Source organism: Streptomyces sp. NPDC028928 (assembly GCF_055564915.1).
In genome coordinates this window covers 25,801-83,471 of the sequence record NZ_JBVHVI010000017.1, presented here as the reverse complement: position 1 = coordinate 83,471, position 57,671 = coordinate 25,801, and the positions used below count along the sequence as shown (strand labels likewise).

At 71.8% G+C, this 57,671-nt stretch carries 47 protein-coding genes and 1 riboswitch (1 of these 48 running past the window's edge); of the genes, 34 read left to right on the top strand and 13 right to left on the bottom strand.

Going from position 1 to position 57,671, the window contains the following annotated elements:
• Positions 1–436, top strand: the 3' end of a protein-coding gene (locus tag ACZ4U1_RS33840; RefSeq protein ID WP_467907994.1) for a hypothetical protein. 683 nt of this gene lie to the left of the window's left edge; the window shows 436 of its 1,119 coding nt (coding positions 684–1,119); its start codon lies beyond the left edge, outside the window; its stop codon occupies positions 434–436.
• A 106-nt stretch (positions 437–542) separates the two neighbouring features.
• On the opposite strand, the gene ACZ4U1_RS33835 is transcribed toward ACZ4U1_RS33840, so the two are convergent.
• The gene (locus tag ACZ4U1_RS33835) at positions 543–1,076 is read right to left on the bottom strand and encodes a TerD family protein (RefSeq protein ID WP_467907993.1); all 534 of its coding nucleotides are present in this window, start codon (positions 1,074–1,076) and stop codon (positions 543–545) included.
• A 153-nt stretch (positions 1,077–1,229) separates the two neighbouring features.
• Here ACZ4U1_RS33835 and ACZ4U1_RS33830 point away from each other — a divergent pair, with 153 nt between their 5' ends.
• From ACZ4U1_RS33830 to ACZ4U1_RS33820, 3 genes are all read left to right on the top strand, one after another.
• A complete protein-coding gene (locus ACZ4U1_RS33830; protein ID WP_388314989.1) occupies positions 1,230–1,835 on the top strand; it encodes a YdbC family protein in 606 nt (201 codons plus the stop codon).
• Between the two features lie 152 nt (positions 1,836–1,987).
• On the top strand, positions 1,988–2,647 hold the full coding sequence (locus tag ACZ4U1_RS33825; RefSeq protein WP_467907992.1) for a histidine phosphatase family protein: 660 nt from the start codon (positions 1,988–1,990) through the stop codon (positions 2,645–2,647).
• A 12-nt stretch (positions 2,648–2,659) separates the two neighbouring features.
• On the top strand, positions 2,660–3,565 hold the full coding sequence (locus tag ACZ4U1_RS33820; RefSeq protein ID WP_467907991.1) for an ADP-ribosylglycohydrolase family protein: 906 nt from the start codon (positions 2,660–2,662) through the stop codon (positions 3,563–3,565).
• A gap of 367 nt (positions 3,566–3,932) precedes the next feature.
• On the opposite strand, the gene ACZ4U1_RS33815 is transcribed toward ACZ4U1_RS33820, so the two are convergent.
• The gene (locus ACZ4U1_RS33815; RefSeq protein WP_467907990.1) at positions 3,933–5,483 is read right to left on the bottom strand and encodes an MFS transporter; all 1,551 of its coding nucleotides are present in this window, start codon (positions 5,481–5,483) and stop codon (positions 3,933–3,935) included.
• 185 nt (positions 5,484–5,668) lie between these two features.
• Here ACZ4U1_RS33815 and ACZ4U1_RS33810 point away from each other — a divergent pair, with 185 nt between their 5' ends.
• From ACZ4U1_RS33810 to ACZ4U1_RS33800, 3 genes are all read left to right on the top strand, one after another.
• On the top strand, positions 5,669–6,292 hold the full coding sequence (locus ACZ4U1_RS33810; RefSeq protein ID WP_467908058.1) for a TetR/AcrR family transcriptional regulator: 624 nt from the start codon (positions 5,669–5,671) through the stop codon (positions 6,290–6,292).
• Positions 6,293–6,420: 128 nt separating this feature from the next.
• On the top strand, positions 6,421–7,122 hold the full coding sequence (locus tag ACZ4U1_RS33805) for a ribonuclease HII (protein WP_467907989.1): 702 nt from the start codon (positions 6,421–6,423) through the stop codon (positions 7,120–7,122).
• A gap of 68 nt (positions 7,123–7,190) precedes the next feature.
• Positions 7,191–7,823, top strand: a complete 633-nt coding sequence (locus ACZ4U1_RS33800; protein WP_467907988.1) for a hypothetical protein — start codon at positions 7,191–7,193, stop codon at positions 7,821–7,823.
• A gap of 423 nt (positions 7,824–8,246) precedes the next feature.
• On the opposite strand, the gene ACZ4U1_RS33795 is transcribed toward ACZ4U1_RS33800, so the two are convergent.
• Positions 8,247–8,867, bottom strand: coding sequence for a hypothetical protein (locus tag ACZ4U1_RS33795; protein ID WP_467907987.1), 621 nt, complete (start codon positions 8,865–8,867; stop codon positions 8,247–8,249).
• A gap of 339 nt (positions 8,868–9,206) precedes the next feature.
• The gene (locus tag ACZ4U1_RS33790; RefSeq protein ID WP_467907986.1) at positions 9,207–11,372 is read right to left on the bottom strand and encodes a RecQ family ATP-dependent DNA helicase; all 2,166 of its coding nucleotides are present in this window, start codon (positions 11,370–11,372) and stop codon (positions 9,207–9,209) included.
• 141 nt (positions 11,373–11,513) lie between these two features.
• Here ACZ4U1_RS33790 and ACZ4U1_RS33785 point away from each other — a divergent pair, with 141 nt between their 5' ends.
• The 7 genes from ACZ4U1_RS33785 to ACZ4U1_RS33755 all read left to right on the top strand — a co-directional run bounded on the left by ACZ4U1_RS33785 (position 11,514) and on the right by ACZ4U1_RS33755 (position 23,565).
• On the top strand, positions 11,514–13,214 hold the full coding sequence (locus ACZ4U1_RS33785) for a DUF4192 domain-containing protein (RefSeq protein ID WP_467907985.1): 1,701 nt from the start codon (positions 11,514–11,516) through the stop codon (positions 13,212–13,214).
• 356 nt (positions 13,215–13,570) lie between these two features.
• Positions 13,571–15,772, top strand: coding sequence for a glycogen debranching N-terminal domain-containing protein (locus ACZ4U1_RS33780; protein WP_467907984.1), 2,202 nt, complete (start codon positions 13,571–13,573; stop codon positions 15,770–15,772).
• Between the two features lie 152 nt (positions 15,773–15,924).
• Entirely contained in the window at positions 15,925–16,683 is a 759-nt protein-coding gene (locus ACZ4U1_RS33775; RefSeq protein WP_467907983.1) for an NUDIX hydrolase, read from the top strand.
• Positions 16,684–16,831: 148 nt separating this feature from the next.
• Positions 16,832–19,537: an ABC transporter ATP-binding protein gene (locus ACZ4U1_RS33770; protein ID WP_467907982.1), complete on the top strand. Its 2,706-nt coding sequence runs from the start codon at positions 16,832–16,834 to the stop codon at positions 19,535–19,537.
• Positions 19,538–19,699: 162 nt separating this feature from the next.
• Entirely contained in the window at positions 19,700–20,587 is an 888-nt protein-coding gene (locus ACZ4U1_RS33765) for a FadR/GntR family transcriptional regulator (protein ID WP_388315023.1), read from the top strand.
• A 455-nt stretch (positions 20,588–21,042) separates the two neighbouring features.
• On the top strand, positions 21,043–22,584 hold the full coding sequence (locus ACZ4U1_RS33760; RefSeq protein ID WP_467907981.1) for an RNA polymerase sigma factor: 1,542 nt from the start codon (positions 21,043–21,045) through the stop codon (positions 22,582–22,584).
• 120 nt (positions 22,585–22,704) lie between these two features.
• Positions 22,705–23,565 carry a S1 family peptidase gene (locus ACZ4U1_RS33755; RefSeq protein ID WP_467907980.1) on the top strand — a complete coding sequence of 287 codons (861 nt, stop codon included), beginning with the start codon at positions 22,705–22,707 and terminating at the stop codon, positions 23,563–23,565.
• Between the two features lie 99 nt (positions 23,566–23,664).
• On the opposite strand, the gene ACZ4U1_RS33750 is transcribed toward ACZ4U1_RS33755, so the two are convergent.
• Positions 23,665–23,895, bottom strand: coding sequence for a DUF7455 domain-containing protein (locus tag ACZ4U1_RS33750; RefSeq protein WP_030735014.1), 231 nt, complete (start codon positions 23,893–23,895; stop codon positions 23,665–23,667).
• Between the two features lie 441 nt (positions 23,896–24,336).
• Between ACZ4U1_RS33750 and ACZ4U1_RS33745 the strand changes: the two genes are divergently transcribed.
• From ACZ4U1_RS33745 to ACZ4U1_RS33720, 6 genes are all read left to right on the top strand, one after another.
• The gene (locus ACZ4U1_RS33745; protein ID WP_467907979.1) at positions 24,337–26,460 is read left to right on the top strand and encodes a DNA gyrase/topoisomerase IV subunit B; all 2,124 of its coding nucleotides are present in this window, start codon (positions 24,337–24,339) and stop codon (positions 26,458–26,460) included.
• Between the two features lie 797 nt (positions 26,461–27,257).
• Positions 27,258–27,779, top strand: a complete 522-nt coding sequence (locus ACZ4U1_RS33740; protein ID WP_467907978.1) for a DUF1453 domain-containing protein — start codon at positions 27,258–27,260, stop codon at positions 27,777–27,779.
• Positions 27,776–28,927, top strand: a complete 1,152-nt coding sequence (locus ACZ4U1_RS33735; protein WP_467907977.1) for a sensor histidine kinase — start codon at positions 27,776–27,778, stop codon at positions 28,925–28,927. The genes ACZ4U1_RS33740 and ACZ4U1_RS33735 overlap by 4 nt, the downstream gene beginning before the upstream one ends.
• Entirely contained in the window at positions 28,924–29,613 is a 690-nt protein-coding gene (locus tag ACZ4U1_RS33730) for a response regulator transcription factor (protein WP_467907976.1), read from the top strand. The genes ACZ4U1_RS33735 and ACZ4U1_RS33730 overlap by 4 nt, the downstream gene beginning before the upstream one ends.
• Positions 29,614–29,682: 69 nt before the next feature.
• Positions 29,683–30,228, top strand: a complete 546-nt coding sequence (locus ACZ4U1_RS33725; RefSeq protein WP_467907975.1) for a DUF485 domain-containing protein — start codon at positions 29,683–29,685, stop codon at positions 30,226–30,228.
• Positions 30,225–31,817, top strand: a complete 1,593-nt coding sequence (locus ACZ4U1_RS33720) for a solute symporter family protein (protein WP_467907974.1) — start codon at positions 30,225–30,227, stop codon at positions 31,815–31,817. Before ACZ4U1_RS33725 ends, ACZ4U1_RS33720 begins: the two co-directional genes overlap by 4 nt.
• A gap of 16 nt (positions 31,818–31,833) precedes the next feature.
• Here ACZ4U1_RS33720 and ACZ4U1_RS33715 read toward each other — a convergent pair whose 3' ends face one another.
• Positions 31,834–32,526, bottom strand: a complete 693-nt coding sequence (locus ACZ4U1_RS33715; RefSeq protein WP_467907973.1) for a response regulator — start codon at positions 32,524–32,526, stop codon at positions 31,834–31,836.
• 159 nt (positions 32,527–32,685) lie between these two features.
• Between ACZ4U1_RS33715 and ACZ4U1_RS33710 the strand changes: the two genes are divergently transcribed.
• The 3 genes from ACZ4U1_RS33710 (at position 32,686) to ACZ4U1_RS33700 (ending at position 35,471) form a co-directional block, all read left to right on the top strand.
• A complete protein-coding gene (locus ACZ4U1_RS33710; RefSeq protein WP_467907972.1) occupies positions 32,686–33,501 on the top strand; it encodes an ABC transporter ATP-binding protein in 816 nt (271 codons plus the stop codon).
• Complete coding sequence (locus ACZ4U1_RS33705) at positions 33,491–34,354, top strand: ABC transporter permease (RefSeq protein ID WP_467907971.1); 864 nt, start codon at positions 33,491–33,493, stop codon at positions 34,352–34,354. Before ACZ4U1_RS33710 ends, ACZ4U1_RS33705 begins: the two co-directional genes overlap by 11 nt.
• 64 nt (positions 34,355–34,418) lie before the next feature.
• The gene (locus ACZ4U1_RS33700) at positions 34,419–35,471 is read left to right on the top strand and encodes an ABC transporter substrate-binding protein (protein WP_467907970.1); all 1,053 of its coding nucleotides are present in this window, start codon (positions 34,419–34,421) and stop codon (positions 35,469–35,471) included.
• Between the two features lie 10 nt (positions 35,472–35,481).
• On the opposite strand, the gene ACZ4U1_RS33695 is transcribed toward ACZ4U1_RS33700, so the two are convergent.
• The 4 genes from ACZ4U1_RS33695 to ACZ4U1_RS33680 form a co-directional block, all read right to left on the bottom strand.
• Complete coding sequence (locus ACZ4U1_RS33695; protein WP_467907969.1) at positions 35,482–36,162, bottom strand: response regulator; 681 nt, start codon at positions 36,160–36,162, stop codon at positions 35,482–35,484.
• A complete protein-coding gene (locus tag ACZ4U1_RS33690) occupies positions 36,159–37,838 on the bottom strand; it encodes an ATP-binding protein (RefSeq protein WP_467907968.1) in 1,680 nt (559 codons plus the stop codon). The genes ACZ4U1_RS33695 and ACZ4U1_RS33690 overlap by 4 nt, the downstream gene beginning before the upstream one ends.
• 99 nt (positions 37,839–37,937) lie before the next feature.
• Positions 37,938–38,879, bottom strand: a complete 942-nt coding sequence (locus ACZ4U1_RS33685; RefSeq protein ID WP_467907967.1) for a sucrase ferredoxin — start codon at positions 38,877–38,879, stop codon at positions 37,938–37,940.
• A 54-nt stretch (positions 38,880–38,933) separates the two neighbouring features.
• A complete protein-coding gene (locus ACZ4U1_RS33680) occupies positions 38,934–40,190 on the bottom strand; it encodes a citrate/2-methylcitrate synthase (protein WP_467907966.1) in 1,257 nt (418 codons plus the stop codon).
• Positions 40,191–40,373: 183 nt separating this feature from the next.
• On the opposite strand from ACZ4U1_RS33680, the gene ACZ4U1_RS33675 reads away from it, so the two are divergent.
• Entirely contained in the window at positions 40,374–41,474 is a 1,101-nt protein-coding gene (locus tag ACZ4U1_RS33675; protein ID WP_467907965.1) for a CobW family GTP-binding protein, read from the top strand.
• Here ACZ4U1_RS33675 and ACZ4U1_RS33670 read toward each other — a convergent pair.
• Positions 41,471–43,930, bottom strand: a complete 2,460-nt coding sequence (locus tag ACZ4U1_RS33670) for a DNA gyrase/topoisomerase IV subunit A (protein WP_467907964.1) — start codon at positions 43,928–43,930, stop codon at positions 41,471–41,473. The genes ACZ4U1_RS33675 and ACZ4U1_RS33670 overlap by 4 nt on opposite strands.
• 360 nt (positions 43,931–44,290) lie before the next feature.
• Between ACZ4U1_RS33670 and ACZ4U1_RS33665 the strand changes: the two genes are divergently transcribed.
• The 4 genes from ACZ4U1_RS33665 (at position 44,291) to ACZ4U1_RS33650 (ending at position 49,122) form a co-directional block, all read left to right on the top strand.
• Entirely contained in the window at positions 44,291–45,694 is a 1,404-nt protein-coding gene (locus ACZ4U1_RS33665) for a M16 family metallopeptidase (protein WP_467907963.1), read from the top strand.
• Complete coding sequence (locus ACZ4U1_RS33660; RefSeq protein ID WP_467907962.1) at positions 45,691–47,079, top strand: M16 family metallopeptidase; 1,389 nt, start codon at positions 45,691–45,693, stop codon at positions 47,077–47,079. The genes ACZ4U1_RS33665 and ACZ4U1_RS33660 overlap by 4 nt, the downstream gene beginning before the upstream one ends.
• Before the next feature lie 229 nt (positions 47,080–47,308).
• Positions 47,309–47,469: riboswitch (cyclic di-AMP (ydaO/yuaA leader) on the top strand.
• A 12-nt stretch (positions 47,470–47,481) separates the two neighbouring features.
• A complete protein-coding gene (locus ACZ4U1_RS33655) occupies positions 47,482–48,237 on the top strand; it encodes a M23 family metallopeptidase (RefSeq protein WP_467907961.1) in 756 nt (251 codons plus the stop codon).
• Positions 48,238–48,435: 198 nt separating this feature from the next.
• Complete coding sequence (locus tag ACZ4U1_RS33650; RefSeq protein ID WP_467907960.1) at positions 48,436–49,122, top strand: GntR family transcriptional regulator; 687 nt, start codon at positions 48,436–48,438, stop codon at positions 49,120–49,122.
• 248 nt (positions 49,123–49,370) lie between these two features.
• Here the strand turns inward: ACZ4U1_RS33650 and ACZ4U1_RS33645 are convergent, their stop codons facing one another.
• Positions 49,371–49,652, bottom strand: coding sequence for an HPr family phosphocarrier protein (locus tag ACZ4U1_RS33645; RefSeq protein ID WP_014675499.1), 282 nt, complete (start codon positions 49,650–49,652; stop codon positions 49,371–49,373).
• Positions 49,653–49,830: 178 nt separating this feature from the next.
• Between ACZ4U1_RS33645 and ACZ4U1_RS33640 the strand changes: the two genes are divergently transcribed.
• From ACZ4U1_RS33640 to ACZ4U1_RS33620, 5 genes are read left to right on the top strand one after another with little or no spacing between them, the layout of a single operon-like run.
• The gene (locus ACZ4U1_RS33640) at positions 49,831–52,653 is read left to right on the top strand and encodes a bifunctional acetate--CoA ligase family protein/GNAT family N-acetyltransferase (RefSeq protein WP_467907959.1); all 2,823 of its coding nucleotides are present in this window, start codon (positions 49,831–49,833) and stop codon (positions 52,651–52,653) included.
• An 18-nt stretch (positions 52,654–52,671) separates the two neighbouring features.
• Positions 52,672–53,085 carry a hypothetical protein gene (locus ACZ4U1_RS33635; protein WP_467907958.1) on the top strand — a complete coding sequence of 138 codons (414 nt, stop codon included), beginning with the start codon at positions 52,672–52,674 and terminating at the stop codon, positions 53,083–53,085.
• Position 53,086: 1 nt separating this feature from the next.
• The gene (locus ACZ4U1_RS33630) at positions 53,087–53,683 is read left to right on the top strand and encodes a DUF5998 family protein (RefSeq protein WP_467907957.1); all 597 of its coding nucleotides are present in this window, start codon (positions 53,087–53,089) and stop codon (positions 53,681–53,683) included.
• Positions 53,683–54,879 carry an alkaline phosphatase family protein gene (locus ACZ4U1_RS33625; RefSeq protein WP_467907956.1) on the top strand — a complete coding sequence of 399 codons (1,197 nt, stop codon included), beginning with the start codon at positions 53,683–53,685 and terminating at the stop codon, positions 54,877–54,879. Before ACZ4U1_RS33630 ends, ACZ4U1_RS33625 begins: the two co-directional genes overlap by 1 nt.
• A gap of 38 nt (positions 54,880–54,917) precedes the next feature.
• Entirely contained in the window at positions 54,918–55,568 is a 651-nt protein-coding gene (locus tag ACZ4U1_RS33620; protein ID WP_467907955.1) for a thymidine kinase, read from the top strand.
• Between the two features lie 18 nt (positions 55,569–55,586).
• Here the strand turns inward: ACZ4U1_RS33620 and ACZ4U1_RS33615 are convergent, their stop codons facing one another.
• The gene (locus tag ACZ4U1_RS33615) at positions 55,587–56,378 is read right to left on the bottom strand and encodes a VOC family protein (RefSeq protein WP_467907954.1); all 792 of its coding nucleotides are present in this window, start codon (positions 56,376–56,378) and stop codon (positions 55,587–55,589) included.
• A gap of 318 nt (positions 56,379–56,696) precedes the next feature.
• Here ACZ4U1_RS33615 and ACZ4U1_RS33610 point away from each other — a divergent pair, with 318 nt between their 5' ends.
• On the top strand, positions 56,697–57,548 hold the full coding sequence (locus ACZ4U1_RS33610) for a sulfurtransferase (RefSeq protein WP_467907953.1): 852 nt from the start codon (positions 56,697–56,699) through the stop codon (positions 57,546–57,548).
• The last annotated feature ends 123 nt before the right edge of the window (positions 57,549–57,671 follow it).

Below are 57,671 nucleotides of genomic sequence, written 5' to 3'. Positions count from 1 at the left end.
GAAACTCCATGAGGCGCTGGGCGAACTCGACACCGACAGCGAGATGGTCGACCACGTCAGCCGGATCCTCCACATGATGAGCGACTGCGGAGGGATGGGGCTCACCCTCGCTCGCTACCCCCATGCGGCAGTGGTTCTCAAAGCTCATGCCGACAGCGTGGGTTCACTCGAACCGACAGTCGAGCGGTACCTCGTCATCGCATTGCTGGCCCAGCACCTGACGGCAGAGCCTCCGGAGGCGGCCGGGTGCACCGCGGAGCAGCAGGCGGCCTGCCGCAGGGCGTACATCGCCGTGCTCGACCGCGAGGAGTGGTCCCAGGTGGCAGTCGCCGCCCTTGCGGCGGAGGACAACCGGATGCGGTGGCTCGCGGACCACCGGTCGCCGGAACTGAGGCTACGTGCGTTCCCCGATCGACGTCCGGACCCCGGGCAATAGCGCAGACCAGGAACAGTGCCCTCCTCCACCAGAGCGGCACGCCGTTCCTGATGTAAGGGGCGTCGGCCAGGGCCGACGCCCCCTTACATGTTCGGGACGAGCTACGTCAGGACCGGCGGGCCCGGCCCATCACCCGCGTGAAGGCCGCAGGGTCCTCGTCAAAGCCGTGCGCGCCGGGGTGGAAGGTCCATTCGCCGGAGTCGTCCCGGACGAACTCGGCGATGGTGGCGGCCGTCGCACCGAGGACCGAACCGAAGTCGTCCTCGGCGAGCACGGTGTAGCCCTCACGGATACGCGCGGCGGGGTTCAGCACATCGGCGAACGTCTTGTGCCCGGACCGCTGTTGGATGACGATACCGACCACCACGCGCGCGTAGCGGTCGTCCAGGCGTTCCAGTTCGACCGTCATGACCTCGTCCCAGCCGAACCCCTTGCCGTCCGTGCTGTCGCGGTTGAGCAGGATCGTGCCGTCCGGAGAGCGGCTGTCGAAGTGCACCAGGTAGGCCGGAGCCCCGTACGGGTCACCCGACAGGAAGGTCGCTGCGACGATGTCGAGATCGGTCGGCGGCCGACCTGCCGGACTGGGGTCCCACTTGAGCGCGATCTCGACCTTGCGGATTCCCTTGCTGAAGCCGGTCACCAGACTTTCCCTTCCCCCTGTGGCTCGCTCGACCCCCAACTCCCCTTCGGCCGGGGTTGTTTGCCCATCGTGCCACGCGAGCGGGGGAGTGTGCGCGGGTGATCTCCGCCGGAGCGTGACCGACGCCACGCCCGGTGGCCTTACGATGGCGCGGTGCTGGTCAAGTGGATTCGCTGCACCGTGGTGGACCGCCGGGGGTTCGAGCGGGGGCAGCGGAAATGGGCGGGGCTTCTGGGGGAGCCGGGTTTTCGGGGACAGGGTGGGGGCTGGAGCCGGCAGCGGCCGGGGGTGGCGCACATCTTCGCCTTCTGGGAGAGCCGCGCCTTCTACGACTCCTTCATGGCCCGTTCCCATGACCGCCTGGCCGCCGCCCAGTCCGGCACCTTCAAGGACGCCCAGGCCAAACTGTTCGAGTACCGCTTCGATGTGAAGACGGGCTTCGAGCCGCGGTTCAGCGACACCGATCTGATCCGCGTGGCGCTGTGCCGCATCCATGAGGAGCGCGTCGAGCACTTCACGCTCATGCAGGAGAAGGTCTGGAACCCGGCTATGGCCGGCTCGCCCGGCATGATCCGCGGCATGTTCGCCGAGGCGCCCGAGCAGGAGTTCCTGATCCTGTCGATGTGGCGGTCGGCGGCCGAGCACGGCAAGTACCGCACGGAGCGTGTGGAACGCCTCGCCCTGCGTGCCCAGACCGAGGCCGACGTCGCGGCGCTCTCCGGTGACATCGTGGACCTGGAACCGTCCTGGACGGTCTGATCCACCCTTTGGTTCGATAACCGGACACACTGCTCCGCAATGCCGCACGGCAGGTCCGGAAGCCGGGCCCCGGACGTGAGAGACATGTGACCTACGCTGTATAGAGCCCGTACGAGCGCTCGACTTCCCGCCATTCGATCTAGGGTTTTGGCATGGCACGACCACGGCGCATCGTCCTTGTCCGGCACGGCGAGTCAACGGGCAACGTCGACGACTCCGTGTACGAACGCGAGCCCGACCACGCCCTCGCGCTGACCGAGCGCGGCTGGAGGCAGGCCGAGGAGACCGGCGAACAGCTCCGCGAGCTCTTCGGCCGGGAACGCGTGAGCGTATACGTCTCCCCGTACCGCCGCACCCACGAGACGCTCCGCGCGTTCCACCTCGACTCCGACCTCATACGCGTCCGGGAGGAGCCCCGACTGCGCGAGCAGGACTGGGGCAACTGGCAGGACCGCGACGACGTACGCCTGCAGAAGGCCTACCGCGACGCGTACGGCCACTTCTTCTTCAGGTTCCCGCAGGGCGAGTCCGGCGCCGACGTGTACGACCGGGTCGGCGGCTTCCTGGAAAGCCTGTTCCGCAGCTTCGAGGCCCCCGACCACCCCCCGAACGTTCTGCTGGTGACCCACGGGCTCGCGATGCGGCTGTTCTGCATGCGCTGGTTCCACTGGACGGTCGCGGAATTCGAGTCCCTGGCCAATCCCGGGAACGCCGAGATGCGGATGCTCGTTCTGGGAGACGACGGCAAGTACACGCTCGACCGGCCCTTCGAGCGCTGGCGGAAGCCTGTCCCGTACTGGGTGACCGGATAGAGTGGCAGGGCGATGACCGCTGACTCCTCTTCCCTCGGGCGCCTGGAGCGCGCCTTGGCGAGCCTCCGCGGACTGGCCGTGGGGGACGCGCTGGGCTCCCAGTTCTTCGTTCCCGCGAACTATCCGCTGCTGATGCGCCGCGAGCTGCCCGCAGCCCCCTGGCAGTGGACGGACGACACCGAGATGGCCTGCTCGGTGGTCGCCGTCCTCGCCGCCCATCACCGCATCGACCAGGACGCGCTCGCCCGCTCCTTCGCCGAGCACCACGACTTCGACCGAGGCTACGGCCCCGCGGTCAACCGGCTGCTGCGCCTGGTCCGGGAGGGCGGGGACTGGCGGGAGCTGGCCGCAGGCCTCTTCAACGGACAGGGTTCCTGGGGCAACGGCGCGGCCATGCGGATCGCGCCCCTGGGCGCCTGGTACGCGGACGATCCCGAGCAGGCGACCCATCAGGCGGAGATCTCGGCCTACCCCACGCACCAGCACCGGGAGGCCGTGGTCGGGGCCATGGCCGTGGCCGCCGCCGCGGCACTGGCCGGCTCGCCGGACGGGCCGCCCGCCCCCGAGGCCCTCCTCGACGGCGTCGTCGCACTCGTACCGAAGAGCGCGGTCGGCCAGGGTCTGCGCCGCGCCCGGGACATGCTCGACTACGACGACGCGGCCACCGTCGCGGCCGTCCTGGGCTGCGGACGCCGTACGACGGCCCATGACACCGTCCCCTTCGCCCTCTGGTCCGCAGCGCGGGCCCTCGGTGACTACGAGACGGCGTTCTGGACGACCGCCCAGGTGGGCGGAGACGTCGACACGACCTGCGCGATCGTGGGCGGCGTGCTCGCCGCGGGCAAGGCCGGGGCACCGCCCGCCGAGTGGGTGCAGCGCACCGAATCGCTGCCGGACTGGGTGCCCGCGGCGGTCTGACGGCTTCCGCGGTCCGGTCGCCGTCCCCTCCCGCGCCCGGCCGCTCAGAAACTCTCCGTGCCCGCTAGGAACTCTCCGTGACCGCCGGCCGTTCTTCCGCTATCCGCTGCACACCGCGTCGATGGTGTGAGCGCAGGCGGAGCCGTGGCGACCAGGGAGGGAGGGGCGGGAGATGATGTTCGTCTCGCTGGGGCCGGTGCCGGAACCGGTGGAGGATCCGCGCCTGGTTCCCACTCTGTTCCTGGCCCTGTTTCTCACTCTGTTGGGTCTGCTGGCGGCCGTCGTACGGCCGACCGGATCACGGCGTGCGCCGTCTGCGCACCGGCAGCGGTCCGGTCGGCCGCGACTCCGCGCGGTCGGCCCCGGATCAGCCGAGGTGAGGGCCCGCCGTGCCCGCGAGGGAGTCGAGGTCACTCTTGCGGACCCTCAGCACCAGCCAGGCGGTGAGGAAGGCGAGCCCGGCCATCGCGGCAGCCGGTACGAAGGCGGTGGATATGCCGTGGGCCAGCACGTCGTGCCCCCAGGGCGCGGGCAGCTGGTGCGTCTCGGCGAACTGAGCCTTCTGCTGCGGCGAGGCGTCGGCGAGGAACTTCGGCAGCTGCTTCTTCCCCTCGTCCGTGCTGGCCGACCCGAAGACGGTGGTGAGGATGGACAGCCCGAGCGAACCGCCGACCTGCTGCATGGCGTTGAGCAGTCCGGAAGCCGCGCCCGCCTCGTGCTGGGCGACACCGGACACGGCGGTCACGGTGGCCGTCACGAAGTTCAGGCCCATGCCGAAGCCGAAGACCAGCATCGGGCCGAGGACTCCGCCCACGTAGGTGCTGTCTGGCCGGATGAAGGTCTGCCAGACGAGCCCGATCACGACGAGCGCCGAACCGCCCATCATGAACGGCTTGGGGCCGAACGCCGGCAGGAAGCGCTGCGACAGACCCGCACCCACCGCGATCGCTACGGTCACGGGGAGGAAGGCGACACCGGCCTTGATGGCGCTGTAGCCGAGCACGTTCTGCACGAACAGCACGATGTAGAAGAACATGCCGAACATCGCGGCGGCCAGGCTCAGCATGATCACGTACGTGCCCCAGCGGTTCCGGTCCGCGAACATCCTGAGCGGGGTGATCGGCTCTTTCGCCCGCAACTCGGTGAAGACGAAGGCGAACAGCAGCACCACGGCCGCGCCGAAGGAGCCCAGGGTGAGACCGTCCCGCCAGCCCTCCTCGGCGGCGCGGATGAAGCCGTACACCAGCGAGGCCATGCCGACCGTGGAGGTCAGCGCACCGGTGAGGTCGAAGCGTCCCGGATGACGCTCGGACTCGTTGATGTACAGCGGCGCGAGCGCGGCGATCAGCACACCGATGGGTACGTTGACGAACAGCACCCACCGCCAGTCCAACCAGTCGGTGAGCATGCCACCCGCGAGGAGACCGATGGCGCCACCGCCCGCCGACACGGCGGCGAACACACCGAAGGCCCGGTTGCGTTCGGGACCTTCGGGGAACGTCGTCGTGATCAGCGCGAGCGACGTGGGCGACGCGATCGCGCCACCCACGCCCTGCAGGGCCCGCGCGGCCAGCAGCTGCCAGGGTTCCTGGGCCAGACCGCCCAGCAGCGAGGCGAAGGTGAACAGCAGGATGCCGGCCATGAACACCCGGCGGCGGCCGAGGATGTCACCGGCCCGCGCACCGAGCAGCAGCAGACCGCCGAAGGTGAGCGTGTAGGCGCTGACCACCCAAGTCAGGTCGGTGGTGCTGAAGTTGAGAGCGTCTTGAATGTGCGGGAGGGCGATATTCACAATCGTCGCGTCGAGTACCACCATGAGTTGGCAAGCCGCGATGACGGTGAGTGCGATGCCGGGATGCCCCTGCCGGCGGGCCATGCCTGGTTTCTGATCGTCCTTGAGGAGCTGAGAGGTCGTCACTGTGGGTCCCCCATACAGACGTTAGTGAACGCTCGCGTTCACTGTCGCGTCCACGGTAGTGAGTCCCCAACAGTGAACGCAAGCGTTCACTTAATCGCGCGCCGCGCCCCGCGTCCCCCTGTTGCTGCAGCGCGGCGCCACTGCCCCGGAACCCCCGCTTCCCTTGCATGCAGGAGAAAACACAGATGGTTACCTCGCGCTGGACGGCCGCGCCTGCCCGGACGGCTTCCCCTCGTCGGCGCGGTGCGGTGCTGGAGCGCGCGATCCTGGATGCGGCTCTGGAGCAGCTCAGCACGGTCGGCTGGAAGGGGCTGACCATGGAGGGTGTCGCGGCCGGCGCCCAGACCGGCAAGGCCGCGGTCTACCGCCGCTGGACCTCCAAGGAGGATCTCGTCGCGGACGCCCTGGTGTCCGGCCTGCCCCGGCTGGAGCAGGCCCCGGACCTCGGCAGCGTGCGCGAGGACCTTCTCGCCCTGTGCCGGCAGGTGCGGCAGATCATGTACTCGCGGCCTGGGGTCGCACTGCGATCGGTCATTCACGAATGCGATCACATGCAGGTCGAGCGCTTCGAAGGTGTGATCTTCGGGAGCGTGGTGGAGCCGACTGTCAAGCTGCTCCGGGAGGTCATCGAGCGTGGAATAGAGCGGGGAGAGGTTCGCTCGGACGCGGCCAACGGGTATGTCTTCGACGCGATCCCGGCCATGATGATGTATCGAGCAAAGATGTGCGCGAGCGAATGGAACGATCAGGATCTTGAGGAGATGATCGACCAGCTGATGCTCCCGCTGCTGCGCCCCTACGGCACCTGACCGCCTGCGCCGGCTCTCTGCGCGCCGGCCGGGTGCCAAAGTATCGCGCGGCGGTACGCCCGGGCAGTCGGGCGGCGGTACGCCCGGGGTGTCGCGCGGCGACAGCGGCGGCGTACGCTAAGGGCGCCATGCCGTACGAACCACCTACTCACACCGTCGAGCGCTCCCTGCGCGCCACGACCGGAGCGAAGGTCATTGCCGGTGTCGACGAGGTGGGGCGCGGCGCCTGGGCCGGGCCCGTCACCGTCTGCGCGGCGATCACCGGACTCCGCCGCCCGCCCGAGGGGCTGACCGACTCCAAGCTGCTGACGGTCAAGCGTCGTACGGAACTCGCCGTGACCCTGCAGGGGTGGGTGACGGCCTATGCGCTGGGGCATGCTTCCCCCGAGGAGATCGACGACCTGGGGATGACGGCCGCGCTGCGGCTCGCCGCCGTCCGTGCCCTGGACGCTCTGCCGGTCCGCCCCGATGCCGTGATCCTCGACGGGAAGCACGACTACCTGGGCGCCCCCTGGCGGGTGCGCACGGTGATCAAGGGCGATCGGTCGTGCGTGGCCGTAGCGGCGGCGTCGGTGATCGCCAAGGTTCAGCGCGACAAAATGATGGCCGAACTGGGTATCGACCATGCAGACTTCGGATTTGCGGACAACGCCGGGTATCCGTCGCCCGTGCACAAGGCCGCACTGGCGGAGTGGGGGCCCACCCCGCACCACCGCTTGTCGTGGGCGTATCTTGATGCGTTGCCTCAGTGGCGGCACCTCAAGAAGGTCCGCAGCTGGGCGGACGGAAGCGTTCCGGAAATTGAGGGTCAGCTCGGCTTCGATTTCTGACGGTTCCGCTCGCACTGATGTGCCACCCGGTCATCCGCACCGCACCAACGTTTGATAAATATCAGCTCATGCCTCTCATTCCCGAGGAGCCTCAGATTCACGAGAGTGCCCAGGGTCCCCGCGCCACTCCGGCCAGCGGCCGTACCGCGCCGACCCCCCGCCCCGTACCCGGCCCCCGCCCCGCGGCTCCGTCCCGCCCCGGTCGTCCCGGCCCTCTGCGGCCCACGCCGCCGGTGCAGCGCACACCGCGTGACGTGGCTCCGGCCAAGCCTGGCCCGTCCGGCCCGGCCGCTCCCGCCGCCACCGCGGCAAGCCCCCAGATCCAGCTGATCCCGGCCTCGGCCGAGGGTGCGCTCGACGCTGCCGACGAGGCGGTGGACCTGCTCCTGGACTCGGGCCGCGCCCCCGGCGACGTGCTCGTCATCACCACAGGTGCGCAGCACCCGTGGGCCGAGCACGAGCTGTCCTTCGGTGACGCGTCCTACTGGGCGCAGCACGACGCCGGTGACGACGTCTTCTACACCGACGCCGCTCTCGCCTCCCGCGCCGCGTCCCGCCCGGTGGTCGTCGTGGCCGTCAACGGAGGCCCCGCCTCCGCCGCTGCCACCGCCCTCCCCCTGGCGCACGCGCGGGCCGGTGCACTGCTGATCGTCTGCGGCGACCCGCAGCAGATCAACTCGGTGCTGGGCGCCGGAGTCTGAAGCCACGTCCGGCACCTCGGACAGCGGAGTGCCGAAGGAGCCGCTCCGGCGGAATCCGCACGGTGCGGCTTTCGGCGTGCCCGGACGACGTGCTGCCGGGGTGCTGCCCGTGGCGTTGCGCTCGTGGTGACCCTGGGAGCGCGCCGGGCAGTCCGGCGGGCTGATCCGGTGTCGCCGCGGTGGCCTATGCCGGGTCCGGACCGTGCGGCTCGGCTACGTAGCCGTGGCGCAGGCGAGCACCCCGGGGGCGCCTCCGGAATCGAGCCCGACGGACAGCCGGGCTCAAGGATGGGCCCGCCTGCGCTCATCAGCGCTGTTCGTGGCGTACGTCGGCTCTCCGTCCGGTCATCGCGCCCCGGCCCTCGGTGCCGTTCGCGTTACAGGCCGGCTGCACGAGCCGGCGTACCGCCCGCTTCGCGCCGTTCAGCGGGCCGCCGCCCGGCGCAGCACCTCGGAGACAGGGCCCCCGGTGCGGGGGACCAGCGGTGGGCCCTCCGACGTGGCGACGGGCCCCGGCGCCGAGTGCGCGTTGGGCCGGCGTCCGCCGCGACCCTCGCCGAGCACCTGCCAGCCTTCATGCGTCAGCGTGATGTACGCCCCGCACCGCAGCCCGTGCAGGGTGCAGGCATCGCGCAGTCCCCACATCCAGGCGCCGTCCTCCTCGGTCCAACGCCCGTCACCCTCACGGCAGTAGAGGAGGACGGCCGTGCGTACAGGGGTGCGGCGACGCAGGTCGTGGGGAATCACCCGACGCAGCTGGGCCAGCAGCGCGTTGCGGAACATCCAGCCGTCGGCCGGGGCCGCCCGGCGCGTGAACGAGGCGCTGGCCCGCAGCCGCTCGTCCGGGTCGAGAACCGCCACGATCGCCGTGAGCGGCTTCGGGTGATGGCGAGCGTGCAGCCCGCTGACGACCTCACGGGGGTTGCGCAGCAGAGGGATTCCGGCGGCAGCCCACTCCGCAGGCTCCAGCAGGCGACTGGCAGAAGCGGCGGACGCGGACGTCGACAACGAGGCCGCCGAGGACGAGGCGAATCCGAAGGTCACGTTCCTCCCTTCGGCTACGCGCCCATACTGCGGGCGAGGTCGGATTCGGGGGAGCGCGCACCGCAGCGGAGCCCAACTGGATCACGGACGAGGCGTGCGGGGAGCGGACCTCAATTCTTCCTGTCGAACTTCGATGCGGCAACGAGCAATTGGGGCCACCGACTGTTATCAGGTGGTGCGTGGCTTATATCCCTACCCAAAGGTTCGGCTGATGACGCCTGAGGTGGCCGGTCACCGTCCGGCGGTCCCCGCGAGCGGCCGCGGGGACCAATCCCGGGCCCGCCAGGACCGGCGGCAGCACAGCGCTCGGCTCCGGCCGGCGCAGCGGCGAGGCGCCGGTCAGCCCTGAACGGCGAGGACCAGCGGCAACACGCCCCGAGCCCCGGACTTCCGGAGCAGCCGGGCCGCGATCGCCAGGGTCCAGCCCGTCTCCGTGAAGTCGTCGACCAGAAGCACCGGACCGTGTGTCTCGCTGAGGGCCGCAGCCAGGGCGGGCGGCACCGTCAACGCGCCGTCCAGGGCCTTCAACCGCTGTGCGCTGTTGCTGCGCGGCGACCGGGGCACGTCCCCGGCGTATTCCACCGAGCCGAGCAGCGGGAGCCGGCCGACCTCGGCGATCCGCGCAGCCAGGGAGTGGATCAACTGCGGCCGGCTGCGTGAGGCCACGGTCACCACGCCCACCGGCCGGGGCGGGGCGTCGGACGCACCGGAGGCCCAGCCACCGGGACCTCGGGCCCAGTCGGCCAGGACATCGACCACGGCCCGCGCCACATCGTCGGGAACTGCGGCGTCCGGTGTCCGGGGCGCGAGCAGCGGTCGCAGCCGGTTGCCCCAGCCGATGTCCGACAGGCGTCCCAGAGCCCGCCCCGGCGAGGCCTGTTCGCCCGCCGGGATGCGTCCCTTGAGGTCGATGCCGATCGCCGGGAGGCCCGTCGGCCACATACGGCGGGGCTCCACCTCCACCCCGGCGCGGCCCAGGTCACTGCGCGCCGCGTCCAGGGCCGCCGTGGACAGACCGGAGGTGAATCGGGGGCCCGCGCAGTTGTCGCAGCGTCCACAGGGTTTGGCGCCCTCGTCGTCCAGCTGGCGCTGCAGGAACTCCATCCGGCACTCGGTGGTGGTCGCGTACTCGCGCATCGCCTGCTGCTCGGCCGCGCGCTGCCGGGCCACCCACGCGTAGCGCTCGGCGTCGTACGACCACGGTTGTCCGGTCGCGATCCAGCCGCCCTTCACGCGGCGCACCGCCCCGTCCACGTCGAGGACCTTCAGCATGGTCTCCAGGCGTGAGCGGCGCAGTTCGACCAGCGGTTCCAGGGCCGGCAGGGACAGGGGCCCGTCCGCCCGGGCGAGGGCGTCCAGCGTGCGCCGGACGAGATCCTCGGAGGGGAAGGCCAGCGAGGCGAAGTACTCCCAGATCGCCTCGTCCTCCTTGCCCGGCAGCAGCAGTACCTCGGCGTGCTCGACGCCGCGGCCGGCCCTGCCGACCTGCTGGTAGTAGGCGATGGGGGAGGAGGGCGAGCCGAGATGGACCACGAAACCGAGGTCCGGCTTGTCGAAGCCCATGCCGAGCGCGGAGGTGGCGACCAGGGCCTTGACGCGGTTGGCGAGCAGGTCGTCCTCCGCCTGCTGGCGTTCGGCGTTCTCCGTCTTGCCCGTGTACGAGGCGACGGCGTGCCCGCGCTGCCGCAGGAAGGCGGTGACCTCCTCGGCCGCGGCGACGGTGAGCGTGTAGATGATGCCCGAGCCCGGCAGGTCACCGAGATGGTCCGCGAGCCACGCCATCCGGTGCGCGGCGTCCGGGAGGCGCAGTACACCGAGACTCAGGCTCTCCCGGTCCAGTGGCCCGCGCAGCACCAGGGCGTCGGACGTGCCGCCGGTGCCGAGCTGCTCGGCGACGTCCGCGGTCACCCGCGCGTTGGCCGTGGCGGTCGTGGCCAGCACGGGGACGCCGGGCGGGAGGTCGGCGAGCATGGTGCGCAGCCGACGGTAGTCGGGGCGGAAGTCGTGGCCCCAGTCGGAGATGCAGTGGGCCTCGTCCACGACCAGCAGGCCGGTCGCCGCGGACAGCTTGGGCAGGACCTGGTCACGGAAGTCGGGGTTGTTCAGCCGCTCCGGCGAGACGAGCAGTACGTCGACGTCGCCGGCCGCGATCTCCGTCTGGACGGTCTCCCACTCCTCGGTGTTGGCGGAGTTGATGGTCCGGGCGTGGATACCGGCCCGGCCCGCGGCCTCCACCTGGTTCCGCATGAGCGCGAGCAGCGGCGAGACGATCACCGTGGGACCACTTCCTCTGGCGCGCAGCAGCGAGGTCGCCACGAAGTACACCGCGGACTTGCCCCATCCCGTGCGCTGCACGACCAGGGCCCGGCGCCGGTCGGCGACCAGTGCCTCGATCGCCCGCCACTGGTCCTCGCGCAGCCGGGCGGCGCCCGTGGCGTCCCCGACGAGCCGGGCGAGGACGGTGTCGGCCTGTGCGCGGAGATCCGCGTTGCTCGTGTGCTCCATGCGTCCATACAACAGGACGGGACCGACAATCGGGCGGGCCCGAGGCAGGGCTGTGGACAACGAGGACAGCCTTGTCGTGTCCCTGATCCGACTTATCCACAAGCTCAACCGGAATCTCCCGATCCGCGAGATCGTCGGGGCATGACGAATCACAGCGGAACCACCGGACCCCACGGAAACGACGACATCTCGGGGCAGGCGCCTCCGGCCGGACCGGTCGAACACGCCACGCAGGTCACTCTGCGCACCCCGGCCGAACTGGCCGACGCCCTGCCCTACCTGCTCGGCTACCGCCCGGAGGACAGCATGGTCCTCGTCGCGCTGCACGACCACGGAGGCCGCGGCAGGTTCGGCGGTCGGGCCCGGCTCGGCATCCCCGCGAACGACGAGGACTGGGAGGCCGCCGCCCGGCAGCTGGCCCGCGGGCTGGTGACCGGCAGCGAGCGGCGCGGCTCCCGGCCCGAGCGGATGGTGGCCTACGTCTGCCAGGAACCCGGCCCCGGAGAGTCCGGCCGGGACGTCAAGCGACGGCTGGAGAGGCTGGCCCAGCTGATGCGCATCGAGTGCGGCAACCTCGACGTGCCGGTCATCGAGGCCCTCTGCGTCTCGGACGGCCGCTTCTGGTCGTACTGCTGCCCGGTCACGGACTGCTGCCCCGAGGAAGGCTCGCCGATGGGCCTGCCCGGCACCTCCGTGCTCGCCGCTGCGGCCACCTACGCCGGCATCCAGGTCCGCGGCACCCTGAGGGAACTGCGTGCCCGGCTGCAGCCCTGGGAGACCGCCGCCGCGCTGGAACAGGAGATCGCCCTGGACGCGGCCGGCATGAGCCTCGTGCCCCGCATCCTGGACGAGACCGCCCGCCAGGAAGTGGCGGAGGAGACCATCGATCTCGCCGAGCGGATCATCCGCCGATACGCCGCCGCGGCACCGGTCTCCGGCGCCCATCCGGCGGACGTACGCGACGACGACCTCCTCGCGGTCGACGAGGCGGCGACCCTGATCCTCGGACTCCAGGACCGCACGACCCGCGACAGGGCCGCCGCCTGGATGGAAGGGGACGAGGCCGGCCCGGCGCTCCGGCTCTGGCGCGCCCTGGCCCGTCGCTGCGTCGGCCCCTACGGAGAGCACGCCGCGGCACCGCTGACCCTCGCGGGCTGGGTCGCCTGGTCCCTGGGCGACGAACTGGAGGCGCGCGAGGCGCTGGCCATGGCACTGGCCGCGGACCCCGACTACCTCTTCGCCCGCCTGCTGCACCAGGCCTGCAACGAGGGGCTCGACCCCGAGGCGGTCCGCCGCTGCCTGCGCACAGAGGGCGCGCGACGCCCACCGGCGCAAACTTCGGAGCAAGCCGCCTCCCAGGAGCAAGCCGCCTCGGGAGAGCGAGCGGCCTCGGACGAGCAAGCCGCTTCCGGGGAGCGAGCGTTCTCGGGGAAGCGAGTTGTCCCGGCCGAGCAAGCGGACCCGGGGGAGCACGTGCGCTCGACGGAGCAAGCGGCCCAGGGACCGCAGACCGCTCTCGCCGAACCCCCGCAGACCCCGGCCCCGGCACATGGGGCCAACCCGCTCGAGAGTGACCAGCGTGCCGAACCGGGCTCCCGGACGCGCGTACAGCGGCGACGCCGTGCACGGACCCAGGACGACGACGGCCGTCACCCGGCACGGGCGAAGGGACGCCGGCAGCGGCCGGCCGACTCCCGTCCCCGTTCGTCCGCCGCCGACGTCACCGGGCCCGGCACCCGTGGGGCGAGCACCACGCGCACCCGTGCGGCGGCTCCCAGCGACGTGACGGCCGGTGGCGCCCTGCCGGACAGCCGGAACCCGCAGGCCGAGGGCGACGGATGAGCTTCGGCCGGCGGCGGCCCGGGCAATCGGCCCTGACCGGTACGGCTCTGCCCGGAACGCCCGTCGGGCCCACGGCAGACAGCGGAGGCGCCACCGCCCGCCACCGCAGCGCCCTCCCGACGCGGGGCCGGGGCGGACGGCCGGTCAGCGCGTCGACGGCCACCCCTGTCGGCCGGTCACACCACCATTCGGTCGGCTTCTCCCCACCGAGCCGTGACCCGGACAAGGCCCCTTCCGTTCACCTGAGTGGCGGAACGCCTGGACAGGCCCTGCCGCCGTACCTTCCCTGCCCTCCGGGGCGACCCACCAGCCGCCCAGCACGTCCGAGGCGCACCGAGCGCAGAAGAAGCCACCCCATGCACCAGCAGCCGACTCCGCCCTCCGCCGCCGGCGAACGTCCACCCTGGAGCAGGCCCACGCCGTTCCCGGCGGCCGGCGCCGCCCCGCGCACCCCGAAGACCGCCGACCTTCCACCGCCGTCCGCCGACCCACGTCTCTCCTCCTCGTCTTTCCCAGCCGCCCAGGGCAGCCCTCAGCCCCCCGTCACCGCCGGGCCCCGCCGTCCCGGCGCGGCCCCGCCACCACGGACACCCCAGGGCAGCCGCCCGGCGCCCGAGCTGCCGCCCACGCACACCGCGCTGATCTGCGTGGCCCTGCCCGGTCTCGCCATCTCCGGGGAGCCGGGCCAACTGGCCGGCCTGGGACTGGAGGGGGTCTACCGAAGCGGCAGACGCCTGCTCTCCCGGTGCCAGCTCCGTGTGGCAGGCCGTGAACCGCTGCCGGTGCAGGCCGGGATGACCGGAGCCGACAGCGCCCGCTTCGTGGGGACGCTGCGCGCCTCCCCGGCCGCGGGCCCCGACCCCGATGTCGTCGTCGAACGAACACGCCACGCCGACGGGACGGAACGGATCACCCTCCGCAACGCCGCCCTGCGCCCGCTGCGTCTCCCCGTCGAGGTCGCCCTCGGCACCGACCTGGCGGAACTCGCCGCCATCGCCGCCGGTACGGCAGGCCCGGAACTCCCGGCCAGTGTCCACGACTCGGGCCTGCGCTGGGCCACGGCCGACACCGCCGCCTGCGTCACCGCGGACCCACCGCCCTCCGACGCCCTGGCATCCGCCGGCCTGCTGCGCTGGGAACTGGAACTGCCACCGGGCGGGACGGCAGCCGTGGAACTGCGGGTGCGACCCGAAGGCGCAGGCCCCCTACGGCCTGCTGGGCAGGCCGCCACCAGCCCCCTCGCCCCCGCGCGGGCGGAGGGCGACGACCCCCGAGCGGCCCCGCTGCTGCACTCGGCCGTCGCCGACCTCCAGGCACTCCTCCTGCGGGACCCCGCGCACCCCTCCGACACCTACCTCGCCGCGGGCGTCCCCTGGCGCTGCGGAGTGGCGCCGGCCGAGGCGCTCGCCGCCGCCCGCATGACACTGCCCCTGGGTACCCGCCTCGCCGCGGGCACCCTGCGCACCCTCGCCCGTACCCAGCTCCAGGGCCCGAGCCCCCGGGCCGGCATGATCCCCGGCCCCCGACGCGACGCCGGCCCGCACCTCCCCCCGAGCTGCACCGGAACGGAAGCCACGCTGCTCTTCCCCGTCCTGCTCGCCGAAGCCCGCCGCTGGGGGCTGCCCGAGCCGGAGACACAGGAGCTGCTGCCCGCGGCCGAGCGCTGCCTGACCTGGCTGCGAACCACCGTCGGCGACGGCACCTACCTCCCCGACCCGCACCCCACGGGACCGGCCCGCTGCGAAACGCAGGCCCACGCGCATCGCGCCGCCCTGCTCGGCGCCGATCTCCTCGACGCCTACGACAGACCGGGCGCCACGGAGTTACGCCAGTGGGCCCAGACCCTGCGGACCGCCTTCCGAGCCGATTTCTGGCTGGAGGACCGCAGCGGAGGACGCCCGGCCGCGGCCCTGGCGCCGGACGGCCGACCCGTGCCCCACCTGGCCGCCACCGCCGTCCACCTCCTCGACACCGGCCTGCTCGGTTCCGGCCGGCTCGCCCCGGGACTGCTCGACAAGGTGCACACCGAACACCTCGCCCGGCTGCTCGGCACCCCCGCCATGGACGCGGGCTGGGGACTGCGTGGCCTTGGCGCTAAGGAAGCGGGACACAACCCGTTCGGCCACCGCACCGGAGCCGTGCGGGTCCATGAGACCGCACTCGCAGTCGCCGGGCTGGCAGCCGCCGGGTACGAGAAGGAAGCGGCCGGCCTGCTGAAAGGTCTGCTGGAAGCGGCGGAACACTTCGGTCACCGACTCCCCGAGATGTTCGCCGGCGAACAGCGCTCCGCCACCACCGCGCCCCTTCCGCACCCCGCAGCCTGCCGCCCGGCGGCCACCGCGGCGGCCTCCGTGGTCCTGCTGTTCACCGCCCTCGCCGGTATCCGTCCCGACGCCCCGGCCCGCACGGTCACCCTGCGCCCCGTGCGGAGCGCCCCGCTCGGCGAACTCGGACTCAGCGGACTGCGCGTCGCGGGCGCCCCCTTCGCCGTGCGGATCAGCCGACTGGGACTCGCCATGGTGGAGGAGGCGGCGGACGGCCTGCAACTGGGTGCGTGACCTCCACGGAAAGGAGGGTGACCTCGAACGACACCATCGGACCGACGAACCGGGAGCCGCCCCTGCGCCTCATACCGGAACGAAGCGGAACCGCCACCGATGCGCCCGACGAAGGGAGTGTTTATCGTCAGGAAGACGACTATGATCGCCGCATGCCCTACGACCCGTCAGCCTTTCCGCCCTTCGCCGTCACCGTGGACCTGGTCGTGCTGACCGTGCGCCGCCATGCCCTGTGCGCGCTGGCGGTCCGCAGGGGCGAGCCTCCCTTCCAGGGACGCTGGGCGCTGCCCGGCGGCTTCGTACGGGCCGACGAGGATCTGTCCCAGGCGGCGGCGCGCGAGCTGGCCGAGGAAACCGGGTTGTGTGCCCACGACCCCTCGGCCCCGGCCCAGGACAACGGAGCCCATCTGGAGCAGCTCGCGACCTACGGCGACCCCAAGCGGGATCCGCGCATGCGCGTGGTCAGCGTCGCGCATCTCGCGCTCGCGCCCGACCTGCCCGCACCGCGTGCCGGAGGCGACGCCAGCAACGCGCGCTGGGCCCCGGTCGAGGAACTGCTCCAGCAGGGCGGTTACGGCCGCGACGGCGAACCCGTGGCGCCGCTCGCCTTCGACCACGCCCAGATCCTCGCCGACGGAGTGGAACGCGCCCGCTCCAAGATCGAGTACTCGTCGCTGGCCACCGCCTTCTGCCCGCCCGAGTTCACCGTCGGCGAGCTGCGCCGGGTGTACGAGGCGGTGTGGGGCGTGGCGCTCGACCCGCGCAACTTCCACCGCAAGGTCACCGGAACCCCCGGCTTCCTCGTGCCCACGGGAGGTACGACCACACGCCAGGGCGGCAGGCCGGCCCAGCTCTTCCGGGCCGGCGGCGCCACCCTGCTCAACCCGCCGATGCTGCGCCCCGAGGTCTGAGGTCGGGCCGAGGACAGTCGGCGCCGGCCGTCCGTGCCAGCGCCGACTCCATCGAACGGTGGACAGGGAAGGGGTCAGGCCACGCGGCATCTTTCCGCAAAGCGCCTTATACCCGAAAAACCGGACATGTCGCGCTATCTTGCTGCAGGTGATCCAGGCCTTCGGACTGACCAGCAATCCCCGCAAGGCGCATCCGCCCGCCGTCGACGACATCTCCTTCGAAGCGCGCGCCGGGCATGTGACCGCGCTCCTCGGGAGCGCCGGCGCGGGCAAGACGACAGTGCTCAAACTGATGCTGGAGCTCCAACAGGGGCGCGGCATCACATACTTCAGAGGTCGCCCCCTCCACCTGATCCCCCACCCCTCATGGGAAGTCGGCGTACTCCTCGGCGACGTACCGGGCCACCCGGCCCGCTCGGTCCGCGGCCATCTGCGCATGCTGTGCGCCGCGTCGGGAGTTCCCGCCCGACGGGCGGACGAGGTCCTCGAAGTGGTCGGTCTCGTCAGCCTTCGCGAAGAACGCCTCGGCACGCTGTCCCGCGGCATGGACCGCAGACTCGGCCTGGCCTGCGCCCTGCTCCCCGACCCGCACACGCTCGTCCTGGACGAACCCACCGACGGTCTCGCCGTCCGGGAGGCCCAGTGGCTGCACAGCATGTTGCGGGCCCACGCCGCCCAGGGCGGCACGGTGCTCTTCACCACGGCCGACCCCAAGGAGGCCGCACGCAGCGCCGACCGGGTCGTCACCCTCGACGGCGGCCGACTCGTCGCCGACCAGGAGGCCAAAGCCTTCACCCGCACCCGGCTGCGCCCGCGCGTGGCCGTTCGCAGCCCCCATGCCGCACGCCTCGCGGCCCTGCTCACCAAGGACGCCCGTATCGCGCGACGCTCCGTCGAAGTCGTGCGCGAGGACGGCAACCGCCTGTCGGTGTACGGCACGACGACCGCCGACGTCGGCGAGATCGCCTTCCGCAACGGCATCCTCGTCCATCAACTCGCCGACGAGGTGGGCGACATGGGGCCGGGCGCCGGTGCCGAGGGCGACGACGGGAAGTGCTCCGCCGAGCTCCGGCAGGCCGTGCCGGACGCAGCACCGGCGGACGGGGAAGCCCGCCCGGAGCGCGGTCCGGCGGAGCGGCACCCGGCGGCCCCGGATACCCCGGAGGGGAAGTGGCGACAGGCCTCGGCCGGCCGCGCGTGGACGGGGCGCGAACGTCCGGTGTTCGGTTTCTCCGCGATCGGCAGCTCACCCCAGGAGCCCGGCCGAGCCACGGACGAGTTGCCGACGGCACCCGAACACGCGAGGCCGGAAATCTCGCAGGAGATCACGACAGCGGGCTCTCCGGCGGCGGAGCGGCGTACTCCGGAGTCGACGGTGGCATCGGGCGCCGCTGCGTCCGACCCCGCAGCGGCCGAACCCCGCACCATCGCCCCCGACCGGCCGACACCGGAAGCGGACACCCCGGCGCCGGATCGTGCGTCGGCGAACGCCACCGCCTCGGGGAACACGTCGAGCCAGTGGGAACGCACCCCGGCCGACCCGTCCGCGCCGGAGGCGGAGCGGGCTGCGGCCGGCCTCTCCCCGGTCGGGGAACGGCAACCGGAATCCAACCTCTCGGCGCCGATGAGGGCCGCCGACAGCGAGTGGTCTGCACGCGGCCAAGCTGCTGATCAAGGGACCGTGCAGGACAGCCCGCCGACCATCTCCGCTGCCCCGACCCGCGACGCCTCGCCGACCACCGCCTCCCCGGCCGACGCCACGGCGCACGGCGTCACCACCTCCGGTGAGAGGGCCACGCCCGGCGGTGGCGCCGGCGAGGCATCCGCCAGAGCCGCCGGTGGCCGGTCCGCCGACCCGACCGCCACCCCCGACGCCGGCCTCGGCGCGGTGGCGACGGCCTCCGAGCCGCAGACCGACGGCACCCGCACTCCCGCAACGACCCTCACCGGCACGCGTACCTTCCTCCCCGGCGCCAGGAACCCCGGCGCACGGCAGCCGCAGGCCGGCCGTGCCGCCAGTCCCGACGGTGTCCGCCCCCTCGCCACCCCCTCCCCCCTCCCACCCCCCATCTCCGTCCGCCCCGCCCGCAGCCCCCTGCGCCCCCTCCGCTACGAGATCCGGCGCGCGACCGGGATCGGTACCGGCTTTCTCACCTGCGGTGCCGTGCTGGTGGTCTCCGCGCTCACCGCCGTACTCCTGGCGCGGATCGGTCACACCCCGCATGCGCGGCTGTTCGCGGCGTGGCCGCGGGAGCTGCCGCTGCCGCCCGCGGCGCTCGCGGCGGGGCTGCTCGGTGCGCTGGCCTTCGGGGACGAGTTCCGCCACCCCGCCCTGGCGGCGGACCGCGGCACCGTCCCCCGCAGGCTGGGGCTGCTCACCGCGAAACTGCTCGTCTCCGGGGCCACCGCGGTACTGCTCGCTTTCCTCACCGTGGGCTGCGACGCCGAAGTGCTCTATATCGTCTACGGACGGGAGGTCACGCAAGTTCCCGCGGACTGGCTCTCGCTCACCGCGAGTTGGTTCGGGCTGGTCGTCGGCTGCGCCTGGGCCGGGGTGCTGGCGGCCGGGGTGTTCCGGTCCACGACGGCCGGACTGGCCGCCGTCCTTGCCGTACCGGTTCTCGTGGTTCCCGTCCTGCACAAGGCCCTGCAGGGCCCGGCCGTGCGCCTGGCGGCCGATTTCCCGGTGCGGATGCGGGAGGTCCTCCTGCTGCAGTGGCCTTTCGGAGGTGAGCGGTACCTGCTCGCGGCCGCCCGTGTCCTCGCTCAACCCGTGGGCGCCGCACTGGCGTTGTCGCTCGGGGCACTGCTGTGCGCGTACCTGTTCACGGCGCTGCGCACCCGGCTCCGGTGACTACGCTGCGTACGCTCGTGGTTCCGCTGTGCCCATAACTCCCCGAAGAAAGCCCATTTCTTTCCGATAAGGCGTCAATTGCGACGGTGTGAGCGATCACCCTTTCGTGTGCTTTTCACCAAAGACCTCAAGGGAGTTGGAGGCGGCGCCGACAAAGGATCCGTGAGTACCCTTGCGCACACCATGATGACCGCCGCCCGCCCCGCAGACTCAGGTCTGGCCGGCCCGGGCGAACTCGACCGCTACCCCTACGCCGAGGCCCCGGTGGCCGACCGCGTCGGCGCGCCGGCCTGGGACACGGGGGATCCCGAGCTGGGCCGCGTGGGCCGGCGGGCCGCGGGCAGCCGCGGACGCGGACTGCACGGCCAACTCGTCCAGCAGCTGGGACAGATGATCGTCTCCGGCGACCTGGGGGCCGACCGCCCGCTGGTGCCGGAGGAGATCGGCCAGCGTTTCGAGGTGTCCCGCACCGTCGTCCGCGAGTCCCTCCGCGTCCTGGAGGCCAAGGGCCTGGTCAGCGCCCGCCCGAACGTCGGCACGCGCGTGCGACCCGTCAGCGACTGGAACCTCCTCGATCCGGACATCATCGAGTGGCGGGCCTTCGGGCCCCAGCGCGACGACCAGCGCCGGGAGCTGAGCGAGCTGCGCTGGACGATCGAGCCGCTCGCCGCCCGTCTCGCCGCCGGACACGGGCGCGAGGAGGTGCAGCAGCGCCTGTGCGACATGGTCGAGATCATGAGCCACGCCATGGCGCAGGGCGACGCGCTCACCTACTCCCGCGCCGACACCGAGTTCCACGCGATGCTCATCCAGATCGCGGGCAACCGCATGCTGGAGCACCTCTCCGGCATCGTCTCGGCGGCCCTCCAGGTCTCCGGCGGCCCGGTCACCGGCTGTGACCGGCCGAACGAGGCCTCCCTCGCGCAGCACGCGCGGATCGTCGACGCGCTCGGCACCGGCGACGGTACGGCGGCGGAGGCGGCCATGCGCCAGCTGCTCACAGTCCACCCGGAGGTGGAGCGCGTGGTACCCGCCCCGCGCGAGCACTGACCCCGCGAGGGGTGCGGTGCGGTCGCCGGTGTGCGGCGTGCTCATGGTGCTCGTGGTGCTAGTGGCGACGCCGGGCTCGGGTACCGGCCGTCGCCGGACCCCGCCGGACCCTCTGGAGTCCGGCGGGTCCGGCGGGGTCCGGCGGGGCAACGGGAGTCCCTGGCTTTCGACGTGACCGGGACAGGGGGCCACGATGATCTCTTCTGTGTATGTCTGACCGCTTTTGACCGCTTACGGGGTGTGACTCGGGCCACGTAGATTGGGCGTAACGCTCGTGGAGACAGCGCGATGACCTAAGAGGTGACAGCCGCGGAGGGAATACGGACGCCACATCAGGCGCTGTGCATCTTCCCGGCCCCCGCCCGCGCCGTCGGCCCATCCCCAGGCCGGTGGTCGGCTCCTGTCCGCAGTGGACGGTGCCGGAAGCCGTTTTCCAACGTTCCGAGAGGTTGTTCGTGTCGGCCAGCACATCCCGTACGCTCCCGCCGGAGATCGCCGAGTCCGTCTCTGTCATGGCGCTCATTGAGCGGGGAAAGGCTGAGGGGCAGATCGCCGGCGACGATGTGCGTCGGGCCTTCGAAGCTGACCAGATTCCGGCCACTCAGTGGAAGAACGTACTGCGCAGCCTCAACCAGATTCTTGAGGAAGAGGGTGTGACGCTGATGGTCAGTGCCGCAGAGCCCAAGCGCACCCGAAAGAGCGTCGCAGCGAAGAGCCCGGCGAAGCGCACCGCCACCAAGACGGTTGCGGCGAAGACGGTGACCACCCGGAAGGCCACCGCGACCACGGCCGCCCCCGCGGCGCCCGCCGCCCCGGCCGCAGCCGATTCCGCCGAGGAAACCGCACCCGCCAAGAAGGCCGCCGCCAAGAAGACGACCGCCAAGAAGACGGTCGCCAAGAAGGCCGTCGCGAAGAAGACGGCCGCCAAGAAGACCACGGCCAAGAAGGACGACGTCGAGCTTCTCGACGAGGAGGTCCTCGAGGACACCAAGGTCGCCGACGAGCCCGAGGGTGCCGAGAGCGCCGGCTTCGTCCTGTCCGACGAGGACGAGGACGACGCGCCCGCGCAGCAGGTCGCCGCGGCTGGTGCCACCGCCGACCCGGTCAAGGACTACCTGAAGCAGATCGGCAAGGTCCCCCTGCTCAACGCCGAGCAGGAGGTCGAGCTGGCCAAGCGCATCGAGGCGGGCCTGTTCGCCGAGGACAAGCTGGCGAACTCCGACAAGCTCGCCCCGAAGCTCAAGCGCGAGCTGGAGATCATCGCCGAGGACGGCCGCCGCGCCAAGAACCACCTCCTGGAGGCCAACCTCCGTCTGGTGGTCTCCCTGGCCAAGCGCTACACCGGCCGCGGCATGCTCTTCCTGGACCTCATCCAGGAGGGCAACCTCGGTCTGATCCGCGCGGTCGAGAAGTTCGACTACACCAAGGGCTACAAGTTCTCCACGTACGCCACCTGGTGGATCCGTCAGGCGATCACCCGCGCCATGGCCGACCAGGCCCGCACCATCCGTATCCCGGTGCACATGGTCGAGGTCATCAACAAGCTCGCGCGCGTGCAGCGCCAGATGCTCCAGGACCTGGGCCGCGAGCCCACCCCGGAGGAGCTGGCCAAGGAGCTCGACATGACCCCGGAGAAGGTCATCGAGGTCCAGAAGTACGGCCGCGAGCCCATCTCGCTGCACACCCCGCTGGGCGAGGACGGCGACAGCGAGTTCGGTGACCTCATCGAGGACTCCGAGGCCGTCGTCCCGGCCGACGCGGTCAGCTTCACGCTCCTCCAGGAGCAGCTGCACTCGGTCCTCGACACCCTGTCCGAGCGCGAGGCGGGCGTCGTCTCCATGCGCTTCGGTCTCACCGACGGTCAGCCGAAGACCCTCGACGAGATCGGCAAGGTGTACGGCGTGACGCGTGAGCGCATCCGCCAGATCGAGTCCAAGACCATGTCGAAGCTGCGCCACCCGTCGCGTTCGCAGGTACTGCGCGACTACCTCGACTAGGTCCCGCGGCTACGACGGCGAAGGCCCGGTTCCCTCAGGGAAGCCGGGCCTTCGTGCTGCACACTTGCGACAGGTGGATCACTCTGGGTGTCCAGGAGGACCGCAGAGTGAGGAGCATGCATGCGCCGTTCCGTTGCCCGGGCACTGATCCGGCCGCTGGCCCTTGCGGCCGCCGTGACTGCGATACCCCTGGCGAGCGCCCCTCCCGCGGTCGCCGACAGCGTGGTGGTCGGCGGGTTTCCGATAGACGTCTCCCAGGCTCCGTGGACGGTTGCACTGGCCAGCCGTGACCTGTTCGGCGGTATGCGGGCTGGGCAGTTCTGCGGCGCTGTGGCCATCGGGCGCAGCATGGTGCTCACCGCGGCCCACTGTCTGGCCCAGGACGTCCTCGGGGTACCGCCGAACCGTCTGCGTGACCTCAAGGTCATCGCCGGGCGCACGGACCTGCTGTCCGGGGAGGGCCAGGAGATCCCCGTACGGGAGATCCGGGTCAATCCCGCGTACGACATCAGGACCAACTCCGGCGACTTCGCGGTCCTCGGACTCGGCAGACCGCTGCCGCAGAGCACGGTCGTGTCCATGGCGGGTGCGGGAGACCCGGCCTACACGCCGGGCACGGAGGCCATGGTGTCCGGATGGGGTGACACGACCGGTGAAGGAACGTACGCGCGCCGGCTCCGCGCGGCACGCGTGCGCGTGCTGCCCGACGAGCTGTGTGCCCGCGCCTACCCCGGCGGCCCCGAAGGCACCTACCAGGCCACCACCATGCTGTGCGCCGGTGAGGCCGGGGGAGGGCCCGACGGCTGCCAGGGGGACAGCGGGGGGCCTCTGGTCGCCGGGGGACGGCTGATCGGCCTCGTGTCGTGGGGGAGTGGCTGCGGGCGGCCGGGGCTCCCCGGCGTCTACACGCGCGTCTCCCAGGTCGTACGGGTCCTGGAGGCGGCCAAGGGGGCCCAGAGACGGCCCGTCACGCGCTCGTGAGGGCGCGCGCGGGGCATGAGCACGGGCGGCCGCTCCTGGTGAGGAGCGGCCGCCCGTTCACCGGCCTGTGCCGGGGCTGGCTCGTCGTGGGTGCGAGATTCAGCGCTCTTCTTCCGAAGCGGTGTTCGGAACGGAGGTCAGCCGCTCCGTCTCGTCCTGTATCTCAGCGGCGATCTTCTTGAGTTCCGGCTCGAACTTGCGACCGTGGTGGGCGCAGAAGAGCAGTTCTCCGCCGCTGAGCAGGACGACCCGCAGGTATGCCTGGGCGCCGCAGCGGTCGCAGCGATCGGCGGCCGTCAGCGGGCTCGCGGGGGTCAGAACAGTAGTCACGTCGCCTCTTCTCTAGCTCGACGAGCTGTCGTACCAGGGTCAACATCCAACCAGCCCGAAAACGTTCCCGCTCGTGGCTTTTCCTCGAAAAAATCTTTCCGGGGCGGCTGTCTGCTGCCGGTTGGCGGCGAATGTGCCGTATTGCGTCTCTTGTGTGCGTACGGGTTCGCGCTGTCTTGCTGTCTCGGTCCTCCCGGCCGGGTTGCCGGTTGTTCATGAGGACGTGCCCGGAGCCTAAATGGTTCATGCCTCGAAGGGAACGTGATGTGTACTTCACTCCATCGAGGGATCGAACACTCATGCGAGTCTGGACTAGTGTGAGTTGCCGACGAGGGTGGCGTTACACCGGCTCTACCAGGGCTCGGTACCCTCTGAGCGGCGACCGAAGCCGCCCCCTTACCCAAAGGGGGGCCACCTGAAATTCAGCGAGGAGCGAACCGCGTGACCGCCGATACGTCCGTGCCGTCCACAGCGCTGCTGGCAGGAGCAGACCGGGACGGTTCCAACTACACCGCGCGGCACCTGCTCGTCCTCGAGGGCCTCGAGGCCGTGCGCAAGCGCCCTGGCATGTACATCGGCTCGACGGACAGTCGCGGCCTGATGCACTGCCTGTGGGAGATCATCGACAACTCGGTGGACGAGGCCCTCGGCGGCTACTGCGACCACATCGAGGTCGTCCTCCACGACGACGGCTCCGTCGAGGTGCGTGACAACGGCCGCGGAATCCCCGTGGACGTGGAGCCGAAGACCGGCCTGTCCGGCGTCGAGGTCGTCATGACCAAGCTCCACGCGGGCGGCAAGTTCGGCGGCGGCTCGTACGCCGCCTCCGGCGGTCTGCACGGCGTCGGCGCCTCCGTGGTCAACGCCCTCTCCGCCCGTCTCGACGTCGAAGTGGACCGCGGCGGCCACACCCACGCCATCAGCTTCCGGCGCGGCGTGCCCGGAGCCTTCGCCGCCGACGGCGCCGACGCGAAGTTCGAGGCCAAGAGCGGCCTGCGCAAGGCCAAGAAGATCCCCAAGACGCGCACCGGCACGCGCGTGCGCTACTGGGCCGACCGGCAGATCTTCCTCAAGGACGCCAAGCTCTCCCTGGAGAACCTGCACCAGCGGGCCCGGCAGACCGCGTTCCTGGTGCCCGGCCTGACCATCGTCGTCCGAGACGAGTTCGGCCTCGGCGAGGGCGGCAGCAAGGGCGAGGAGTCCTTCCGCTTCGACGGCGGCATCAGCGAGTTCTGCGAGTACCTGGCGAACGACAAGGCGATCTGCGACGTCCTCCGCTTCTCGGGCAAGGGCACCTTCAAGGAGACCGTCCCGGTCCTCGACGAGCACGGCCAGATGACTCCCACCGAGGTCACTCGGGAGCTGGGCGTCGACGTCGCGCTGCGCTGGGGCACCGGCTACGACACGACCCTCCGGTCGTTCGTGAACATCATCGCCACGCCCAAGGGCGGCACTCACTTGGCCGGCTTCGAGCAGGCCGTCACCAAGACGCTGAACGAGATGCTGCGGGCCAAGAAACTGCTGCGCGTGGCCGAGGACGACATCGTCAAGGACGACGCGCTGGAGGGCCTGACCGCAGTCGTCACCGTGCGTCTGGCCGAGCCGCAGTTCGAGGGCCAGACCAAGGAGGTGCTGGGTACCTCGGCGGCCCGCCGGATCGTCTTCAACGTGATCTCCAAGGAACTGAAGGCGTTCCTGACCAGCACCAAGCGGGACGCGGCCGCCCAGGCCCGGGTCGTCATGGAGAAGGTGGTCGCGGCCGCCCGCACCCGGGTCGCGGCCCGTCAGCACAAGGACGCCCAGCGCCGGAAGACCGCCCTGGAGTCCTCGTCCCTGCCGGCCAAGCTCGCCGACTGCCGCAGCGACGACGTCGACCGCAGCGAGCTGTTCATCGTCGAGGGCGACTCCGCGCTCGGTACGGCCAAGCTGGCGCGGAACTCCGAGTTCCAGGCCCTGCTGCCGATCCGTGGCAAGATCCTCAACGTGCAGCGGTCGTCGGTGACCGACATGCTCAAGAACGCCGAGTGCGGCGCGATCATCCAGGTCATAGGGGCGGGCTCGGGCCGCACCTTCGACATCGACCAGGCCCGCTACGGCAAGATCATCATGATGACCGACGCCGATGTGGACGGCTCCCACATCCGCTGCCTGCTGCTCACTCTGTTCCAGCGCTACATGCGGCCCATGGTCGAGGCCGGCCGGGTCTTCGCCGCCGTGCCGCCGCTGCACCGTATCGAGCTGATCCAGCCGAAGAAGGGCCAGGAGAAGTACGTCTACACGTACTCGGACCGTGAGCTGCGCGACACGCTCATGGAGTTCCAGAGCAAGGGCATCCGGTACAAGGACTCCATCCAGCGTTACAAGGGTCTGGGCGAGATGGACGCCGACCAGCTGGCCGAGACCACCATGGACCCGCGGCACCGCACCCTGCGCCGCATCAACCTCTCCGACCTGGAGGCCGCCGAACAGGTCTTCGACCTTCTGATGGGCAACGAGGTGGCTCCCCGCAAGGAGTTCATCTCCAGCTCGGCGGCGACGCTGGACCGGTCACGCATCGACGCGTAGCCGCTGCGCTGGGCTTCCGCCGACGGGGACTGCGGCTGCTGGGGCCTGCTGTGAGGCGCGGGCTTCGGGAAGGCGGGAATGCGGGACGGCCGACGGCGGAGGCGGGGCTCCTTGCTGGAGAGGGCCCTGGCGGGTGGCGGGCCGACGGGGCGGGAGCCCGTCCCTTGGCGGGCCTGGCAGCGGCATGCGGTGATATGCCGGGGACGGATGGCCGAGTGGCCGGCGCGGAAGGCAGGTGACTGTCGGCGCGCGTCGGCCAGGTGTCTGTCGGCGCCCGTCGGCCGGTCAGGTGTTTGTCGGTGGCTGGTCGGTCGGCAGCTGGCCGTCGGGTCGGGCCGGATCCGCTCGCGGTGAGTGAGCGGGCTCTTTCTTGCCCGTCGCCGCCGGACCCTGCGGCGTCCGCCGTGTCGTGACGGTGGGCTGTCGGAGAAAGCGAGCCATCGCCCGGTTGCTGAGCGGGGGCGGACCCGCTCCGCCTGGCACCGCCCGCGCCGCCGGATTCCGGCGGGTGGCTACGTGGCTGGCCCTCCCGCTGTGCCCGGCTGACTCCCCGCTGGGCCTGTCCCGATTGATCACCGCTCGCCTGCGACCTGCCGCACTGCCCACCCCCCCCGCTCCACTCACGCCACCATCGCCCGGCCCGAGTGATCTCTCCACCCGCGGGTGGAGGCAAGCCGCTGCGAGGTTCCACCCTTGATCCACCCCGGCTCCGATCTCCCGGCCTGCGGATATCCGTAGCTTCGAAGGCGTCGGCAGCACTCGCTGCCGACACCGCCTTCCCGCTCACGGAGGACCTGATGTCCGGGCTCGTCAACGTGCTGGTGATGCTGGCCGTCGTCGCCGTGGTGATCGCGCGGCAGTTCCGCACCCGGGCGATCGACACGGACCGGCGCTGGTGGCTGCTGCCCGCGGTGCTCGCCGTCGTCGCGCTGCGCGAGCCCGGCGTGCTCGACGCCCACCACCGCACCGCATCCGCCGTACTGCTCACGGTGGAGCTGCTCATCGGCCTGGCCACCGGTGCCGGCTGGGGCTGGACCACCCGCATCTGGACGGCGCCGGACGGCGTCATATGGACCAAGAGCACCAAGGCGAGCGTCGCCGTGTGGGGCGCGGGTGTAGCCCTGCGCGTCGCTGTCTTCGCCCTCGGCTTCGCACTCGGCATCCAGCAGGACAGCTCGGCGCTGCTGCTCGGCCTCGCCTGCACTCTGTTGGTCCGGGGCGGGATCCTGGCCTGGCGGGCCCAGACCTTCGGCACCATGAGCGCTCCCGTCCCCGCGTACGGTGACGACAAGCAGCCGGCCTGGAAGGAGCGCGTGTGACCGAGAACGCCTGGACACGCTGGCCGTCACGCGAAGCACTCGGCCGCGCGGGCACCTCCCGCCCCCGGCGCCTGCTCGCCTGGATCGTGCGACTGCTCGTGCTGGCCCTGCTTCTGTGGGGTGCCTTCACCCAGAGGCACGTGGGTCTCTGGGGAGTGCTCGCGGCAGCGGCCGGAGTCCTCCTCGCCGGTCTCGTCGCCTGTGCCTTCTTCCACACCACCTACCAGCACCGGCTGGTGCCCTCCCTCCTGCTCATAGCGGTGCTCCTCGCCCTCGCGGCCGCCGCCGAGGCCACCGGATTCACCGGCCCCGCCCTCGTGATCTGGTGCGGCTGCGGTGTCGCCGCGCTGGAGCGGCTGCCGCTCGGCGCCGCGGCCCCCGTGACGTCGGTGGCGCTGGCCTCGTACTCCGCGTTCAACAACGACGTCTGGCTGACCACGGCCGCCACCGTGGCCGGTATGGCCCTCGCCGGGTACGTCCTGCGGCTGGACGCGGAAGCCCGGGGCAGTGCACAGCGACTGCTCGCCCAGGAGCGCGCCGCCCGCGCGGCCGAGGCCGAGTCAGCGGCACTGGCAGAGCGGACCCGCATCGCACGGGAGATCCACGACGTGCTGGCCCACAGCCTCTCCGCGCAGCTCGTGCACCTGGAGGCGGCCCGGCTGCTGATCGAGAACGGCGCGGATCGCGAACGGATCCTGGAGCGGGTGGTGGCCGCCCGGGGGATGGCTCGCGACGGACTCGCCGAGACCCGTCAGGCGCTCTCCGCACTGCGGGGCGAGCTGACCCCGCTGGAGGACTTCCTGACCGAGCTCGTCGGCGCGTCTGACGGGGCCGAGGTCACCGTCACAGGTGAACGCAGAGCCCTGCCGGCCGAGGCGTCCCAAGCCGTACGGCGAGTCGCACAGGAGGCACTGACGAACGTCCGCAAGCACGCCCAAGGCGCCAAAGTGGCCGTCCGGCTCGACTACAGCGAGCACGAAGTGACGCTGAACGTCCGGGACTCGGGCGGTCGGCCGGGCGAACTCGGCGGAGCCGGAGGCGGGTACGGTCTGCTGGGCATGCGCGAGCGCGCCGAACTGCTGGGCGGTTCGCTGGACGCGGGTCCGGAGGAGGAGGGGTTCGTGGTGACGCTGAAGGTGCCCGTATGACGGAGACGGAGGGGGAGAGGAAACCGGCACGGGTCGTGGTGGCCGACGACCAGACCGTGGTCCGTGAGGGCATCGTGATGCTGCTCGGGCTGTTGCCGGGCGTGGAGGTCGTGGGGGCCGCGGGAGACGGTGAGGAGGCGGTGCGCCTGGTCGGAGAACTCGCTCCGGACGTCGTACTGATGGACCTCAGGATGCCCCGCTGCGACGGCGTGGAGGCCACCCGGCGGATCCGGGCCCAGTACCCCGGAACCCAGGTCGTGGTGCTCACCACCTACGCGGACGACGAGTCGCTGTTCCCCGCGCTGCGGGCCGGCGCCCGGGGATACCTGACCAAGGACGCGGGCGGTGACGAGATCGTACGTGCCGTGCACAGCGTGCTCTCGGGGGACGCGGGACTGTCGCCGAGTATCCAGCGACGGTTGCTGGAGCGGCTGTCACAGCCCGAGCCCGAGCCGGTCCCGGCGGCCGGCGAGGTGCCCGACGGGCTGACCGCGCGCGAGACCGAGGTCCTGGTGCTGATCGCCGAAGGTTTCAGCAATCAGGAGATCGCCCGCCGACTGCATGTGTCGACCGCGACCGTGAAGACACACATCAACAACCTCTTCACCAAGACGGGCCTCAAGGACCGGGCACAGGCCGTGCGGTACGCCTATAGCAAGAGACTGGTGCGGCCACCCACCGGGTGAATCACCTGATGGGGTGAAGAGCAGGAGGAAGAGAAGTCAGGGATCTTCCCGGTCTGTCCATCCTTGGGCATGCAGTCAAGCAACGGTCCCCGCGGCGCCGGGGACGGTCCCGAGAGACCGGCCGGGAACCAGGAAGACCGCGGCACGCCGCCCCGCGACCTGACGTGCGGGGACCCCTGGTACGACGCGCTGGCCTCGGGCTGGGGCGAGCTGGACGGTATCGGTGCGCCGGCGCCGGCCGTGCCGCCCGCGCGGGGTGAGCCCGGCGCGACGGCGGTGCATGCCCGGGAGGTGTACGTCGAGGTGCAGCGCAGTGCGGCGTTCCAGGAGGTGAGGGGTAGGTACCGGCGGTTCGTGGTGCCGGGGGTCGTCGGATTCCTGGTCTGGTACGTGGGGTATGTGGTCACCGCGACGACGGCGCCCGGATTCATGGCCCGGCCCGTGGCCGGGGCGGTGAATGTGGGGATGCTGGCGGGGCTCGGGCAGTTCCTCACCACGTTCCTGCTCACCTGGGCGTACGCCCGGCATGCGCGGCTGCGCCGGGACCGGGCCGCGCTGGAGCTGCGCTGGGACACACAGGAGCTGGCCCGTGGTGCGCGGGGAGGCGCCCCGTGACCGGCGACCATCAGACTCTGGCGCTGCTGCTGTTCATCGGGTTCGTGGCGGTCACGCTCGGGATCACGACCTGGGTGAGCCGCAGGCGGCACGGTTCGGCGGAGGAGTTCTACGCCGGCGGGCGGCTGTTCTCCCCCATGGAGAATGGTTTTGCCATCGCGGGCGACTACATGTCGGCGGCCTCCTTCCTGGGGATCGCCGGACTGATCGCGCTGTACGGGTACGACGGACTGCTCTATTGCGTGGGATTCCTCGTGGCGTGGCTGGTCGTGCTCTTCCTGGTGGCCGAACTGGTCCGCAACTGCGGGCGGTTCACCCTGGCCGACGTGGTGGCCGCGCGGATGAGAGAGCGGCCGGTGCGGATCGCCGCGGGAACTTCCTCGGTCACGGTGTCCGTTCTCTACCTGGTGGCGCAGATGGTCGGCGCGGGCAGCCTGGTGGCGCTGCTGCTGGGGCGGACGAGCGGCGCGGCGCAGGCCTGGACGGTCATCGGCGTCGGGGCGCTCATGGTGATCTATGTGTCGTTGGGAGGGATGCGGGCCACCACCTGGATCCAGATCGTGAAGGCGGTCCTGCTGCTCGGGGGGACGGTCGTGCTGACCGTGCTGGTCCTGCTGCGGTTCCACGGGGACGTCGACCGGCTGCTGCTCACGGCCGCGGAGCGCAGTGGGCAGGGGACGGCGTTTCTGGCGCCGGGCCTGAAGTACGGCGGGGACTGGACCGCCCGGTTCGACTTCATCAGCCTGGGACTCGCGCTGGTGCTGGGCACGGCCGGACTGCCGCACATCCTGTCCCGCTTCTACACCGTCCCCACCGCGCGGGCTGCCCGCCGCTCCGTGGTGTGGTCCATCGGTCTCATCGGCAGCTTCTACCTGATGACGATCGTCCTCGGATTCGGCGCGGCGGCGGTGGTGGGGCCGGGTGCCGTACGCGGATCCAACGCGGCCGGGAACACGGCGGTGCCGCTTCTCGCTCTAGACCTGGGCGGCGGAGCGGGTTCCACCGGGGGCACCGTGCTGTTCGCGGTGGTCGCCGCGGTGGCGTTCGCCACGATCCTGGCGGTGGTCGCGGGCATCACGCTCGCCTCCTCGGCCTCGGTGGCCCACGATCTGTACGCCTCGCTGCGCCGCCGGCACGGCAAGGCCCGCAGTGAGGTGGCCGTGGCCCGGTGGGCGGCGGTCGGCATCGGCGTCGTGGCGATCGCGCTCGGCCTGCTGGCCCGGGATCTCAACGTCGCCTTCCTGGTCGGCCTCGCCTTCGCCGTGGCCGCGTCGGCGAACCTGCCGGTCCTGCTCTACTCGTTGTTCTGGCGCGGTTTCACGACGCGTGGCGCGGTGTGGGCGGTGTACGGCGGGCTGCTCCCGGCGATCGGGCTCGTGCTGCTGTCGCCGGTGGTGTCCGGCGGCCCGGACTCCCTGTTCCCGGCCGTCGACTTCCAGTACTTCCCGCTGGAGAACCCGGGCATTGTCTCCATCCCGCTCGGCTTCCTCGCCGGCTGGCTGGGCACGGTGACCTCGGACGAGGTTCCGGACGAGGCCAAGTACGCCGAGACGGAGGTGCGCTCGCTGACCGGGGCCGGAGCCGTGTAGCCGGGCCGAGGCCTCGCTACGGCGCCACCCAGGCGTACCGGTGTTCCGGGCGGCCGGTGTCGCCGTACTTCAGGGAGAGGCGGAGACGGCCCGCCTGTTCCAGGTGGCGGAGGTAGCGCTGGGCGGTGGAGCGGCTCAGGCCGGTCCGGGCGGCCACCTCATGGGCCGAGAGCGGATGGTCGGCGCGGTGCAGCACGCCGCAGATGAGGTCGGTCGTGGGCTCGGACCGGCCTGTCGGCAGGCCGGGTGCGGAGGGGGCGGGGGCGGTGCGCAGGGCGCCGAAGATCCGGTCGACCTGCTCCTGGCCCGTCAGGCCCCGGCCGCCCACCCGGTCGACCGTGCGGCGCAGGGCGGCGTAGGAGTCCAGGCGAGCCCGCAGCGCGGCGAAGGTGAACGGCTTGACCAGGTAGTGCAGGGCGCCCAGGCGCATCGCCTGCTGGACGGTTGTCACATCGCTGGCCGCGGTGATCATGATGACGTCGGTGCCGTGGCCCTGCTCCCGCATGCGGTGCACGAGTTCCAGGCCGGTCTGGTCCGGCAGATAGTGGTCGAGCAGGACCAGGTCGATGGAACCGCGTTCTACGGCGGCCAGGGCCTGGGCGGCGCTGTGCGCACGGGCGGCCACCCGGAAGCCGGGAACCTTTCCCACGTACTTGGCGTTGATCTCAGCGACACGGAAGTCGTCGTCGACCACCAGGACGTCAATCATCAGGCCTCTCCTTACAAGGCCGGCGAGCGTTCAGCCCGTGTTTCGGCTCCGCAGTTGTAGCGCGAGCAAAACGAGCACAACAGGTTCTTGCGAGCAAAAGAACGGCTTGTGCTCACAAGACTCCTGCTGTGGCCGGGGCCACACCTACCGTCCCGGCCCATGAGCGCACACACCAGCCCCGCCATCGAGCTGCGGGGCGCGAGCAAGACCTTCAGAACCCCGTCCGGGGGACTGCACACGGCGGTGCGCGGCCTGGACCTCACCGTGCAGCGCGGCGAGTTCGTGGCCGTCGTAGGACCGACCGGCTGCGGCAAGTCCACCACGCTGACCCTGGTCAGCGGCCTGGAGGAGCCCACCGAGGGCGAGGTGCTGGTGGCCGGCGAGCCGGTCGACGGGGTCGGGGACAAGGTCGGCTTCGTCTTCCAGCAGGACGCCACCTTCCCCTGGCGGACAGTCCTGTCGAACGTCATGGCGGGCCCGCGCTTCCGGGGCGTACCCAAGGCGGAGGCCAAGCGGAGGGCCCGTGACTGGCTGGCCCGGGTGGGACTCGCCGCCTTCGAGGACCGCTATCCGCACCAGCTCTCCGGCGGCCAGCGCAAGCGCGTCGCCCTGGCGGCCACCTTCGTCAACGACCCCGAGCTTTTGCTGATGGACGAGCCGTTCTCGGCGCTCGACGTGCAGACCCGGGCACTGATGTCGGACGAGCTGCTGGAGCTGTGGGAGGGCACCGGCGCCTCCGTCGTCTTCGTCACCCACGATCTGGAGGAGTCCATCGCGCTGGCCGACAAGGTCGTCGTGATGACCGCCGGACCCGCGACCGTGAAGCAGGTCTTCGACATCGACCTGCCCCGCCCGCGCAAGGTCGAGTCGGTGCGGCTGGAGCCGCGGTTCATCGAGATCTACCGCGAGATCTGGGAGTCCCTCGGCGAAGAGGTCCGCATCACCCGCGAGAGGGGTGCGGCCCATGTCGCCTGAGGTCCTCAGCACCCCGGTCGTGGACACCGTCAAGACGCCCGATCGCGCGCAGACCCGCGCCCAGGCCGCACGCCGGCGCAAACTCCTTGTCAACGCCGTGCGCGTGGTGCTCCTGGTGGCCGTCCTCGGGCTGTGGGAGGTGCTGTCACGCGCCAAGGTCATCGACCCGTTCAACTTCTCGATGCCCTCGAAGATCTGGGACCAGATCTGGACCTGGGTGACCCACGGGACAGCACTCGGCTCCCTGGGGGAGCAGATCTGGTACACGCTGTACGAAGCACTGCTGGGCTGGGTCATCGGTGTGATCGCCGGCGTGCTCCTCGGCATTGCGCTAGGGCGGATCAGATTGCTCGCCGAGGTCCTTGGTCCATACATCAAGGTGCTCAACTCGATTCCCCGGATCGTGCTGGCGCCCATCTTCCTGATCTGGTTCGGTCTCGGGCCGTCCTCCAAGGTGGCCTCCGCCGTGGTGCTCGTCTTCTTCCCGGTGTTCTTCAACGCCTTCCAGGGCGCCCGCGAAGTGGACCGCAATCTCGTGGCCAACGCCCGCATCCTCGGTGCGAGCGACCGCAGGGTGACCCTCCAGGTGGTCATCCCGTCGGCCACCTCCTGGATCTTCACCAGCCTGCACGTCAGCTTCGGCTTCGCGCTCATCGGCGCCATCGTCGGCGAGTACATCGGCGCGACCAAGGGCATCGGCCTGCTCGTCTCACAGTCGCAGAACACCTTCAACGCGGCCGGCGTGTACGCCGCGATGGTCATCCTCGCCGTCGTCGCCCTCGTCGCCGAGGGACTGCTGACCTTCGCCGAGCGCCGCATCTTCCGCTGGAAGCCCACCGGTTCCGACAGCTGACCGGTCCCCACGCCACCCCCCGCGCCCCTTCCCGCACCGCCCTCTCACAAGGACGTGAACCCGCATGCGCAAGACCGCCAGACACGCCTCCCTGGCCGCCGCCGGACTGCTCGCCCTCTCCTCCCTCACCGCCTGCGCCAACGACGCGGCAAGCTCCACGGCCGACACCGGCAGCGGCGGCGGCAAGGGGGAGAGCGTCAAGATCATGGTCGGCGGCCTGGACAAGGTCATCTACCTGCCCGCGATGCTCACCCAGCGCCTCGGTTACTTCCAGGCCGAGGGGCTGAACGTCCAGCTCCTCAGCGAGCCCGCCGGAGTCCAGGCCGAGACCGCGCTCGTCTCCGGCCAGGTGCAGGGAGCGGTCGGGTTCTACGACCACACGCTCGACCTGCAGGTGAAGGGCAAGTCGGTGGAGTCGGTCGTGCAGTTCTCGGACGCTCCCGGCGAGGTGGAGGTCGTCTCCGACAAGGCCGCCGGCGACCTCACCTCGCCCAAGGACTTCAAGGGCCGCAAGCTGGGCGTGACCGGCCTCGGCTCCTCGACCGACTTCCTCACCAAGTACCTGGCGGTCAAGAACGGCGTCGACACCAGCGAGTTCACGCCGGTCGCGGTGGGGGCGGGACCGACGTTCATCGCGGCCCTCCAGAACGGAGCGATCGACGGCGGTATGACCACCGACCCGACCGTCGCGACGATCCTGGACAAGAAGGCCGGGAAGATCCTCATCGACATGCGCACCCCCGAGGGCTCTCAGGAGGCGCTCGGCGGGCCGTACCCGTCGTCAAGTCTGTACATGCAGACGGACTGGGTGAACGGACACAAGGACACCGTCCAGAAGTTGGTCAACGCATTCGTCAAGACGCTCAAGTGGATGTCGACGCACAGCGCCGACGAAATCGCCGCCAAGATGCCCGCCGACTACTCCCAGGGCAACAAGACCCTGTACGCGCAAGCCATCAAGAGCACCCTTCCGATGTTCACCGACGACGGCGTGATGCCCCAGGGCGGTCCCGAGACCGTCGAGAAGGTCCTCAAGTCGTTCAACCCCAACATCAAGAACGCGAAGGTCGACTTGAGCAAGACGTACACGACCGAGTTCGTCAACGCTGCCCAGTAGACGAGTCCGCTCAGGCGCGGGTCGCCCACACGTAACGGTGTTCCGGGCGGCCCGCGTCGCCGTACTTGAGGGTCAGCCGGGCCCGCCCGGTGCGCTCCAGGAGCTTCAGGTAGCGCTGGGCGGTCTGCCGGCTCACCCCGGTCCGCTCGGCGATCTCCTGGGCGGACAGGGGACGTTCGGCGTTCAGCAGCGCCTGGCGCACCAGCTCGGCGGTCGTCGGGGAGTGCCCCTTGGGCAGCCCGGGCTCCGATGGTGCGGACAGGGCGCCGAAGATACGGTCGACCTCCGCCTGCTCGGCCTCGCCGCCGCCGTCCAGGGTGCGCCGCAGCTCCGCGTACGCCTCCAGCTTCGCCCGCAGGCCGGCGAAGGCGAACGGCTTCACCAGGTACTGCAACGCCCCCTGCCGCATGGCCGCCTGCACGGTCGACACGTCCCGCGCCGCCGTCACCATGATCACGTCGGTCTGGTGGCCGCGCCGGCGCATCTCCTGGACGACGGCCAGACCCGTGTCGTCGGGCAGGTAGTGGTCCATCAGGACGAGGTCGAGTTGCGGCAGGCTCTCCACCTGGCGCAGAGCCTCGGCCGCGTTGTGCGCCTCGCCGGCCACATGGAATCCGGGCACCTTCTCGACGTAGGCGGCGTTGACGCGGGCGACGCGGGTGTCGTCGTCCACGACCAGGACCTCGATCATCGCGCCTCCTCCTCGGCGACGGCGGCGGTCTCCGAGGACACCTCGGGCACCGCGGGTTCCAGTTCCGGCTCGGTCAGCGCCTCGGGCAGGACCACGGTGAACTCCGCGCCACCGCCGGCCGCCGCGCCCACGGCCGCGCTCCCGCCCTGCCGCTCGGCGAGCCGGCGCACCAGGGACAGCCCGATGCCCCGTTTGCCGTGCGCGGGAGGCTTCTTGGTGGACCAGCCCTCGGTGAAGACCACCTCCCGCTGCTCCTCGGGGATGCCGGGGCCCGTGTCGCGTACGCGCAGGACGACCGTACGACCTTCCGCGCGCAACTCGACCTCCACGCGCGCGTGCGGGGTGCCCGCGACCGCGTCGAGCGCGTTGTCCACGAGGTTGCCCACGACCGTCACCAGGCCCCGGGGGTCGATCAGCCGGTCCGGGAGCCGGGTGCGCTCCGACACCCACAGGGCGACCCCGCGCTCGGCCGCCACGGTTGCCTTGCCGACCAGCAGCGCGGCCAGCAGCGGGTCCTGGATCTTCTCGGTGACCTGCTCGGCGGTGGCCCGGTGGTCTCCGACCACCTCGCCGACGAACTCCACGGCGTCGTCGTACATCTCCAGCTCCAGCAGCCCCAGCAGGGTGTGCATGCGGTTGGCGTGCTCGTGGTCCTGGGCGCGCAGGGCGTCGATCAGTCCACGCGTGGAGTCGAGTTCACGCCCCAGCTGCTCCAGTTCGGTGCGGTCGCGCAGGGTGGCCACGGCGCCGCCGTCCCCGGTGGGCATGCGGTTGGCGACCAGCACGCGCTGGCCGCGCACCGTGAGCAGATCGGTGCCGGTCACCCGGCCGGCCAGCACGTCCGTCGTACGGCCCGCGCCGAGCGCCTCGTCGGGGGTCCGCCCGACGGCCTCGTCGCCGATGCCCAGCAGCCGCCGTGCCTCGTCATTGAGCAGGCGGATGCGACCGGCCCGGTCGAGCGCGACCACGCCCTCCCGGATGCCGTGCAGCATCGCCTCGCGCTCCGCGAGCAGCGCGGAGATGTCGGAGAAGGCCAGGTCCCGGGTCTGCCGCTGGACCCGGCGCGAGATCAGCCAGGCGGCCAGCGCCCCCACCGCGAGTGCGCCCCCGGCGTACGCGAACAGCCCCGGGATCGCGCTGATCAGACGCGCCCGCACGCTGTCGTAGGCGATGCCGACCGAGACCGCGCCGACGATGCGGTGGTCGGCGTCGTACAGCGGCACCTTGCCGCGTGCCGAACGTCCCAGGGTGCCCCTGTCGATCTCCATGACCTCCTTGCCGGCCAGGGCGTCGGTGGGGTCGGTGGAGACGCGGCGGCCGATCTCCGAGGGCGTGGGGTGCGACCAGCGCACCCAGTCCCGGTTCAGCACCACGATGTACTCGGCGTGTGTGGCCCGCCGGATCCGTTCCGCCTCCCGCTGCACCGGGCCGTTCCTGCTCGGCGGTGTCGTGAGGACCCCCTCGGCGATCTGCGGGTCCTGGGCCGTGGTCTCGGCGATGGCCAGCGCGCGGCGCATCGCCTCCTGGTCGAGCTGCTTGCTCAGCGGGGCCAGGAAGAGCCCGGTCGCGAGCACCGCGACTCCCGCGGCGATCGCCACCTGCATCAGCAGCACCTGGGAGAACATCCTCCGGGGCAGGCCGATGCGCCGTCGGCGGGCGGGGGGAGTGGGGCTCATACCCACGACGGTACGTGGGCTGTTCTCGGGCGCCCCAGCGGGTGTGGTGTGGATCTCTTGATCCATCGTTGATCAATGATGGACGGTGCCGGCGCCCGGCTAGCTCGCCAGAGCCGTGGGCCTCAGCTCGCGTACCTCGACCACGTCCATCCGCGCCGGCGTGCCCAGTACGGCCGCGCCACAGCTGTCCGGGCGGGGCGGCAGCGACGCCCCCTGCGCCACGGTGACCCGCCACCGGCGGCCGTCGGCGTGGACGACGGTGACCTCCCAGCGCGGAGCCGCGCCGTCGGTCCGTACGACGCTCAGCACACCCGCACGGTGCTCGCCCGCGGCCGACCGCACGGCCAGTTCCGCCGCCTGGCCGGGCCGTTCCCACGCGGAGCACCCCCGGCACCCCTCCACGACCACGCGCCCCTCCCGGACGCCGTGCAGGGCCTCCTTGACGGTGTGCGCCTCGGCGCGGCCGTAGGCGTAGCCGTACGGCAGCACGAGCACCGTGGGAGCGAACCGATGTCCACCCAGATGGGTGACCTCCCAGACGCCGCGCACCCCCGAGGCGACCAGCTCGGTGGCGAGGGGGCGGCCCAGGAGGGCACAGCAGCGGTCGCGCTTGCCGTTGGTGCACACGAGCGCCAGCGGGTCATCCCGGTGCGGCCCTCCGTCGAGCACCGCGCCGAAGGAACGGTGGTCACCGGCCCCGAGGCCGGCGAAGTCCAGTTCGAGCAGCCGCTGCGGATCGCGGGTGGTGGCACTGTGCAGCCACACGCGCCCCGGAACGGTGTGTGCGGCGTACACCTGCCGCATCGGGGGCGTCCCGGGGTCGGCATGGCGCCCGGGGTGCCGGATGAGCGCGATCCGCACGCCGGTCCCGTCGGCGGCGGCCTCCAACGCCCGGCCCAGCGCTGGGTCCAGGTGGCTGGACGTCAGCGCCTTGGTACCCCACGGGCCGGGCTGTTCCAGCAGCAGCCACGTCGTCGCCGTGGCAGCCGTACCGGAGATCGGCTCGTCGAGGCTCCGGGAGACGGTCGCACACCTACTCACAGAGGTGAGCCTAACCTGAGTTTCCCGAGGGGCACTTCCGGCCGGTGCCGTGTCCTACTCCGGGAGGGTCTGTGGCGGGCGCGGACCGACGTAGTGGCCACTGGGGCGCATGCGCAGCGGACGCTCGCCGTACTCCTCCAGGGCGTGGGCGACCCAGCCCGCGGTCCGGGCGACGGCGAAGATCGTCTCCCCGGCCGTGGCCGGCATGCCGCAGGACGCGGTGAACACCGCCAGGGCGAGGTCCACGTTGGCGTGCAGCGGGGTGTGCCGGGCGGTGGTCGCGACGATGTCCCGGGCCGCGAGCAGCGCGGACTCCGCGCGCGGGACCTGCTCCAGCAGCCCGAACAGCACCCGCGCGCGCGGGTCCTCGCCCGAGTACAGCCGGTGGCCGAGGCCGGGGACGCGGCGGCCCGCGCGCAGTTCGGCGGCGATCACCGGGACCGCCGTGCCCTGGTCGAGCACGTCCAGGAGCATCCGGTGGGCCAGGCCGCTGGCGGCGCCGTGCAGCGGCCCTTCCAGCACGCCGAGCCCGGCCGAGACGGCCGCGTACGCGTGCGCCCGGGCCGAGGCGGCGACCCGCACCGCGAGCGTCGACGCGGCCAGGTCGTGGTCGGCGAGCAGCGCCAGCGCGGTGTCGAGCACGCGCAGGGAGGCCTCGTCGGCCGGGCGGCCGGTCAGCCGGTACCAGAGGCGGTGGGCCAGCGGACCGTCGTCCTTGCGCTCGTGCGCGGCCGGCGGGAGCGCGGCGACGAGGGTGGGGATGAGGGTGCGCGCCGTGTTCAGCACCGCCTCCTCGGACAGGTCGAAGCGCAGCGGGTCCTCGGCCGCCGCGGCGATCGCCGCCACCCGCAGCCGGTCGACGGGGGAGGCGTGCTCGGACAGGGCGCCCACGGCGCGGCGGGCGACCTCGACGGTGTCCTCGGGCGCGGCGAAGGCCGCCCCGGGGGTCAGCCGGCCCGTCCACAGCCACTCCGCGACCTCCTCGTAGGAGTGACGGGTGGCCAGCTCGACGGCGTCGACGCCCCGGTAGAAGTACCGGTCCTGTTCGATCAGCGTGATCCGGGTGCGGACGGACAGGTCACCGCCGGAGCCCGGACTCCCGGCAGCCTCCCGCCGGTTGCGGCGGGCGAGGGCCTCCACCTCGCCGGCCTCGAAGGTGCTGGCCCGGCCGCCGGGCTCGCGTCTGCTGCTGAGCAGGCCGCGGCTCACGTACGCGTAGACCGTCTCGGGCTTCACGCCGAGGACTTCGGCGGTCTCCTTGGTGGTCAGCCGGCGCCCGGGACGGTGGGGAGCGGTGTCGTGATCGCGCATGGAGATCACCGTAGTCGCCTCTGCATACATTGATGCTGATTAATTGATTCAATCAACGTTGACGAGAAAGATGTCAAGCATCGATGGCATGATCAACCACGCGGAGAGGGGCTCTTCGCCCGGGTTTCCTCCCGCTCCTATCCTGGTCCCGGTAGCCGTGGGAGAGAGGAAAGAGGTCGCCCGTTGGGGAACAGCTGGGGAAACAGCGGCAGTCCGCGGCAGATCCCGGTGATCGTGCTCGCCGGTTTCCTGGGTTCCGGGAAGACCACGCTCCTCAACCATCTGCTGCACCGCAGTGGAGGCAGCCGGATCGGGGCCATCGTCAACGACTTCGGGGCCATCGAGATCGACGCGATGGCCGTCGCGGGCGCCCTCGGCGACTCGACCGTCTCACTCGGCAACGGCTGCCTGTGCTGCGCCGTCGACGCGAGCGAACTCGACCTCTACCTGGACCGGCTCGCCGCACCCGCCGCAGGCATCGACGTGATCGTCATCGAGGCGAGCGGGCTGGCCGAACCGCAGGAACTCGTGCGCATGGTGCTCGCCAGCGAGCATCCCGGCATCGTCTACGGCGGTCTGGTCGAGGTGGTCGACGCCGCCGAGTTCGACGGGACGCGAGCGAAGCACCCCGAGATCGACCGGCACCTCGCCCTGGCCGACCTGGTCGTCGTCAACAAGCTCGACCGCGCCGACGACGCCGACCGGATCCTGGGTCTCGTCCGCTCGCTCACCGACCGCGCCGCCGTCGTCCCCGCCACCTACGGCCGGATCGACCCCGAGTTCCTCTTCGACTGCCGGCCGAGCGAGGAGCGCATCGGGCAGCTGTCCTTCGACGACCTGCACGAGCACGGCCAGGACGAGCACGGCCAGGACGAGCACGACCACGCCGGGCACCTGCACACCGGCTACGACAGCCTGTCCTTCGCCTCCGACGTGCCGCTGGAGCCCCGCCGGCTCATGCGGTTCCTGGACAGCAGGCCCGAGGGGCTCTACCGCATCAAGGGGTACGTCGACTTCGGGCCGTACGACCCGCTCAACCGGTACGCCGTCCACGCCGTCGGCCGGTTCCTGCGCTTCTACCCGGAGCCCTGGACGCCCCGCGAGGCCCGGCTCACCCAGCTCGTGCTGATCGGCTCCGGCATCGACGCCGACACCCTCGGCAAGGAGCTGGAGGGGTGCGGGAACGACGCCCCACACGCCGACGAGCACGGCATGTGGGGCGTCCTGCGCTACGTACAGCGTCCCGACGAGGCGGAAGCCGATCTGGAGGACCCGCCCGCCTAGGACACCGGGCCCGCGACCACGGCCACCGTCTTCGGCAGCGAGGTGCCCGAGCCGTCCCGGCGCGGGTCCATCTCCGGCAGCTCCGCGGGAGTGCCGTTCTTCTGCGCCGCGAGCGCGGGCGCCGGGCCCGCCCAGGCCAGCGACAGACAGTCCTCGCCCTTCAGGAACCGCTGGCAGCGCACGCCGCCCGTGGCCCGGCCCTTGCGCGGGTACTGGTCGAACGGGGTCAGCTTGGCCGTCGTCTGCACCGAGTCGTCCAGCGTGCCGCGCGAGCCCGCCACGGTGAACACCACCGCGTCGGCGGCCGGGTCGACCGCCGTGAAGGAGATCACCTTCGCGCCCTCGGTGAGCTTGATGCCCGCCATACCGCCCGCCGGGCGGCCCTGCGGACGGACGATCGAGGCCTGGAAGCGCAGCAGCTGCGCGTCGTCCGTGATGAACACCAGGTCCTCCTCGCCGGTGCGCAACTCCACCGCGCCGACGATCCGGTCGCCCTCCTTGAGCGTGATGACCTCCAACTCGTCCTTGTTGGACGGATAGTCGGGCACCACCCGCTTGACGACACCCTGCTCGGTGCCGAGCGCGAGACCCGGGGACGACTCGTCCAGCGTGGTCAGGCAGACCACCGTCTCGTCGTCCTCCAGAGAGACGAACTCCGCCAGCGGGGCCCCTCCGGAGAGGTTCGGCGCGGTCGCCGACTCGGGCAGCTGCGGCAGGTCGACCACGTTGATCCGCAGCAGCCGGCCCGCCGAGGTCACCGCGCCGATCACCCCGCGCGCGGTCGTCGGCACCGCCGAGACGATCACATCGTGCTTGACGCGCTTGGCGCCCGTCGCCTCCGGGAACGGCCCGGCCGTCGCCGTACGGGCGAGCAGGCCCGTCGAGGACAGCAGCACCCGGCACGGGTCGTCGGCCACCTGCAGCGGCACGGCCGCCGCCGGCGTGGCACCGGACTCCAGCAGGACCGTGCGCCGGTCGGTGCCGAACTTCTTCGCCACCGCGGCCAGTTCGGCCGAGACCAGCTTGCGCAGCTCCGCGTCCGACTCCAGAATCCGGGTCAGCTCCTCGATCTCCGCGGTGAGCTTGTCCTTCTCCGCCTCCAGCTCGATCCGGTCGTACTTGGTGAGCCGGCGCAGCGGCGTGTCGAGGATGTACTGCGTCTGCACCTCGCTCAGGGAGAAGCGCTCCATCAGGCGCTCCTTGGCCTGCGCGGAGTTCTCGCTGGACCGGATGATCCGGATGACCTCGTCGATGTCGACCAGGGCGGTCAGCAGGCCCTCGACCAGGTGCAGCCGGTCGCGCCTCTTGCCGCGGCGGTACTCGCTGCGGCGCCGGACCACGTCGAAGCGGTGGTCCAGGTAGACCTCCAGCAGCTCCTTCAGGCCCAGGGTGAGCGGCTGGCCGTCGACCAGGGCGACGTTGTTGATGCCGAAGGACTCCTCCATGGGAGTCAGCTTGTACAGCTGTTCCAGGATCGCCTCCGGCACGAAGCCGTTCTTGATCTCGATGACCAGACGCAGGCCGTGCTCGCGGTCGGTGAGGTCCTTGACGTCGGCGATGCCCTGGACCTTCTTGGCGTTGACCAGGTCCTTGATCTTCGCGATGACCTTCTCGGGGCCGACCGCGAACGGCAGTTCGGTGATGACCAGGCCCTTGCGGCGGGCGGTGACCGTCTCGATCGAGACCGTCGCGCGCATCTTGAAGGTGCCGCGACCGGTCGCGTACGCGTCCCGGATGCCGTCGAGGCCGACGATCCGGCCGCCCGTGGGCAGATCCGGGCCGGGGACGTGCTTCATCAGCGCGTCCAGGTCGGCGTTCGGGTGCCGGATCAGGTGGCGCGCGGCGTTGATCACCTCGCGCAGGTTGTGCGGCGGCATGTTCGTCGCCATGCCGACCGCGATGCCCGAGGCGCCGTTGACCAGCAGGTTCGGGAACGCGGCGGGCAGCGCCACCGGCTCCTGCTCCTGGCCGTCGTAGTTCGGCGCGAAGTCGACCGTGTCCTCGTCGATGGACTCGGTCATCAGGCCCGTCGCCTCGGCCATCCGGCACTCGGTGTACCGCATGGCGGCCGGCGGGTCGTCGTTGCCCAGCGAGCCGAAGTTGCCGTGGCCGTCGACCAGCGGCACGCGCATGGAGAACGGCTGTGCCATGCGCACCAGCGCGTCGTAGATCGACGCGTCGCCGTGCGGGTGCAGCTTGCCCATGACCTCGCCGACGACACGCGCGCACTTCACATAGCCGCGGTCGGGGCGCAGGCCCATCTCGTTCATCTGGTACACGATCCGGCGGTGCACCGGCTTGAGGCCGTCACGGGCGTCCGGCAGGGCGCGCGAGTAGATGACCGAGTACGCGTACTCGAGGTAGGAGCCACGCATCTCGTCCACGACGTCGATGTCGAGGATCCTCTCCTCGAACGAATCGTCGGGCGGCGGGGTCTTCGTGCTGCGGCGGGCCATCGCTGCCGGCTCCTTGCTGAAAGGATGGACGGAACTGACGCCGACCATTGTGGACCGAGGCACTGACAAGCCGTGCCGCGACCCGGTTCCGGAGGATCTCCCGGCACCCGGTGCCGGGGCCGGGGCGCAGGAAGGTACCGGGACGGGCGCCGGGAGGCACCCGGGACGGGGCGGCGGGAAGTACCCGGGACGGGGCGGCGGGAAGTACCCGGGACCGGGGTCCGGGCGGGCCGCGGGATCCGCTGTGGGCGTACGTCCCGCGGGAACTCCGCGAAGCCCCCGCACGCTTTGCATACAGTGGCAGGACCGGCAGGAAAACAGCGGTTTCCATCAACCGCCTCCGCTCGCGAAGGGACGTACATGCCCATGGGTCACACGACCACAGCCGAGGCAGGCTCCGGGGGCCTGACAGCGACCGAGCACCGCCTGGCCAACGGTCTGCGCGTGGTGCTCTCCGAGGACCACCTGACCCCGGTGGCGGCGGTCTGCCTCTGGTACGACGTCGGCTCCCGCCACGAAGTCAAGGGGCGTACCGGCCTGGCTCACCTTTTCGAGCACCTGATGTTCCAGGGCTCCGCGCAGGTGAAGGGCAACGGCCACTTCGAGCTGGTGCAGGGCGCCGGCGGCTCGCTGAACGGCACCACCAGCTTCGAGCGCACCAACTACTTCGAGACCATGCCCGCCCACCAGCTGGAGCTGGCCCTGTGGCTGGAGGCCGACCGCATGGGCTCGCTGCTGGCCGCCCTGGACGACGAGTCCATGGAGAACCAGCGGGACGTGGTCAAGAACGAGCGCCGCCAGCGCTACGACAACGTGCCCTACGGCACCGCCTTCGAGAAGCTGACCGCCCTCTCCTACCCGGAGGGCCACCCCTACCACCACACGCCGATCGGCTCCATGGCGGACCTGGACGCGGCCACCCTGGAGGACGCCCGCCAGTTCTTCCGCACCTACTACGCGCCGAACAACGCGGTGCTCTCCGTGGTCGGCGACATCGACCCCCAGCAGACCCTCGCCTGGATCGAGAAGTACTTCGGCTCGATCCCGTCCCACGACGGCAAGCCCGCCCCCCGCGACGGCTCCCTGCCGGACGTCATCGGCGAGCAGCTGCGCGAGGTCGTCGTGGAGGAGGTCCCGGCGCGCGCCCTGATGGCCGCCTACCGGCTCCCGCACGACGGCACGCGCGCGTGCGACGCGGCCGACCTCGCCCTGACCATCCTCGGCGGCGGCGAGTCCTCCCGCCTGTACAACCGCCTGGTGCGCCGCGACCGCACGGCCGTCGCGGCCGGCTTCGGCCTGCTGCGCCTGGCCGGCGCGCCCTCCATGGGCTGGCTGGACGTGAAGACCTCCGGTGACGTCGAGGTGCCGGTCATCGAGACCGCCATCGACGAGGAGCTGGCCCGGTTCGCCGCCGAGGGCCCCACGCCCGAGGAGATGGAGCGCGCCCAGGCGCAGCTGGAACGCGAGTGGCTGGACCGGCTCGGCACGGTCGCCGGCCGCGCCGACGAACTGTGCCGCTACGCCGTCCTGTTCGGCGACCCGCAGCTCGCCCTGACCGCCGTCAAGCGCGTTCTGGAGGTGACCCCGGAGGAGGTCCAGGAGGTCGCCAAGGCCCGCCTGCGGCCCGACAACCGCGCGGTCCTGGTCTACGAGCCCAAGTCCCCGGAGGCCGCCCCGGACGCCGAGGTCCCCGAGGACCCGGAGCAGGAAGCGACCGTGGAGGCGGGCCGCTACGAGACCGAGAACGAGGAGACGGCCAAGTGACCCAGCTCGCCACCATGGACTTCCACCCCCAGCCGCAGCCCGGCGAGGCCAGGCCGTGGGCGTTCCCGGCGCCCGAGCGCGGCACCCTCGACAACGGCCTGACCGTGCTGCGCTGCCACCGCCCCGGCCAGCAGGTCGTCGCCGTCGAGGTGCTGCTGGACGCGCCCCTGGACGCCGAGCCGGCCGGCCTGGACGGCGTCGCCACGATCATGGCGCGGGCCTTCTCGGAGGGCACCGACAAGCACTCCGCCGAGGAGTTCGCGGCCGAGCTGGAGCGTGCGGGCGCCACCCTGGACGCGCACGCCGACCACCCCGGCGTCCGGCTCAGCCTGGAGGTCCCCGCCTCCCGCCTGGCCAAGGGCCTCGGCCTGCTCGCCGACGCCCTGCGCGCGCCCGCCTTCGCCACGAGCGAGGTCGAGCGGCTGGTCCGCAACCGCCTGGACGAGATCCCGCACGAGCTGGCCAACCCCTCCCGCCGGGCCGCCAAGGAACTCTCCAAGGAGCTCTTCCCGGCCACCTCGCGCATGTCCCGGCCGCGCCAGGGCACCGAGGAGACGGTCGAGAAGATCGACGCGGCGGCCGTGCGCGCCTTCTACGACCGCCATGTGCGGCCCGCCACGGCCACCGTGGTCGTCGTCGGCGACCTGACCGGCGCCGACCTGGACGCGCTGCTCGGCGACACCCTGGGCGCCTGGACCGGCACCCCCGGCGAGCCGCGGCCGGTGCCGCCGGTGACCGCCGACGACACCGGGCGCGTGGTCATCGTGGACCGGCCCGGCGCCGTCCAGACGCAGCTGCTCATCGGCCGGATCGGCCCCGACCGGCACGACCGGGTGTGGCCCGCCCAGGTGCTCGGCACGTACTGCCTCGGCGGCACCCTCACCTCCCGGCTGGACCGCGTCCTGCGCGAGGAGAAGGGCTACACCTACGGCGTGCGCGCCTTCGGGCAGGTCCTGCGGTCCGCGCCGGAGGGCACGGGCGCGGCGATGCTCGCCATCAGCGGCTCCGTGGACACGCCGAACACCGGTCCGGCGCTGGACGACCTGTGGAAGGTGCTGCGGACCGTCGCGGCGGAGGGCCTGACCGACGCCGAGCGGGACGTCGCCGTGCAGAACCTCGTCGGCGTGGCGCCGCTGAAGTACGAGACCGCGGCGGCCGTCGCGAGCACGCTGGCCGACCAGGTCGAGCAGCACCTGCCCGACGACTTCCAGGCGACGCTGTACCAGCAGCTGGCCGCCACGGGCACGGTGGAGGCCACCGCGGCCGTCGTGAACGCCTTCCCGGTGGACCGCCTGGTGACCGTCCTCGTCGGCGACGCCGCCCAGATCAAGGCACCGGTCGAGGCGCTCGGCATCGGCGAAGTCAGCGTCGTCGCCGCGGAGTAGCCGCACAGCGGCACGCGCGCGTGGGGCCCTGCTGACCTACGGGTCGTCAGGGCCCCTGCTGGTCCCTCGCTCTTCCACGGTGTCCCTCAGATGCCCGTTTTGGGGCGGAGGTTGCCTGTCTGCCCTGTGGGATGCGCTACAAAAGCCCGGATCCGTTTGAGGATTGAAAGCGGGCCGCCGTAGCGTCGTCCGGGCTGTTCGTCAGGCAGTGCGCCGCACCCGCGGCACCGGACAGTCATCGCCGAGTCCCCGTACGGCGCGAGCCAGGGGAGCCGGGGACCCACCGTCCCTGGGGTGAATCGGGCGCCCGCGCGGCTGCGAGGGGGTCCGTAGGAGACCTTCCTGCTCCGAACCCGTCAGCTAACCCGGTAGGCGAGAGGGAAGGAAAGGACCAGCCACTACATGGCGTTCATGTGCGCCACCGGGAAGCACCGCAAGCCCGGCCGGGTCAAGCGGACCACGGCCCAGGCGGCCGGCGTCGCGGCCCTCACCACCACCGGCGTGATCGGCACCCTCGCCGCCTCCCCGGCGCTCGCCGCCGAGAACTCCACGGAGCAGACCGGCCTCGTCCCCGTCCTCACCGTGACCGAGGACGTCCCCGAGCAGATCGACGCGCAGGCCGCCGCCCAGCAGCAGGCCGCCGAGCAGAAGGCGGCCGAGGAAGCCGCGGCGAAGGCCGCCGCCAAGCGGGCCCAGGAGATCCGGGCGGCCAAGGCACGTGCCGCCCGCGAGGCGGAGCGCAAGCGGCTGAACACCTTCGTCGCCCCGATCGCGCACTCGTACGTCTCCACCGCCTACCGGGCCAGCAGCTCCCTGTGGTCCTCCGGCTCGCACACCGGCATCGACTTCCACGCGGCCAGCGGTACGGCCGTGCACGCGGTGGGCTCGGGCACGGTCGTCTCCACGGGCTGGGGCGGCGCGTACGGCAACCAGATCGTGATCCGGATGGCCGACGGCATGTACACCCAGTACGGGCACCTGTCGTCCATCGGCGTCACGGTGGGCCAGAAGGTCGTCCCCGGCCAGCAGATCGCCCTGTCCGGCGCCACCGGCAACGTCACCGGCCCGCACCTGCACTTCGAGGCGCGCACGACCCCCGAGTACGGCTCGGACGTCGACCCGGTCGCCTACCTCCGCAAGCACGGCGTGAACATCTGACGCCCACCGCACGGCTGTCCGAAGCCCCGGCTCACCGAGCCGGGGCTTTCGCCGTTTTTCGCAGCGTCCGCCGGATGTGCTGACCAAAAAATATCCATGGATTACCGCCTGCCGTCGGAAATTGCGGCTCATTGGAATAGAGTCACGGAACACGCGTCCATCGTCGGCGTTTCACGGGGATTAAGGCGGAGGTCGGTCATGCGTATTCCGGCGCACTCGGTGTGCACGGCGATCCGGGACGACATCGTCGCCGGTGTCTACGAGCGCGGCAGCCGCCTCACCGAGGAAGTCCTGGCCCGCCGGTACGGCGTCTCACGCGTCCCCGTGCGCGAGGCCCTGCGCACCCTGGAGGCAGAGGGCTTCGTGGTGACACGCCGGCACGCGGGCGCGTGCGTGGCCGAGCCGACCGAGCAGGAGGCCGCCGACCTGCTGGAGATGCGGATGCTGCTGGAGCCGCTGGGCGCCGCCCGGGCCGCCCAGCGGCGCACCGAGGCCCATCTCAAGGTGCTGCGCGGGCTGGTCCGGCTGGGCCAGGAGCGGGCCAGGAGGGGCAGCAGCGAGGATCTCCGGTCGCTGGGCGGCTGGTTCCACGAGACGCTCGCCCAGGCCTCCGGCAGCCCCTCGCTGACCTCCATGCTCACCCAGCTGCGGCACAAGATCGCCTGGATGTACACGGTGGAGGTGCCGGTCAGCCCCGTGGAGTCCTGGACGGACCACGGCGCGATCGTGGACGCGGTGGCGCGCGGGGACGCCGAGCGCGCGCGGGCGCTCACCACGCTGCACGCCGAGCGCGCGACGGGGGCGCACCGGCTGCGCTTTTCCGCGGCCGGGGAGCGTGTGAGGACTTCGCAACACGCCGTAAACATCTCGGGCCCGCGGCATTAACACGGGCGCCGTATACAAAGAAGAGTTATTCGGAGTGGGGGGCTTTCTGCTGCCCGAATTCACCCTGCCGAATTCACCCCTGCCGTTTCCTGCCATCCCCCGTAATTCACGAGGGTCCATACGGCGAAGCCGCGCCGCCCCGAAAGGCGAACGCGGCTCCGGCGCTCTGCGCGATGGCTCGCTCTGCGCGATGGCTCGCTCTGCGAGATGGCTCGCTTCGTGCGATGGTCGCTCGTGCGATGGCTCGCTCAGACGGTCTCGGGCAGCTCCTCCAGGCCCTCGGAGACCAGCTTGGCCAGACGGTCGAGGGCGGCGTCCGCACCCTCGGCGTCGGAGGCGAGGACGATCTCCTCGCCACCCTGGGCGCCCAGGCCCAGGACGGCCAGCATGGAGGCCGCGTTGACGGGGTTGCCCCCGGCCTTGGCGATCGTCACCGGGACGCCTGCGGCCGTGGCGGCTCGGACGAAGATGGAGGCGGGGCGGGCGTGGAGGCCCTCGGCCCAGCCGACGTTGACGCGGCGCTCAGCCATGTGTTGCTGCCCTTCGGTGTTCAGGGTTGTCTAGACCAGTTTCCCACATCGTGAAGCGTGCCCGGAGAGGACCTTCGTCCCCTCCGGTGTGGCGCCGGACCGCGGCCTCGGTCCGGCTCTTTCGTCCTCCACAGACTGCCTCGCGCCGTTGTCGGACGCGAGCCGTACTCTGGGGCCCATGCAGACCTCGGCGGACCGGCAGGACCGGTACCAGTACCCCGCCCACTGGGAGGCGGACGTGGTGCTGCGCGACGGTGGTACCGCGCGCATCCGGCCCATCACCGTTGATGACGCCGACCGCCTGGTCAGTTTCTACGAGCAGGTCTCGGACGAGTCGAAGTACTACCGCTTCTTCGCGCCGTACCCACGGCTCTCCGCCAAGGACGTCCACCGCTTCACGCACCACGACTTTGTGGACCGGGTGGGACTCGCGGCCACCATCGGCGGCGAGTTCATCGCCACCGTACGCTATGACCGCATCGGCACGGACGGGCTGCCCGCCTCCGCGCCCGCCGACGAGGCCGAGGTCGCCTTCCTGGTGCAGGACGCCCACCAGGGCCGCGGGGTGGCCTCCGCGCTGCTGGAGCACATCGCGGCCGTCGCGCGCGAGCGGGGCATCCGCCGCTTCGCCGCCGAGGTGCTGCCCGCCAACAACAAGATGATCAAGGTGTTCACGGACGCCGGCTACACCCAGAAGCGCAGCTTCGAGGACGGCGTCGTCCGCCTGGAGTTCGACCTCGAACCCACCGACCGTTCCCTCGCCGTGCAGCGCGCGCGGGAGCAGCGCGCCGAGGCCCGCTCGGTACGGCGGCTCCTCGCGCCCGGCTCCGTCGCGGTCGTCGGCGTCGGCCGCGCCCCCGGCGGAGTGGGCCGCAGCATCCTCGGCAACATCCGCGACGCCGGCTACCCCGGCCGTCTGTACGCCGTGAACAAGTCCTTCCCGGAAGACCTCAAGGAGGTCGACGGGGTGCCCGCGCACCGCTCGGTGCGGGACATCGACGCGCCGGTGGACCTCGCCGTCGTCGCCGTACCCGCCGCACACGTGCCCGCGGTCGTCGCCGAGTGCGGTGAACACGGCGTCCAGGGGCTGGTCGTGCTCTCCGCCGGATACGCCGAGAGCGGTCCCGAGGGGCGCGAACGGCAGCGGTCCCTCGTACGGGCCGCGCGCGCGTACGGCATGCGGATCATCGGCCCGAACGCCTTCGGGATCATCAACACCGCCCCGGACGTCCGGCTGAACGCCTCGCTCGCCCCCGAGATGCCCCGCCCCGGCCGCATCGGGCTGTTCGCCCAGTCCGGCGCCATCGGCATCGCCCTGCTGTCCCGGCTGCACCGGCGCGGGGGAGGGGTCACCGGCGTCACCGGCGTCTCCACGTTCGTGTCCGCCGGCAACCGCGCCGACGTCTCCGGCAACGACGTCCTGCAGTACTGGTACGACGACCCCGAGACCGACGTCGTCCTCATGTACCTGGAGTCCATCGGCAACCCCCGCAAGTTCACCCGCCTCGCCCGGCGGACGGCGGCGGCGAAGCCGCTCGTGGTGGTCCAGGGCACCGGCACGGCGCCGCAGGGGCACGCGGTACGGGCGACGCGGCTGCCGTACGCCACCGTCTCCGCGCTGCTCCGGCAGGCCGGTGTGATCCGGGTCGACACGATCACCGAGCTGGTCGACGCGGGGCTGCTCCTCGCGCGCCAGCCGCTGCCCGGCGGGCCGCGCGTGGCCATCCTCGGCAACTCCGAGTCGCTGGGCGTGCTGACGTACGACCGCTGTCTGGCCGAGGGGCTGCGGCCGGCCCGGCCGGTGGACCTGACGACCGGGGCGACCGCGGAGGACTTCCACCGGGCGCTCGCCGCGGCGCTGGCCGACGACACGAACGACGCCGTCGTCGTGACGGCGATCCCCGCGATCGGGGAGGCCTCGCCGGGGGACGCGGAACTGGCGGAGGCGCTGCGGTCGGCTGCCGCCGCGGTGCCGGGGAAGCCGGTGCTGGTGGTGCACGTGGAGCTGGGGGGACTGGCGGAGGCGCTGTCGGCCGCGGCGAGCACGGCACCCTGGGCCGTCGACAAGGCGCCCGGCACCGCCCCCGGCACCGCGCAGGCCGCGACCCTGGCCACGCTGACGACACCTCCCGAAGGCACGCACCTCATCCCCGCCTACCCCGCCGCCGAACGCGCCGTCAGGGCCCTCGCCGAAGCCGTGAAGTACGCCGAGTGGCGGCGGGAGGCGGCCGATCCCGGGAAGGTGCCGGAGTTCGACGACATCGACGAGAAGGGGGCCGCCCGGCTGATCGGCGAGCTGCTCGCGCGCGGGGAGGGGCTCACCATCTCCGAGGCGGAGACCTGCGAGCTGCTCGGCCGGTACGGCATACCCGTGCGCCGCGCCCTGCCAGCGCCCACCCCGGACGCCGCCGTGGAGGCCGCCCGCGCACTCGGCTACCCGGTCGCCCTCAAGGCCACCGCCCCGCACCTGAGGCACCGCGCCGACCTGGGCGGCGTACGCCTGGACCTCGCGGACGAGGAACAACTGCTGCGGGCGTACACCGAGTTGACCGAGCTGTTCGGGCAGCCCGAGGAGCTGCGGCCCGTGGTGCAGGGAATGGCACCGCGCGGGGTCGACACGGTCGTACGCGCCGTGATCGATCCCGCGGCCGGAGCCGTGCTGTCCTTCGGCCTGGCCGGCGCCGCCTCGCAGCTGCTCGGTGACATGGCCCACCGGCTGGTCCCCGTCACCGACCGGGAGGCGACCTCGCTCGTGCGGTCGATCCGGACGGCACCCCTGCTGTTCGGCTGGCGCGGCTCCACCCCGGTGGACACCCCGGCCCTGGAGGAGCTGCTGCTGCGGGTGTCCCGGCTGGTCGACGACCACCCCGAGGTGGTCGCGGTCACCCTGGAGCCGGTCGTCGTCGCCCCGCACGGAGTCAGCGTGCTCGGCGCCACCGTACGGCTCGCGCCCCCGCCCGCCCGCGACGACCTCGGCCCACGGACCCTGCCGGCCTACTGAACGGGACGGGGGGAGCGCATGGAGATCGCCGGCCGCGAGCTGCCCGAGGGCAGCTGGTGGGACTGGGAGATCATCGCCTGCGACGCGGGACAGCTGCGCCTGGCCGCCGGGTACGACCTCACCCACCACCACGGCCTGGAAGTGATCTTCACCGACCCGCTGTTCGTCTCTTGTCCACCGGCCTTCCAGGACCCCGTCTTCCGGCCACCCACACCCCAGGAGACGGCGCGTCTCGCGCGGGTCCTGGGGGAAGCCGCGCCCCTCGTCGTCGCGTTCGAAGCGGACGCCGGCGGCCGTGAACCCGTCTCCTGCCTGCTCGCCGCCGAAGGACTGGACATCCGCCCGGGGCTCGTGCCCAGGGCCCCGCGCGCGGGCGCACAGTCCGCCCCCGGTCCGGGCGACTGGCCCGGACCCCCCTTGCCCACGGATTAGGATGGACGCCATGGCCAAGACCAGTACGACGACCCAGGGGCTGCGCGCGGCGATCGAGCGCAGCGGCTACTACCCGGCCCTCGTGGCCGAGGCGGTGGAGGCCGCTGTGGGCGGCGAGCCCATCCGGTCGTACCTGGTCCACCAGGAGACCACCTTCGACCAGAACGAGGTGCGGCGGCATGTGACCGTCCTGGTGCTCACCGGCAACCGCTTCATCGTCAGCCACACCGACGAGCAGGCCGCCGACAGTACGTCCCCGACGCCGTACGCCACCACCTCCACCGAGTCCGTGAAGCTCGACCGGGTCTCCTCGGTCGTGGTCAGCCGGGTGGTCGCCAACCCCGAGCAGTACACGCCGGGCACACTGCCCCGCGAGGTCGTGCTGACCATCGGCTGGGGCGCCGTCAACCGCATCGACCTGGAGCCCGCCGCCTGCGGCGACCCCAACTGCGACGCCGACCACGGCTACACGGGCAGCTCCACGGCGGACGACCTCAGCCTGCGCGTCAGCGAGGCCGGGGACGGCCCGGAGACGGTGCGCCAGGCGCTCGCCTTCGCGCAGTCCATCTCGGAGGCGACCGCGGACCTCACCCGCTGATGTCCCAGCTCTCCGCCTGGGACCACCCGGAACCCCTCGCCCTCGACACCGCCCCGCTGCCCGAGTACGGCACCGGCTCCCTCGCCGACCTGCTGCCCACCCTGGCCGCCGGCATGGGCGTCCCCGGCCTGACCGCCACCATCGGGGAGCTGACCCCCGCCGACCGCGTCTGTGTCTTCCTGATCGACGGGCTCGGCTGGGAGCAGCTCAGGGCCCACCCTGACGAGGCCCCCTTCCTGACCTCCCTGCTCGGCAGCTCGCGCGGCGGCACCGGCCGTCCGCTCACCGCCGGCTACCCGGCGACCACCGCGACCTCCCTCGCCTCCGTCGGCACCGGACTGCCGCCCGGCGCGCACGGCCTGCCCGGCTACACCGTGCGCAACCCGGAGACCGGCGCGCTGATGAACCAGCTCCGCTGGCAGCCGTACACGGACCCGCGCCCCTGGCAGCCGTACCCCACCGTCTTCCAGCTCGCCCACGAGGCCGGGGTGCACGCCGCCCAGGTGTCCTCGCCCGCCTTCGAGCACACCCCGCTCACCAAGGTCGCGCTCAGCGGCGGCAGCTTCCACGGCCGGCTCACCGGCGAGGAGCGCATGGACCTCGCCGCCGCGCAACTGGCCGCCGCGGACCGCGCGCTGGTGTACACGTACTACGCCGAGCTGGACGGCGCCGGACACCGCTACGGCATCGCCTCCGACACCTGGCGCGGCCAGCTGATGTACGTCGACCGGCTCGCCCAGCGCCTCGCGGAGCAGCTGCCGCCGCGCAGCGCCCTCTACGTCACCGCCGACCACGGCATGGTCGACGTGCCGTTCGACGAGCAGCACCGCATCGACTTCGACGAGGACTGGGAGCTGCGCGCCGGTGTCGCCCTGCTGGGCGGCGAGGGCCGGGCCCGGCACGTGTACGCGGTGCCGGGCGCCCAGAACGACGTACTGACCGTCTGGCGCGAGGTGCTCGGGGAGCAGTTCTGGGTGGCCTCGCGGGACGAGGCGATCGCGGCCGGCTGGTTCGGGCGGCCCGGCGAATGCGACGAGCGCGTGTACCCGCGGATCGGCGACGTGGTCGCCGCCGCGCACGACGACGTCCTGATCATCGCCTCCGAGCGGGAGCCCAAGGAGTCCTCGCTGGTCGGCAACCACGGCTCGATGACCCCTGCCGAGCAGTTGGTCCCGCTGCTCGAAGTACGCTCCTGACCCCCCGCCCTCCCTTGCTGAAAGGTGCTCAACGTCTCATGCCCGAGCTGGTGTTCTTCTCCGGAACCATGGACTGCGGGAAGTCGACGCTGGCTCTGCAGATCGAGCACAACCGCTCCGCGCGCGGACTGGTCGGGATGATCTTCACCCGGGACGACCGGGCGGGCGAGGGCAAGCTGTCCTCCCGGCTGGGCCTGGTCACCGACGCGGTGGAGGTCGAGGACGGCCAGGACCTGTACGCCTACCTCGTGGACCATCTCTCGCAGGGCGGCCGGGCGGACTACGTGATCGCGGACGAGGCACAGTTCCTCGCACCCGAGCAGATCGACCAGCTCGCGCGCGTGGTGGACGATCTCGGCCTGGACGTCTTCGCCTTCGGCATCACCACGGACTTCCGTTCGAAGCTGTTCCCCGGCTCGCAGCGGCTGGTGGAGCTGGCCGACCGGATCGAGGTGCTCCAGGTGGAGGCGCTGTGCTGGTGCGGCGCCCGCGCCACGCACAACGCCCGCACGATAGGCGGCGAGATGGTGGTCGAGGGCGCCCAGGTGGTCGTCGGCGACGTCAACCAGTCCGCGGGCGAGGTCGGCTACGAGGTGCTGTGCCGCCGCCACCACCGGCGCCGGATGACCGCCGCGTCGGCCCGCGCGGCGGCCCTGTCCCCGGACGTGCTGCCCGTCCCGTCCTCCTGACCTTGCGACACCGGGGGCTCAGCGCGGGTCCTGGACCACCGAGAACTCCGCGCCCTCCGGGTCCGCCACCGACGCCACCCGGCCGTGCGGGCTGTCGTGGGCCGGCCGCAGGATCCGGCCGCCCAGGCCGGTGACCTGCCGCAGCGTTTCTCCGATGTCGGCGACCTGGAAGTACGTCTCCCAGTGCGGCCCCCGGTCCCGGGGCAGACCCTGGCCCATGCCGTGCAGTCCGGCCACCGGCCGGCCGTCGAGGCGCAGGGTCAGATAGTCGAAGTCGGCGGAGACCACCGGCTCCTCCTCGTAGCCGAAGACGCTCTTGTAGAACTTGCCGACGCTCTCCGTCTCGAAGGTGCGCAGCTCGTTCCAGACGGGCGTGCCGGGCACACCGGTGATCGCCGTGCCGAGATGCGCGGCGGTCTGCCAGATCCCGAACACCGCCCCGCAAGGGTCGGAGGCGATCGCCATCCGCCCGGCCTCGGCGGCGTCCAGCGGGCCGACGGCCACCGTGCCGCCGCACAGCCGCACCGTGTCCGCGGTCTGGTCCACGTCGTCCGAGGCGAGGTACGGCGTCCAGGCGACCGGCAGCCGGCGGTCCGGCGGCAGCTGGCCCATGCCCGCCACCTCCCGCCCGTCCAGCAGCGCCCGCACATAAGGGCCGAGCTGCTGCGGGCCCGGCCGGAACTCCCAGCCGAACAGCTCACCGTAGAACTCCTCGGTGGCGTCCAGCGCGTGCACCATCAGGCTCACCCAGCAGGGCGTGCCGGGCACGCGCCGCGCGTGCGGACCGGCCGACTCCCGTGCCTCGGTCATCGATCACTCTCTCCCCGGCCCCTCGCGGTGGCCGTGTCGCTTCCGCTCCCCGGAAGGGGTGTCCACGCCGCTGGCGCGTACGCCCGTGCCGGTGCCGCATCCTCCGCGGGGGCCCGGGGCCGTACCGCGCCGCTCGGCCGTCACCACGGGAGGATGCCCGATCTGCCGTCTTTCGCCGCTTCCTGACGAGGGCCGGCGGGGGTCCGTCGGCTGTACAGCACGTGCTCGATCCCGTACGCCTCGTGATCGAGCCTGTCCGGCCGAGCAGAGTAGCCGGACCTGGACGCCGCGGCCACCCCTGGCGTATGGATGGACGCCATGACAGCCATCATCACCGCATCCGAACTCGCACAGGAGCTGACCGGGGGCGCCCCGCCGGTGCTCCTGGACGTGCGCTGGCAGCTGAGTCTGGCGAAGGCGTCGGGCGCGCCGGCCTTCGACGGCCGGGCCGAGTACGCGGCCGGGCACATCCCCGGCGCGGTCTTCGTCGACCTGGACCGGGAGCTGGCCTCGGCGCCCGGCGCGCACGGCCGCCATCCGCTGCCCGACCTCGCGGAGTTCGGCGCCGCGATGCGCCGCGCGGGCGTGTCGGCCGGGCGGCCGGTCGTCGTGTACGACGGCGGGCAGGGCTGGGCCGCCGCGCGCGCGTGGTGGCTGCTGCGCTGGACGGGTCACCCGGACGTGCGGGTGCTCGACGGCGGGTTGCCGTCCTGGGAGGGCGAACTGTCCACCGAGGTGCCGGCTCCGGCCGAGGGCGACTTCGTCCCTCGGCCTGCGGCCGCGGGGCTGCTGGACGCGGACGAGGCCGCGGCCCTGGCCCGCACGGGTGTGCTGCTGGACGCCCGCGCGGGGGAGCGGTACCGCGGTGAGGTGGAGCCGATCGACCGGGTCGGCGGGCACATCCCGGGCGCGGTGTCGGCGCCGACGACGGAGAACGTGGGCCCCGACGGCCGTTTCCTGCCCGCGGCGGAGCTGAGGGACCGCTTCAAGGCCCTCGGGGTGTCCGAGGACACCGAGGTGGGCGTGTACTGCGGTTCGGGCGTCTCCGGCGCCCACGAGGTCCTCGCGCTGGCGGTGGCGGGCATCCCGGCGGCCCTGTACGTGGGTTCCTGGTCCGAGTGGTCCTCGGACCCGTCCCGGCCCGTGGCGGTGGGGGCGGATCCGCAGTAGTGGGGCTCTCCGTGGGGGGGGGGGGGGGGGGGGGGCCCCCCCCCCGGAAGACCACCCCCTCTTTTTTTTTCCAGTGTTTGACACGCACCCTGTCCCCCCCCCGGCGACGGGGTCGTGGGCGGG

Bases quoted from the DNA above. Each gene is read 5' to 3' on its own strand.
- ACZ4U1_RS33825 (WP_467907992.1), top strand. From the start codon at position 1,988: ATGGCACGACCACGGCGCATCGTCCTTGTCCGGCACGGCGAGTCAACG.
- ACZ4U1_RS33820 (WP_467907991.1), top strand. From the start codon at position 2,660: ATGACCGCTGACTCCTCTTCCCTCGGGCGCCTGGAGCGCGCCTTGGCG.
- ACZ4U1_RS33810 (WP_467908058.1), top strand. From the start codon at position 5,669: ATGGTTACCTCGCGCTGGACGGCCGCGCCTGCCCGGACGGCTTCCCCT.
- ACZ4U1_RS33805 (WP_467907989.1), top strand. From the start codon at position 6,421: ATGCCGTACGAACCACCTACTCACACCGTCGAGCGCTCCCTGCGCGCC.
- ACZ4U1_RS33800 (WP_467907988.1), top strand. From the start codon at position 7,191: ATGCCTCTCATTCCCGAGGAGCCTCAGATTCACGAGAGTGCCCAGGGT.
- ACZ4U1_RS33790 (WP_467907986.1), bottom strand. From the start codon at position 11,372: ATGGAGCACACGAGCAACGCGGATCTCCGCGCACAGGCCGACACCGTC.
- ACZ4U1_RS33785 (WP_467907985.1), top strand. From the start codon at position 11,514: ATGACGAATCACAGCGGAACCACCGGACCCCACGGAAACGACGACATC.
- ACZ4U1_RS33780 (WP_467907984.1), top strand. From the start codon at position 13,571: ATGCACCAGCAGCCGACTCCGCCCTCCGCCGCCGGCGAACGTCCACCC.
- ACZ4U1_RS33775 (WP_467907983.1), top strand. From the start codon at position 15,925: ATGCCCTACGACCCGTCAGCCTTTCCGCCCTTCGCCGTCACCGTGGAC.
- ACZ4U1_RS33755 (WP_467907980.1), top strand. From the start codon at position 22,705: ATGCGCCGTTCCGTTGCCCGGGCACTGATCCGGCCGCTGGCCCTTGCG.
- ACZ4U1_RS33740 (WP_467907978.1), top strand. From the start codon at position 27,258: ATGTCCGGGCTCGTCAACGTGCTGGTGATGCTGGCCGTCGTCGCCGTG.
- ACZ4U1_RS33730 (WP_467907976.1), top strand. From the start codon at position 28,924: ATGACGGAGACGGAGGGGGAGAGGAAACCGGCACGGGTCGTGGTGGCC.
- ACZ4U1_RS33725 (WP_467907975.1), top strand. From the start codon at position 29,683: ATGCAGTCAAGCAACGGTCCCCGCGGCGCCGGGGACGGTCCCGAGAGA.
- ACZ4U1_RS33715 (WP_467907973.1), bottom strand. From the start codon at position 32,526: ATGATTGACGTCCTGGTGGTCGACGACGACTTCCGTGTCGCTGAGATC.
- ACZ4U1_RS33710 (WP_467907972.1), top strand. From the start codon at position 32,686: ATGAGCGCACACACCAGCCCCGCCATCGAGCTGCGGGGCGCGAGCAAG.
- ACZ4U1_RS33705 (WP_467907971.1), top strand. From the start codon at position 33,491: ATGTCGCCTGAGGTCCTCAGCACCCCGGTCGTGGACACCGTCAAGACG.
- ACZ4U1_RS33700 (WP_467907970.1), top strand. From the start codon at position 34,419: ATGCGCAAGACCGCCAGACACGCCTCCCTGGCCGCCGCCGGACTGCTC.
- ACZ4U1_RS33695 (WP_467907969.1), bottom strand. From the start codon at position 36,162: ATGATCGAGGTCCTGGTCGTGGACGACGACACCCGCGTCGCCCGCGTC.
- ACZ4U1_RS33690 (WP_467907968.1), bottom strand. From the start codon at position 37,838: ATGAGCCCCACTCCCCCCGCCCGCCGACGGCGCATCGGCCTGCCCCGG.
- ACZ4U1_RS33680 (WP_467907966.1), bottom strand. From the start codon at position 40,190: ATGCGCGATCACGACACCGCTCCCCACCGTCCCGGGCGCCGGCTGACC.
- ACZ4U1_RS33670 (WP_467907964.1), bottom strand. From the start codon at position 43,930: ATGGCCCGCCGCAGCACGAAGACCCCGCCGCCCGACGATTCGTTCGAG.
- ACZ4U1_RS33665 (WP_467907963.1), top strand. From the start codon at position 44,291: ATGCCCATGGGTCACACGACCACAGCCGAGGCAGGCTCCGGGGGCCTG.
- ACZ4U1_RS33655 (WP_467907961.1), top strand. From the start codon at position 47,482: ATGGCGTTCATGTGCGCCACCGGGAAGCACCGCAAGCCCGGCCGGGTC.
- ACZ4U1_RS33650 (WP_467907960.1), top strand. From the start codon at position 48,436: ATGCGTATTCCGGCGCACTCGGTGTGCACGGCGATCCGGGACGACATC.
- ACZ4U1_RS33645 (WP_014675499.1), bottom strand. From the start codon at position 49,652: ATGGCTGAGCGCCGCGTCAACGTCGGCTGGGCCGAGGGCCTCCACGCC.
- ACZ4U1_RS33640 (WP_467907959.1), top strand. From the start codon at position 49,831: ATGCAGACCTCGGCGGACCGGCAGGACCGGTACCAGTACCCCGCCCAC.
- ACZ4U1_RS33635 (WP_467907958.1), top strand. From the start codon at position 52,672: ATGGAGATCGCCGGCCGCGAGCTGCCCGAGGGCAGCTGGTGGGACTGG.
- ACZ4U1_RS33630 (WP_467907957.1), top strand. From the start codon at position 53,087: ATGGACGCCATGGCCAAGACCAGTACGACGACCCAGGGGCTGCGCGCG.
- ACZ4U1_RS33625 (WP_467907956.1), top strand. From the start codon at position 53,683: ATGTCCCAGCTCTCCGCCTGGGACCACCCGGAACCCCTCGCCCTCGAC.
- ACZ4U1_RS33620 (WP_467907955.1), top strand. From the start codon at position 54,918: ATGCCCGAGCTGGTGTTCTTCTCCGGAACCATGGACTGCGGGAAGTCG.
- ACZ4U1_RS33615 (WP_467907954.1), bottom strand. From the start codon at position 56,378: ATGACCGAGGCACGGGAGTCGGCCGGTCCGCACGCGCGGCGCGTGCCC.
- ACZ4U1_RS33610 (WP_467907953.1), top strand. From the start codon at position 56,697: ATGACAGCCATCATCACCGCATCCGAACTCGCACAGGAGCTGACCGGG.